Below are 57,671 nucleotides of genomic sequence, written 5' to 3'. Positions count from 1 at the left end.
TCGAGGAGTAGGCCTGGATCCAGATGACGCTTTGCCCGCGTCAAGCCCACATACGCCAGCATCTGCTCATCTCTTAGATCGTCGAGGTCGAGAGGGAACGGAGCATCGTCCGGCTCGAGCTCCCATTCGTGGCTGATTCGCACTCGATCGAATTCCAGGCCCTTAGCTTTGTGACAGGTAGCCGAAACCAGTTCGGCCCTATCTGGTCTCACTGTCGATGCCATCGCTGCTCGCACCTCGTCGACGCCGTATGTGTCGACCAATTCGACCAGGGTTTTAAGTTCCCCCTCCCCTGGCGCGTTCTCTACGTAGTCCTGCAGATCTGCCCATGTCGTGAATGCGGCCAGATCCGCGTCTTTGGGTGATTGCCCGGCCTTCAGCAGTTCAGCGGATTCGCAGAACCGGGTAGCTGCGGCGGCGTCACCGATCAGTGCAGTCGTCTTCCCTGCCTGCTGGGCTGCGATCACTTCGGTCAGCGCAGCACCATTGGTCCGGCACAACACTGCATCGACAGGATCGGAGATCGAGATCAGCCGCGATTCCACGTTCTCGTTGCCGATGACCTGCAAGGTTGTGCCGAGTTTCCTGAGGTAGAAGTTCGCGGTGTCTGCGACCGCTGGCCCGAACCGCCATGACTTCGTCAGCGACAAATATGTGGCGCCGGCGACGTTCGACATACTGTTAATGGCGCCGGTGAAGCCGTAGATAGCTTGGTTCTCGTCACCCACACGTATCCGCTGCATATGAACTTGATCGCGAATAATGCTGTCGATCAACGGATTCGCATCCTGTGCTTCATCCAACATCAGGTAGTCACCTTGCCGACCCACGATGGGGTGGGTATCTGCCCACAGCTTCAACATGTGGGTCGGTGTGAATTTGATGGTCCAGTTGTGGGGGTCGCGAATCGCAGCCCACGCGCGGCGGGCAATCGGGAGAACATGGCCGACCAGTTCGTCCCGCTGCGCGCTGCCGACGTCGATTCCCCTCTGCTCGGGGACGTGCTGTGGTCCGATCTGTTCGTCCATTGTTTTGCAGAACTCGTCGACTGTTGCGAGCGCCAACCTTGTCACCGGATACTGCGCGAGTACCCGCGGGCCATCGCCGCCTGCAGAGAAGAAGATTTTGTGTGAATTGATCGCCTCCGCCATCTCTCGGAACTTCGATCGCCCGCCATCGAGCTTCGCCAGGAGTGGACCGTGCGCGGTGTTCCGCAAGTGACGGAGCGCGAACGCGTGTGCAGTCGATGTCTGCACTTGTTCAGGAAAGTGTGCTTTCGCTTCGGTAGCCACGGAACGGTTGAACGCGAGGTACAGACCGTGGCGTCCCGGATTTCTGGCTGCTTCGATCCGTGCGATCCCTTTCAGGGTTGACGTCTTTCCTGTGCCGGCGAGGGCGCAAATGACGAGGTCTGCGCCGGTGTCGAATCCGTCGAGGATTCGAGCTTGTTCCTCGGTGGGATCGAATCCGCCCATGGCAGACCTGACTGTGTGGGTGTCGAGAACCGGGTGCTCCGCCATCACGATGGGGCCGGTGATCGGTGCCGACTGTCTGGCGGCTTTCGGCGTGACTTCGCCCAGCGGGACGAGGTCACCTGCGTCGCATCGTTCGATCATCGCGGCCATCAAGAGGCCACATGCGTGCGCATCATCAGCTGCGCGATGGCTGTTCATTCCCGGCAGTTCGAGTAGATCCAGCAGCGTGGCGAGCTTGTGGTTCGGCGCGATCACCATCGCCCGGGCTGCCGCGAGTGTGCAGATACCTTGCCACTGCGGTCGAGGCAGTTCCAAGCGAGCGTATTCGGCTGTGAGGAAACGATTCTCGAACGAAAGGCTGTGCGCGACGACTCCGCTGCGTCCCACGAACTCGGCGAGGTCCGCGAACACCTCCTCCGATGAAGGAGCCGACCACACCATGTTCGGGGTGATTCCGTGTATCCGCTGCGCGTGGGGATTCAGCGGAACATCGTATCCAGGGTTGATCAACGATTCGAATCTGTCGATCACTTCTCCCCGGTGGTTCATCTTCACCGCGGCCACTTCGATAACCCGGCCGTCGTCCGAGACTCCGGTGGTCTCAACGTCGATCGCAACGAATGGCGTCCGCGTGAGGATTCCCGGCTTCCCAGTCTCCGTTTTGCGGACCATACGTTGCGTGATAATCAGATCGGTCATGGCGTCCCTTGCAGATGTGGTGATCTCCGATGGGGGACAACTTATTTGCAGCTACTGACATGTGCGTCACCGGCTCCCGGCAGGCTCCCACAGAACCGGACACGATCTTGTAGGAAGGCACTGCACGAAGGGGCAGCTAGGGCTCCAGGACAGCTCGACTGCGAATCTCCTAGACGCCTCGCTAGACCAGGATTTCTCCGCCCAGATGCTCCGGACCGGCCGGATCACACCACGATCGACCATTCCGCCAGTCGCATCACAAGTGTTGCAGCAATTCCCGTAGCGGTCAGAACTTCGAGCACCCCGGCCCAGTCCGTCCAGTCGCTGGGTAGTCGCCCGCGGATTGCGATGACGAGCACTGCAAGTGCCGATACCAACACCGCGGTAGCGACGCCGAATAGGGAGCTGCCGGCGTGCACACCAACTGCCATCCCAACTCCGACAGCAGCGAAGGCAATTAGCCCGACAGCCCGCCCGTACGGCCCCGTCTCGGAAGTGGCGGGCACTCCCGTGGCAGGTTCCACGCTGTCGCGCGCATTCTCCACAGTTCGATCTCCTTGCTGTCGCGTCTCTCTGGCCTTTTCAAACTGAGCGTCGCAATGGCCAGAGATCCGTGCGGCAACCTCCGAAGAGGGAAAGAGACAGCCGGCGGGTGTGGCAGGACGGATTGAGAACGCAAAACATGGCGGCGAGCTCGGGTTCAGTAGCACTACCTAGATCGAGGGCTCATGCGTCGATGCACCTTCGCATACAACGCAAGTGCAGTTTCCATGTATTCGTAAGCTGCGATGATGCGGGGGTCGTCGGGATCTTCGCCGTCAGCGATGAGCAGTGCGCGGTCGTCTTCGTTCATAGCCTGTTGGACGCATCCGGAGCCGTCCTGGTTCCCTCACGGCCTGCGGTAAAACCCTCCCGTGAGCTTCCCCGTACTCAGCGGTGATCGACAGGAAGGCTGATGGCGTCTTCGGTAACGCACAGGTCGAGAGTAACGGTGTTCTGATGGTTTCCACTGGTAGCAGCCACTTTTACCACGGCAATCCAGATCGAGGTCGTCGTGCGCAGCCAAGCGAACTGGGTGCCGGCCATGATTCCGTCGATATGGATGGCGGTGGCTTTCACATGTAGCGGTATCCGGTCAGCACGTGGCGTATGGCGGGCAAGACCGAGGGCAATGTCCATGTCCACGAGCACTTTCCGTGGTGGTGTGAGCCAATGGATGTTGGGGTGCTCCGGCCAGGCGTCGACCCATCCATGGGTGTCGATCACAGTGCCTCGAGCAGTCGAGTATCGCTGGCATTGTTCTTCGGGGCGCCATCGAGCGCCTTCCATGTCAGGTTGCCTGTTCCGTCGCGGACTTCCATACGCTGTGTGCGGCGTTGAAATCCCTTGCCGGCAGCCGCGACGTCGAACTGGACGGCGTTTATTCGACCACGCCCGCCTTCGACTCCTCCGTAGCCTGTGACAGTGGCTTCGATACGCAGGTCCACACCTGGCCAGTTCCCTTGCGTGACAAGAAGTACAGAACCTTTCGAGCGCGCACGGGCAACTACCGCGCGCGCCCTGGTCGGAGGAACCGCTGCGCCGGCCAGCCCGAGGACAACTAAATCCATCCCGTCGAGCAGGATCGCTGCCACGTCTATTGCCGCAGATCCCGGAGTAGGGATCAGAGCGCAGCGGGCGAGGTCGGCTCCCATTTCGGTGGCCGCGAGGAGTCCGAGCTTCGGCAGGCCGATGATCGCGGCGTGCTTACCGCTGCCGGTGACGGAGGCGAGCAGGCTGAGTAGCACCGACGACGCTCCGTCCACCGAGACGACAGAACCGCGTGCGAGTCCGCCCCTCGGGAGCAGGTCGGCGAGCGCCGGAGGAACCTCGAGGACACTCGTTGCGGATTCGGTGATCGTCTCGGGACGTGTCTCGAACCGCGCTTCGCTGTGTTCGGTGGGTACGGCCGGGGCAGCGGCCCCGTCGGTACGTGCGGGGATCGACGCCATACGTCGACGCAATGCCTCGATACGGTCACCGGGAGCCAGTGCCGCGAGAGTGCTCGGATCGGCGGTCATAGGTGCTGACCTCCTCCGTCATCGCCTTACCGCCCACACTCTAGTCGAACGTATATTCGAAATCCAGTGCAGCTACGTCGACGCTTACCCTCCGAGATGGGGCTCGAGTGTTTCGATCCGGCGCAGCAGGGAAGTCGTACAGGGCGGGAAGCGGCGAAGTACTGAAGGGGTATCTGCGCCCGCACCGCGCACAAGGGCCCACCAACCGGCTGTGTACTCGCCGGGGGGTGGGCCCCATTTTTCGCTCTGCATGACGGGCGGGAAGTTCGACCAACGCAGTCGGTTGATGCGGACTTCAGTGTTGGTCACCTATATGAGAGCGCGCAGACGATAGTCTGAACTACGTTGTGGCACTGCCGATCATCAGTCCTCATGGGCGGGATGAGCGCGGTGGCGGTCGTCGAGCATCTTCTGGCCAGTCCGCGAGCAGGCGGGCAAATGAACGATCCGTTCGCTCGGTCATCCGCGCGTACAGTTCCGTCAGGCCGACGCGTCCGGCCGCTGCCCTGATCCGACTGAAATCGTGATCGTTGACGAACTCACCGATCTCGTCAAATAATGCGAAGTCGAAGTCGAGGAAAACATTGGCACGGCGACGCAATTCTGCCAGCTCGTCTTCGGTGGCGAATTCGCTGATCTGATTCGACAGCGGCGAGGCCGAGTGGTCCATGACGACTCCTCTCGGCACGGGTTCGCCCGGTGAAAGCCCGAAATCGGCAAGCGTTTGCGTCATGGGTACGAATTCGTACGGCGGATCAGCGTGTGAGCTGTTTTTAGTCATGAGTGCGATGCTCCGATCATGAGAAGGCAATGCCCCAGGATGCTGATGCATTCGAATTGTCCACTTCCGCTTCATTTTCAGATCTTTTCGATCTTCGGCAGCTCGTCGTACGCATCGAGTTGCCCGGTGGCGATATCGACGACGTTGTCGAGGACCGGTTCGATGTTCTCGAGTGCGGTTCGGGCGGTGGTGAGTTTCCCGACCTGTTCACGGGTGCGGCGTGTACTGCATTCGCGTTCCTTCGTCAGGGCGGCTCGACGTGCGGGTTCGGAAAGTTCGCGGTCGAAACTGTCGACGCGCTCTGCGATGTCCGTCAGGCGTTGTGCGCCTTCCCTCAAATTTTCGGTGCATGCGAGGACGGCAGCTTCGGCCGCGTCGATTTGCCCCCGGAAGTCGGGTACCGACGCCCCGGCCGCCTCGTCGTACACGGCGCGCAGTTCCGCATCGAGGTGCACTCCGGCTTTGAACTGCTGCGCGAGGTTCCACAGGGCCGCGTCGACGTCGATACCGGTGAGCCACCCCTCCCGGACAGCTGCGGAGCGCCGGATCGTCTCTGCCGCATCGAGTGCGCGCCCGAGGGGCTCCGCCAGTCGTTTAGGCGCGTTGAGGATCTCTCCGGCGGTGACGATGTCGGCGCGTTCAGCCCTCTTCTTGGCTGCGCCGCCTAGTCCGTAACCAGCGAGGGAAAGGCCGAGCCCCCCGAAAACCCCCCACCCACCTGCCAGTACCAGCCATGGGGTGGGTTCGTTGTTCGTCTCCTCCACAGCGGGGAAGAGAAGTTCGATCGGGTTCGCACCAGCGGCCAGAAAACCGAGGGGGAGGGCGAGAATTCCGAGTATGGTCAGGACCGTCCCGATGACGAGCAGGGTCAGTCCGAGGGCATTGGCCACGTGGATCCATCGGTACCGACTGCCGGGACGAGCTATCACCACAGTCGCCGCGATCTCCCCAGCTGGGCGTGCCGCGAGTTCTTCGTGTTTCTTCGGTGATGTCATTTCCGCTGAGGTCTCCTTGTCGTCCTATATCGCGAGTCGCTCGATCTGAGCCACAATTTGTGGTGTCACCTGCGGATACAGCTCCTGTTCGAGGACCGCTGCCACTGCTGTCGTCGTCGCTGCTCCCTTCATCTGAGCTAGGTCCAGGTCGGTGGGTGTCTTACCAGGGTTCGATTGGCTCCATTGCTTGTTCAGCTGATGCTCCAGTGATTCGGTTGCGGTGTCAGTCAACCGCTGGAGTCATTCCGATTCCCTGCCCATCGCGAGGACTTCGTCGCTGGCGTTCGTGTCCATGGCGAGCCACTGACTCAGAACGCGCCATGTTTAGTCGAAGATCGTCTCGTCGATCTGGCCTTCGTAGAAGGTCTCGTCGTCCTCGGATTCTTCATTCAGCGGTGCCATCTCTGCTCCCCTCCACTGCCTCCGCGAAAACTCTCTCACGCAAGACGGTGTCATGCTGGGCTCCGCCCATTGCCGTTCTACTTTGCCCCCTCTTGATTGCGGTGGGTATCTCAGCGCGCTACTACGAGGCTCAAATGGGCAGTGAGCAGGTCATCAATACGGGTGGGAAGATCGACGTCCTCTCGCATGATGGGGGCGGCATTGACTATTCCGACGAATCCAGCGCACACGTTCCAAGCCAGGTGGTGCGCGTGTGCGGTGTCTCCGATAGTTCCGTCTGCGATGCCTTCGTCGACAACGTCACCGGCGGTATCGACCCACTGCCGATAAGCCTGATGCGCACCCTCGATTCCGGCTTCGAGGGTCAGTTTCATGCCGGCACGCAGTTGCAGATCACTCTCGACGCCGCGCGAGAGATCGAGGAACACCCTTCTTAGCTTCTCTGCAGGGGGTTCTGCGGCGGTGCAAGCGCCGGAGAATGCGGTCTCGACGGCACTCGACCAGCCGTGAACAAGCTGCTGGGCAATGGCCTCTTTGGATGGAAAGTGATAGAAGAGAGCACCTTTGGAGAGATCTTTGCTCGTGATCACGTCCTTGATGCTGGCAGCGCTGTATCCCCTCGCGTCAAAGATCGCGGCCGATGCGTCGAGAATCGCGTGCCGGGTGGTGAGCGCCCGCTGCTGCATGTGACGTGGGGAGCCACCGGAGGGTCGGTTGATGGTGGGCCGAATCGAATCGTTCATCGTGGCAGGTCCGTTCTTGTGACTGTTCGTCCCTGGTTTTAGCGCACTGTCAGGGGCACCTTGTGGGTAGAGGTTTACTCGTTCGTTCTCGTTGCTTGCTGCGGCGGTCGCATAGGAGGGCGATGGGCGTCGAGGACACGTTCCGCGTCGGTATCGCGCAGTACCGCCCCTGCTGTCATCGTCTTGACCTCCGGTTTCAAAGCTGTGTGTTCGGGCCCACTGTTGCTGCCAATGTTGCAGTGTGCGGCACCAGTGACTTGGCGAACAGCAACATAACAAGGCCATTTCGGTGGACAGTAACTGATTGCTTGCCCGATACAGGGCTGCGGTCAGCGGATGATCCGGACAGCAATCCCGCGACCACCAGGCTGGACTGAGCCGGCCAGTGCCCACCCGAAACATGTGGTGGGCACTGGGCGCTCTCAGAATTCGATAGACGCGGCCACGACTGTGTAGAACTCCTGACCGCCATTGTCGAAGTACCGGGAAAGCACTTCATCGATGTCCGCTGGGATCGGCCCATCACGCTCACCCCACCAACAGGCGGCGAACTCTGCTGCGGCGGCCTTCGCTGACTGCTCGTCAAAGTGCACAGTGACGTTCGACCCGTGCTTGTGCTCGATGACCAGCACATACAGTTCCGTGATCTGATGGGAATTCAAGTCGTCGTCTTCGACGAGTGGATCCGCGAATGCGGGCGCGTCGCAGTCCGCCGGGTAAAGCCGCCATGGCCCCTCCCCTGTCGGGTGGGGAAGCTCTGTGCTGTCCGATGATTCGTCGTCCCGCCACAGACCGAACACTGCCGACACTAGGCACGCGAGGTCTCCGTCGTCGTAGGCGGTATTTGTACCGGCGTCACGGGCGCGAAACAGGTGCAAGGCTTTCGCGCGGTCCGCTGCGGTGATCCTCGAGCATGTGTCGGTGACGGTATTCGATCCCATATCGATCGTCCTCTCAAACGTTCTGTCGGGGGAGAAACTCTGTATGCGAAAAATGGCAAGGGCCGGAGAGTTCCCAGGAGGGTCTCTCTCCGGCCCGGATGACGTTCGGATCAGCGCGCGAGCGCAATTCGCGCATCGCGGCGTTCCCGGCGGGAAGCCTTCGCCTTGAGCGCCTTACGTTCTCCTGCCTTCCAGTTTCGAGAACGGCGGGTCTTCGCGAATGCGTCGACCTCGTCGCCGCCCACAGTCTTACGCTTCATTTCGATCTCCTTCGCAGTCGGTGTGTTCTTCACCTACTGTCGTCGAAGCCATAACGCAGTGCGGCACAACAGGCCTTGTGAGCACGCGAAACATCCTGTCGCAACGGCAATCTGACCAGGACAGGATCGACACTGCAGAAATGACACGGCGGGGTATACCCCACCTCTCAATACCGTCCCGCTATGCCACAAGCCAGGGCCGATCGTTGATGACTGTGAGAATCACGACCCATCGGACAGGAGCTACGAAACGTGCGCCCGGCAACGATCGTTTCCCACCCTTGCCTGCTCTGTTCCTTCCGGGCGGGTCTCGAAGCTCGAGATTTCAAGCGATCACGCTGGTTCTGATGCGTGGTCACAGAGGGACTGAAATGCACGTTGATACCGGCGATTACAGCGCAGCCGTATTGCACAGCTCAGCAATACTAGAAAACAGCCTTTTAACTGCACTTATCCTGCTGTGCCGCACTCATTTTCGATGCCCCGGATTGTGAGTTCTGCTCGATGGCCTGCCGGTACACACACCACACCTGGCAGGTCTCCACCAGATCTCGGAGGCAAAATTCATGGGAAAAACTCGCGACATCGTCGCCGACGCTATAGCCGCGCTGGAACTGCAGCGCGACCTCGTCGACGGCTTTCCACTCACCGGCGACCAACGCTCCACATTGCAGGCATGGCCCGGGTGGGGTTCGCTGGCATCGGCATTCGCCCCGGAACCTTCCGGGAAGTGGCTTCATCTGGCCGACCAGCTCGATTCACTGCTCACCCCTCCCGCACGCGCTGCTGCTGCCGACGTTGTCGACACGGCCTATTACACGCCCCCAGAGGTGGGACAACGTCTTTGGCAGATCCTTACCGCTGCAGGTTTCACGGGCGGCCGGGTGCTTGATCTCGGCTGCGGACACGGCGCGCTCATTTCGGCTGCCCCGGACGGACTGCCTATCGACGTTACCGGCGTAGAAGTAGACCCCACGTCCGCGCGTATCGCTTCACTGCTGCACTCGCGTGCCACGATTCACACTGGCCGTTTGCAGTCACGATCGTTGCGCGACAACTACTTCGATGCAGTCGTGGCGAACGTCCCGTTCTCGTCCGTCAATGTTCACGACTCAGTGCACCGGATCAACTTGCCGTTGCACAGCTACTTTCTCATGCGCGCGGTCCGAGCGGTTCGCCCTGGCGGCTACGTCGTGGCAATTACCTCGCGGTTCGTGATGGACTCCGGCACCACCGGCAGTGAACTGGCTCGTCATGCCGACCTCGTAGCGGCAGTACGGCTGCCCTCGGGCACCTTCCCTGGAACCGATGTTGTGGCTGACGTGCTGGTATTGCAGGTCCGCGCGCCCGGCCAGAAGGCTTCGGGCTGGATTGACACGGTCAATTTCTCGCGGAATCCCGGTTACCGACTGGGAGCAACTGTCGATGAACGCGACGTCGTCGACACCCCGTTGGGTGAGGGCCAAAACGCTACAGCGGTACGCGTGAATCGGTATTGGGCATTGCATCCGCTTCATGTGGCAGGTGAGATGCGCGTAACCGGCAACCGATACAACGGTTTAGCGGTCGTCACTGACGCCCCCGGCCCAGCGGTAGATGCGGCGATCACCTCTGTCTGCAGCGCGCTACCTGCAATGACCGCTGCTCCTATCGCCGATGACGGGCTTTCGGATGTAATCCTGGTAGACGCGCAAGGTCGCAAAGAGCGTTCGTTTCACGTCGTAGACGGGCAGATCTTCACTGTGACCGATGGTGCTCTTGTCCAGGTACAACGGCCGGCGCGGGAGTTGTTCGATCTGATCTCGCTTCGAGATGCGGCCATTAACTTGATGGACCTCGAGTCCGATCCGGACTTGCCCGACGAAACGATCGCTCCCGCTCGCGCACATGCTCTGGACCTGTACAGGCTGTACGTCGCAGCGTGGGGCGCGTTGAATCGGTGCACTGTGCGTGAGGGGAAACCTGATCCGGAAACTGGAGTCCCCGCAGTGTCGGTGCGTCGTCCATCGATGGGCGGGTTCCGCCGCGACCCGGACTACCCGCTGGTCTTGGCGCTGGAAAAGTACGACCCCGACACTTCGACAGCTGAGCCGGCAGCAGTACTGCTAGGGCGGGTCAACAAGCGACCGGTGCGGGTTGAGCGTGTCGACACTGCGGCCGAAGCGCTGGCCGTCACTCTCGGTGAGGTAGGCCGCCTGGACTTGTCGCGAGTAGCTGAGTTGTTGGGGCTCTCGAGCCTGCAATCTGCAGCGGCGGCGCTCGGAGATCTGGTCTACTCGGATCCACAGAACGGCGGGCGATGGACCCCGGCACGCGACTATCTGTCGGGCAATGTTCGGAGCAAGTTAGACGCAGCACGGCGCGCTGCGAAGCTCGATCCCGCTTACCTCCGCAATGTGGCAGCCCTTGAGGAATCGATGCCCACGCAACTCGGAATGCATGACGTACGAGTGAGTTTGGGGGCTCCTTGGCTAACGGCGGACGATATCGGGGCGTTCCTCACCGAAGAACTCGGCACCACGTATACGGGGGCGATTCACCATTCGCCGTCAATCGCGTATTGGGAGTTGTCGTCGTCCCTTCGATGCTCGCCTGATGCGTCGGTCCTCTACGGCACCGAAGACATGTCCCCGATCGAACTTCTCCAATGCGGGCTCAACGGCAAACGCCCTGTCGTCTACATAGACCTTCTCGACGACGGGGTCTACCGACGCGTACGTAGCCCGCAGAGGACCGCTGCTGCGGCCGACCGACTGCAAGCCCTCCACGAACGATTTAGCGTGTGGATCTTCGAGGACGAAGCACGCCGCGAACGGGTTCTGGCGGCCTACAACTTGCGGTTCAGTTCCCATGTCACTCGTCGCCCCGACGGGTCACACCTGACTGTTCCTGGAATTTCTGCTGGGCTCACCCTGTGGCCTCATCAACTCGACGCAGTCGACATGGTGCTCTCCCGTCCCCGTGCACTGATTGCACACGCCGTCGGCGCCGGAAAGACCTTGGAGATGGTGTGCTCAGCGATCATGCTGCGACGCTTCGGTTTAGCGAACAAACCCTGCATTGCTGTCCCCAAAAATATCTTGGAGCAGATAGGCCGGGAGGCGCAGCAGGCCGCGCCGGCCGCGAGGCTTCTCATCGCTACAGAGGAAGATCTCGCGCGCGATTCTCGCCGGTTGTTCGCGGCACGCTGCGCTACCGGCGATTGGGATGCCGTGATCATGACCCACGAGGCGTTCTCCACGCTCGGGGTCGACCCGGAGTCCGAAGCGGAGTGGATCGAAACCCAGAAAGCCACCGTCCGCGAGCACATGAACAACGAACCCGAATTCGGTAGGGGCGCACGTCAAACGGCCAACGCCGTAAGGTCATTGGAAGAACAGCTCGACCGGCTCCGCTCGAATGTGACTGATCCCGATCAAATCACGCTCGAACAACTCGGAATCGACTACATCCTGATTGACGAGGCCGACAAGTTCATCCGGATACCGGTTGCCACCCGCGCCGACGGATTCTCGCTCGGCTCGTCCAAACGCGCTACTGACATGTTGCTCAAAGTGGAGACTTTGGCGGCCCGGTACCCGAATCGACCGGTGGCGTCGATGTTCACCGGAACCCCGTTTCGCAACACTCTCGCTGAAATCTACTGCTGGGCACGGTTTATGATTCCCGACCGTCTCGACCAGATCGGTTTGGCCCATTTCGACGCGTTCGCTCACACGTTCATCCGGTGGGAGACTCGAATCGAGGTTGCACCCGACGGGTCGGGCTTCCGGACTCATACCCGCCCGTCCACAATCCAGAACCTGCCCGAACTCCGCGGCCTGCTAAACGAGTTCGCCGACCTTCTTCCCACCGAAGCGCTCGGGCAGAAGCGCCCGGCCCGCAACGATCACACCGTTGTCGTCGATCCTGGCCCGCAGATCCTCGACTACGTTGCTGGGCTGGTGTGCCGGGCCGAGAACCTGCAGAACACCAACAGCCGAATCCGCGGCTCAGACAACATGCTCACCGTGTGCGGAGACGGCCGCAAGGTTGCTTTGGATCCCAATCTTGTAGGCATCGAGATCGCGTCACCGAAACTGCTCGCCGCCGCTGAGACCATCGCTGCGACCTACCGTCGAGGCCTCGACCGCACGTTCAACAACACCACTCCTGGTGTCCTGCAATTGGCGCTCTGCGACCTGGGCACCCCCAAACCAGACGATGCGTCCACCTATGGCAGGCTCCGGCAACTGGTGGTCGAACTCGGGGTCCCGGCCAACCGCGTGCGTTTCGCACACGAGGCTACGACACCGAAATCCCGGGAAGCTCTACACGCCGCCTGCCGTGACGGGTCAGTATCCGTGTTGCTCGGGTCGACGCCGAAAATCGGTATCGGAACGAACATTCAAACCCGTCTGTCTACCGTTCATCTGATCGCGCCGCCCTGGCGCCCGTCCGATGTCGAACAGGGCGAAGGTCGCGCGTTCCGGCCAGGGAACCTATGCGAGTCCGTAGACGTGTTCACCTACGTCACCGAACGCACCTTCGATGCCTACTCGTGGGAAGTGTTGCATCGTAAGTCTCGTGCCTTCGCACACTTGTACTCCACCGATTCGACGATCCGGGAGGTCGACGACATCGGAGATACAACATTGGCGTACGCCGAGATCAAAGCTGCGGCTTCGGGGAACGTATTGCTACTCGAAGAAGCCGAGATCAAATCTACGGTGCGTACGTTGCGCCTTCGGCGGGCGACGCATCTACAGAATGTGCGCCGCGCCGTCCAGCAAGCCGACCAGTGCGCAGCAGCGGCCGAACGTCTGCGGCGTCGTGTCACCGCGCTCGATGAACTGTACAAAGACCTCGACGACCGGCCAATCATGTTCGGCCGGTTGGTCGACGACATCGGGTACTTAATCACCCGACCACATCGAAGCGCATCTGTCGGCCCGCTGACTGTGGAAACGGAAACGTCCGAAGGCCAGATCATCGGCTTCACGATCCGGCATGACTACACGACACTGGCGGACGTCCCGGTCTCCCGATCTCAGCTCCGACGGGGCGCAGCCCGCATCGCACCAGCAGTAGCAGAGACGTTGCACCGTCTCACCGCCCCAGAGCGAACCGAATCCGCTCGGTTGCAACAGTCGATCGAACGGCTACGAGCGGAAGAGGACGCTGCTCGCAACGCTGCGACCTCGCTCCTGTTCCCTGACGAGCAGACGCTCGTCGCCGCCGAAGCCCGCCTAGCTGCGATCGGTGCGGAGATCGCCGACGCCCTCGACAGCGACCGCCAGCACAGTCAGGCGGCCTGACCGACGCGGGGCAGGTGTGGACCCCTTCGCCTTGCCGCACCTGCCCCGAATCCCACACCAGCGAACCGGCCCTCACAGATCAGGTGTGGGGGCCGGTTCGCTGGTGCCGGCGGCAGCAAATGGGTCTGCTGCACGATCAGGTGACAGGTTGAGTCACGCAGCCTGAGTGGCTGGTGTGGTCATGATGGTCTCGTATTCTATGGGGGTCAATCGGCCGAGCCCGACTTGGCGGCGTCGGCGGTGGTAGGTCCTTTCGATCCAGGTGACGATCGCGATCCTGAGATCGTCACGGGTGCGCCAGGGGCGGCGGTCCAGGACGTTCTTTTGCAGTAGAGAGAAGAAGCTCTCCATGGCGGCATTGTCGCCGGCCGCAGCGACGCGGCCCATCGAGCCGACCATGTGATGGCGGCTCAGAGCACGGACGAATTTTTTTGATTGAAATTGCGATCCTCTGATGCTCTCCTGAGAGTCAAGCTGCTTTTCGATGGTGTCGGGTGTTCGGGGTGATTGTCTGCGGTCCAGGGTTGAGGAGGTAGTAGACCTCGCGAGCCAGGTAGCGCTTCAGGCACCGGATAGTTTCCAGTTTCGAGTGGCCTTCGCTGGTTTTCTTCTCTACGTAGGCCTGGGTTTTCGGGTCGAGTCGAATGCGGCCGATGACGGCCAGATGCAAGGCTCGGTTGGCTTGGCGGTCACCGCCGCGATTGAGGCGGTGGCGTTGGGTCATGCCAGAAGATGCGGGTAGCGGTGCAACACCGCATAGCATCGCGAACGCGGCTTCGGATTTCATTCGATCGGAATTATCGCCGGCGGTGACAAGCATTTGTCCGGCGACTTCGATACCGATTCCGACGCGCTCGAGTAGTTGAGGTGCGAGGGCTTTCACGATTGGGTTGATCAGTTCGTCGAGATCGGCGATCTCGTCGGTTAATTCGAGATAGCGGCGAGCCAGGGACTTCATCGACACCCGGTAGGCGGTCACGGGATCAGTAGCGTTCGCGACATCCGGTCGCCAGGCGGCGAGGAGGCGGATCAGTTGCATCCGCGTCAGATCGCGGACCTGAGCGCGCAGCTCGTCGGGAGCGGAGATGATCGTCATCCGCAGCAGTTGCAGCGCACTGCGCCGCTCTCGTACCGAATGGGCTCGGGTCACCCTCAACACCCGAAGTGACTCGACGGCACCGTCTTTCGATTTCGGGGTGGTGGTGCGCCGGTTGGTCTTGGCTGCGCGGGCCGCGTTGATGGCGTCGAGGTCGTCGTCTTTGCCCTTACGGCGACGGTCCGAGCGATCGGGGCGGTCCACCTCGAGTACCGTCACGCCGGCTTTCGCGAGGTGGCGGGTCAGCCCAGCTCCGTAGGAGCCAGTGCCCTCAATACCGATCCGGATCAGATTGCCGTACTCGCCGATCCAGGTCAGCATGGTTCGATACCCGTTTCGGGTGGTCGGAAAACTGCGAGTTCCGAGGACGTTGTCGTCGGTATCGATCACCGCGGCGACGTGCAGTTCTTTGTGGGTATCGACTCCGGCGAACACTCGCCGGTCTTGATCGAGATCGGCTTTGTCAGGCATCCTTGTCATGTCGCTTTCCTCTCCGTTGACCGATGAGCAAGGCGGCGCCGCGCATCGACCGAACCGGCGGACAAGACAGTGATGAGCACCTGGTGGTGCAGGCTCTCCTCAGGTCACCCCGACGGTGAGGCGTAGCGCCTCACCGGGGGTTCCCAGGAACCGACAAATCCAAGGAAAGACACACGATCGTCGATCGGAGTGAGGGTCAGGAACACTGGGAACTCCCGGCACCAGCATTCTCTCGTCTCCATGCGGTAACGGTCAGGAAATCCGAAAACACCGGCACGAACAGTCTCACTGTCGGTGTGGACCACGCAGCCTGCGACGAAATCTCGGCGGGCGACGGCGTTGTCGAGCGCATCGACCGCGAGCCGGGACTTCATCCGATCGCTGATGGAGTAGCCAACGATCCGGTTGGAGAATACGTCTTTGAACGCGCACAGGTAGAGCTTGCCTTCGCTCGTCCAATGCTCTGTGATGTCGCCCAGCCACAGCTGATTCGCAGCATCGGCGGTGAAGTTGCGTTGGACGTGGTCGTCGTGGACCGCAGGCCCCGGGCGCTTGGCTTTTCCGCGTTTCTTGCCGAACACACTCCACCAGCCGTTGTTCGAGCAGATCCGCCACGCTGTGCGCTCGGCCATCACCTGGCCGGCGTCGCGAGCCTCGTAGAACAGGAACCGGTAGCCGAACTCCGGGTCGTCCTTATGGGCCCTGAACAGAGCGTTCGCCCGGTAGGCCTCCGCGAGGTCGGCATCGGTCACCGGGTCAGCCAGCCACCGGTAGTAGGGCTGGCGAGCGATCTCGAGTACCCGGCACGTCACCGTGACGGGAATGCCGTCCTCGGCCAGCTCACGAACGAGCGGGTACATCATTTTCCCGGCAGGTTCGCCTGGGAAAGATAGGCGGCAGCACGGCGCAAGACTTCGTTCTCCTGCTCGAGCAACCGGATTCGCTTGCGCAGTTCCCGGTTCTCGACCACGTCCTCACCGGTAGTTCCTGATTTGATTCCGTCCTCGATATCGGCCACTTTCAGCCAACCCGTCAGGCAGGATTCACTGATCCCGAAGTCGGCGGCGATCTGCTTCAACAGCATTCCGGGCTCGCGACTGCGGGCAACCCGAACAACGTCCTCACGGAACTCTCGGGGATAGGGCTTCGGCATGGTGCACATCCTTCCAGCGGCACCTCTCGGCACCACAGATCAGATGTCACCTATCCGTGCAGCAGACCCAAGAGCCTGACAGGTCCACAGACAACTTCCCCACAGCGCGGCCGGACAGCCACGACCACAAATGACCCTGGCGACTTACGAGAAACCTCTCGTAAGTCGCCAGCGGTATCTGCCTCTCAGGCGGCGTACACAACACGTCCAGACTCTCGGCCAACCAAGCCGCCGTCCAGAACCCACCGGACGAACAGCGGCTCGCTCGAATCGAAGTTGGCGTACTCCACCTCGCCGGTCACCCCCAACTCCGCGACAACAGAGAGCGCCGTTTCGGCCGCTACGGCGTCCCAGGGATGACCAGCATCGCGCAGCGCACCTCCACCGCCGAACCGGATGTGCAACGTCGACACCGTGCCGTCTACCCGAAAGTGCTCGCACTGCTCTGCCAGGGCGCTCGTACGGAACAATCCAGCCAACATGCCAGCGAGCCGCGCATCAGGACTGACGTCAGAGAACTCACCCCGTGTCTCCGCACCACATGACGCCAGCGAAGCAATCGTTGCCGCCACTGTTGCATCCAACCCACCATCGTCGTCACTTCGATCAGCGACGACGAATGCTCCACGGAAGCAACGACTTTGTCCTTCACCCATTGTGTCCCTCGATTCTGTCTGCGAAATCCGATACGCCAATGGTCACCAGGGACGACTGCGGGTGCGGCACGCCGACCTCATTCTCCGCTCGAACCGAGAGCCCGGACAGGACACACACCCAACGGATCCGATTTCCAACACGCGCTGGCCCACCGAGACCCCGTAGCTCTCTACCCGGTCACCGCACTGACGCGCACCCACCACCGCTCTCGCGCTTCGGGTCCAGTTCACGGACAGCGTCCGCCCGGTGCGCGATGCCTTCATCACTTTGCATGCACCGTGCCGACGAGGCTGACAGCTCGCTCCACACGACCCTGCCCTCATCGGCGACAGTTCCTGTTTGTCGCGCTGAGTGTCTGCGTGGCGAGGCAGACTGCTCGCTATGCCAACCCCGCATCCCACGGCGCCGCACGATGCAGCCGATACCATCACCGCGCTCAGTAGCTCTAGTCGCGCGCTCGAGGACCTATCCATGGTGCCCGCGGCACCGGGCCTTTACGCGTGGTGGGCGGCGCCGGAGGTGTTCTCTCAGTTCCCGGGGCCCACACACCCGACCAACGCCGGGATACGGCTGCTCTACATCGGTCTCGCCACGAACCTGCGCCGGCGGATTATCAGTAATCATCTGCGCCGCAGCGGATCATCCACCCTCCGCCGCACCCTCGCCGGGTTGCTCCTCGATACCGAGCACTACCGGACCCGACGCACTGATCGCGTCGTCCTCGTCGACGAGGACGAGATTCGACTGACTGCCTGGATGCACACCCATCTACGATTGACCTGGTGCCAGCACCCCTCACCGGCCGCGGTCGAAGCCACCGTGATTGAGCAGTGGTCACCACCGCTCAATGTTGCTCATGCCAGCGGACCTGCCCGTGCCGTGATAGAGGCCGCACGCGCGGCCTACTCCGCCAGTGTCTGACTCGCCCGGACACGACAATGCGCCCAGCCCGCTATCGAATGTGGACAGATCGCCTTCCGCCTCAACAGGCCGCATCGGCCTCCCTGCCACCGTCGAGGGGTGCAACCTGAGCAGTTCCCATCACCGAAAAATTTTGATCTCTTCGAGACAGCTCCATTCCTCCCACACACACTGCATTTCAGGTGTTCGAGGGGTGCGGTCATGACGGAGTCAGAGCCCGTCGGTCAGGCTGAGTCCTGTGCTGAGTAACGGATTGTTGATGACATTCGTGCGCAAGTACTCGATCTGCGCGGTTAGGTTGGCGCGCAGCGCCGTGAGTTCATCGGACATTCGCGTGGTCTCGGAAGTAGCCATCTCATTTAGCGTGATCTGGGTGTATGCCTCCTGGAGGCCTGCCTCCTGCTGCTCGAGCTGATCAAGTGCCTGCATCTGTTTGATCAGTCGATCCAACGGGGCGAGCTCGTTACGGTATGCGAGCAGTGCGGCGACTCTGCGCACCAAACTCGCTCGCATTTCACTGATCAACCCAGCATTGCGCTTGACCGCCTGCAGAAGACGTTCCGCGTCGGGTCCATCTCCACCGAGGATGTCCCGGTCTACAGCGTTCGCACGCATTTGCTTGCCGAGTATCGCAGCGCTGCTAACGATTTCGTACAGTTCTCGATCTAGGTCAAGCCGAATTCGGTGCTCGTCGAGAAGTCTCGATTTCCATGCTGCACTCTTGCCGATGTCAGCAATGACATGATCCGCAAGGTACGCAATCTTCTGCGCGTCCCCGCAGTCCTCTCCGTTACCGACTGCTTCGAATCCTGTTCGCCTGTGGGCCTTGCGAAGCTGCGCACGCTCTTCGCGTGTCACACGGAGCGGCTGCCGTACTGCACGTACAGCAGCCACACCCCCCACCAGCGCGAATCCAGCTGGAATGGCGAACGGAATCGCCAGCCCATAGATGTTCGAATCCTCAGTGGTGGCGAGCACTCCGATTACTGCCAGCCCAAGAAGCACAAAAGCAATCGCGGCCATCCCCAACATGACGAATGCAGTTTCCTGACCGGAGCCCGGAGGCAAGTCGTAGTAGCCATCGAGCCCGGCCTGTCGGCGTGCGTCTCGCTTTCGTGCGAGCTCCGGTGTGATCGAGTTCGAGTCGAACTGTTCCAGCTCCGCAAGTCGCATATTGGCTGCCGGGTCGTATTCAGTGATGTCAGTGAGAAGATCCTCGACCTCGGCCGGGGAAACCACAGCGTCGTTCACCGCGCCGGCCGGGAGGAAACGCGGTGACGGGTCGTTCGATGGTGTCGTGCTCATCAAGAACATCTCCATTCTGCTGTGTAGTGATGAATCCTAGTGTTCAGTGCCGACGGGGCAGCTACGCATTGGTGTCAGGCGGACACTGGGAGGCTGGCCGAATCATGTTGAAAGACAGTGTGAGCGATCCTGCATCGCCACCCGTCCCGCACCAGTTGCATCGGCATTACGCAGCACTCGGGGACCATGGCAGCCGGAATGTGGGGCGACGTCGGCGCCGGCCGATGTCGGTGCTCCCAAGGCAGCACACCGAGTCCCGAAGGAAAACGTGCTGAAAGATCGGAGTACAGCGCGATTCGGTCATGCTTGAGCAGGTAGACGAGCAGCTCGCTGATTGTCGTCACCCCTGGAATCGGGGACGTCCCCCCGACGCTGCGGCCATCGGTGTCCAGCCACACGAAGTCCGTACCGGAGAGGTTCCAATGTCGAACCATATCCATCCCACAGTCCTCACACGCTGTCGTCATCGCTGCCGCCAGCATTGGGAGCGGGAAGTTGGGTGAGCAGGGGGTCGACGTCATTTCAGCTGCCTCTCGATGATGGGAATCGAACTCAGCCAACGATGAGCGAGACCCGTTTCAGGCGCGGCACACTCGATCACCGATCCGGACTATCTCAGCCCAACCCACGTCGCGACAATCCGGACAGCCCTCGTTTCCCAGACTGAGGTGGAACCCCCGAAAGAAGGTTCCCGGACGATCAGCCCCAGCAGACAGCGCGCTCCGATTTCAACGCCCACTCCGCCACCTCACGAAGCGAATCGAGCGCGGACTCGGTGTACCCGGCGCGTCGACCGCCTTCAATCCACCGAGGAGTGCCAGCCATCTCGTACGACGGCACGCCCTCGTCGGAAGGCGCGATCGCTTGCGCCACCATGACCCGGCCTAGAAAGTCCTCTGCCGGGCATTCTCCGCTCGATTCGACCGCGTCGCCAAAGTTCCCCGACGCAAAACCCAACAACTCCAGCAGGCGCACAGCATTGTGGTTCGAGAAGTTCGCAGACGGTTCCTCGCCGCTGTCGGCAGTCTCGATCTCGAGCTGAGGGCCCCAGATGCGGGCTTCCTCCGGATCAGTGCACCCCGGCAACAATGCGCCAGTGCGCTGCATGTCCTCCAAAGCCGCTATCGCAGAATCGTAGTCACCGATGCGTTCGCTGCGGCCACCCATCTGATCGGTCAGGCGGTATCCAACGATCTCGCTCATCTCGGGTGCAAAGGTGATTGACATGGTGGCCTCGTTTCTCGCTCGGGGAAAATGACTCCCTCACGATCTCCAATCCACTCGACAGATGCGGCACCCCAACGGGTTCGACCGAACTTCAACGGCGTCAGCGACACTCGGATCCCGGCGCGGCCAACACAACGATGTCCTTCCCGATCCCGGACTGTTGGCCGTACCACTGCGGAGCCGTCAACTGGTGCGCCGTCAGCAGTCCGGCAGTCACCGCATCCCACACCGCTTGCGTGAGCCTCACCATGAACTGCCCGTCGGTGTCGTCGTAAACGGTCGATGGATCCCACCGTACGAACCCCGGTGCTGCGACGTCCCTAGCAGCGTCCTGCAGCCTGCCTCGCGCGATCATAGTCGGCAGCACACCGGAATTCGGCAATGTGCAAGCCCATTCGTTGGTCCACACCATCTCGGGCATTGCAGTCTCGCCGACATTGTCACGGACGGCGGCCGCTACCTGCCTGTCGATGTCAGTACCGTCCTCGCCGCCGATGTCGCCGGTGACAATCCAGTCCGCAATCCGCACAACCGGCCTGCCGGCGGTGTCGTCGAGATTCCATGAGAGCGCGCGAATCGGGTCAGGACGCGGTGTTGCTTGTAGATAGGACAGGCTTTCCGTCAGGTTCGCTCCCACACTGCCCTCCCCCTCGCCGCGACGGCATTCGACGCTTCGAGGCAGCACGATGTGCCCCTTTGCCGTCGGCACGCACCGGAGGTCTGACAAGCCCTGCCGGTAGGTACGCGTGTGAGCGAGCGTAGCCAATGACTCCACGACTTCCGGTGTGACGAGGTAGATGGTCGAGTACCGCAACGACTGTGCGCGGGTCCGCAAAACTTTCCGCATCAGTTGCGCCGGGCCGCTGAGCTCGTCGTCAGCGTCGATGCCTACGTCGTCGACGCTCAGTCCGTAGAAGTACTGGATCCACTGCCGGAGCATGTCGGCGTTGGGCTCAGAGATGTTCTGCGTTGTGGTCCACCAGCTGTATGCGTTTTGTTGTTCGACGAACAACCGCATGACCGCGGCCATGTCCGTGCGCATCCACGCCGTCGCCGCGTCGAGTCTGCTTACCGCCAAAGCTGCCTCGCGTGAGCACTCCCAGGGTCGATCAGTATCGGTTGAGGTAGCAGTCATGATCGTGCACCTTTCTTGGGCAGTGAAGTGTTCTCGTGAAATCTATGGGCAGGAACACCCGAAACGCGTAGTCCATGATCGTGCCCATGGATACGACGAACTGGCACGCCACACAAACGACTCTGCTGTGTGAAATCTTGCAAGACCGCAACATCGTCGTTCGGCGCGATGTCGTCGAGGCCTTCGTATCCAACATGCTCACGTTGGTCGCCGAAACTGCCGGTATCAGTGAACATGCGGCCAGCGAAACAATCACGGAAGCGGCAGCGGAGCGATGGGCGGACAGCCTCGCTCCGACGATCCTGGCGATGGAAAATCCTTGCGACGGTACAGCTTCTGGGGTGGTGTTGGTCTCTGCGCACACTCTCGCGCAAACCGCCGCAACGCTCATCGAGTTGGTACGCGCGGCCGCCTCGGTCGAGGAGTTCATAGAGTTGGTCAGCCTGGGGATGGCCGACTACGGCGGCGATCTCGCAACGCTTCGGGGAACGGCTCTCGACGCCCGTCAGCGGGTCCAGGAATTGTCGCTGGAACTCGCTCGCCATCTGGTCACTCAGCCGCCGATGGAGATGCTGCAAATCCCGGTCCGAACTCATGCACTGCTGTGTGATCTGCTCGATCAGCTGTCCCAGTCCGAGCTGCTGCCGATCGCCGAGAACAACGGCCACGGCACCTATCACCACACCGTTGACGGTGAGTACACGCTCGGTGACGTTGTGGCGGCGACGTTGCATGACTTGGATGTGGCGTCGACGTACTGAACGCAGGCCGGAACTCTCGGCGATTCCGACCTCAGTGTGCCTCCTAACACGAGGACCTGATTCGGTAGGAGTTGTTGCAGTAGGCACTTTGCTGATTCGAGCTTCCCCGGCGATTTCCCCTTGCAACGATTGCGTTCTGCGTCGATGTTCACCTGTGCGTGATGTGCCTCGAACGCACAGGCCGCTGGTGCTTCTCACAGCTCGTTTTCGCGGCCAGCTGATGCTCCCCGAAGCGCGCTGATCGCCGGCCCGATACCCGCCAGAACCAGCCCGATAGTGCCGCAGATCAATCCCCATATCCACGGACTCAGCGACGACAACGGCGATGCGGCGGATCCGTCGCCCTTGGTTGACGTGAGCGCAGTCGAGACGAAGGTTCCCAGGAGGAACATGACGATCGCGTATGACCCCACCATTTTGAGTTTGAAGTACTTCCGATGTGGATTCATGCGCGTCTCTTCTCAGTCTTGGGGCGTTTCGGCGCCGGCCAGGTCGGTAGCGCCTCTCGCGGAGTCGCATTCGCGTACTGCAGCTGTGCACTGCCGTTGAATGAGATGACGATATTCCTGGCGGTTCCGGTGTTGCGGCACGTTGAACCGGGCGTGCGCGCTTTCTACGTGTTTGACTACACAGTCTCTCGTCGTCTCCGTCGCAAGCAGGTGTCAGCCGCGAGAGCTGCCGGATGATCGCCACTCACCGTTCACTTGTCGGTTCTGACGGCGCGGCGTTTCGATGAGGAATTCATCTACCTTGCAGGAGGGTCCGTTCATGCTGAATTCGCAGAATGCACTCGAATGTCGTCAGCTCGTCCGCGGAGATGGTCTCTGACCACCCGCCAGTCTGCGCCATCTCGGACGGACCCAGCCACACAGGAAGGTTGAGATCACTTCGCCACCAACGCTTGATTGCCCGCTCAACAATTGCAGCATCTGACCCGCGCGAGAAGAGCTCAAGGTGGATGACCTGCCACCCGCTCAGCTGAAACTTGTCAAGGCGATTGGTCCCCACGCTCGTGATCCCGACCTTGTGGGCACCGAGCACGGCATGACTGAGGAAGTACAGGTATCCCGGCCTTCCCGGATTGAATCCTCCCTTCTCGGAGCACTCGGGACAGTCTTGACCATGGGTTCTGTTGTTCACTGTCGAGAGCCACTCGTGGCCCCGCGCGCATCTGAACCAGGCTTTTCGATTCGAGAACACCGCGGTGTTCTCAGGTGTCGCACTACCGTTACGAGTGGGATGCCAGCTTGCCGCGACCGTCGGGCTTCGGGAGGCCAGATCGTTGATCCCTGCCAAGACGGTCTGTCCCGCGCACGCCGGGCAACCGGCCCCGGATGCTCTGCTCGCGATCCGCGCTTCCCACTCGTGTTCAGCCTCGCACCTCCACCACGCCTTCGTCCCGTTCATCAACGTCACCATCTCGGGTGTCCTGGCTCCGTTGAGCCGCGGATGCCATTCAGCGGCCAACATCGGGTTTCTCGCTGCGAGGTCGTTGAAGCCCGCCAGAATGCGTTGGCCCGAGCAGAACGGACAGCCATTTCCAGCCGATCGCTCACTTGCGCTGGCCTGCCACTCATGGCCGAGGAGATCCCTCCACCAGAATCGTTTCGCCGTACTCCGAAACACATTCGCCGGGGACAAGGGTGCGTTGAGCGTCGGGTGCCACTCGGCTGCGAGCGCGGGATCGGTGGTACCCAGATCGTTGAAGCCCGCCAACACTTTTTGGCCGGCACAGACGGGGCAACCTTGGCCGTTTGACGTCCGGTTGTTGACGGTCGACTGCCATTGGTGCCCAAGCCCGCACTGCCACCACACTTTACGGTTCGATTGCGCCGCTATCGAGGTCGGCCGGAGATCGTGGTTGCGGTCGAGATGCCATTGGGCCGCAACGACAGGGTTTTCGGTTGCGAGATCGTTGAAGCCGGGCAGAACCGCATTGTTCGAGCAGTACGGACAGCCTGTTCCGTTCGCACGATTGTTCACCCGTGCCTGCCACTCATGACCCAACTCATCTCTCCACCAGACGGACTTTTCCGACCCCGCCGTCAGGGTGTCTGGGGTCAGCTCACCATTTTTGGTGGGGTGCCATTCACGAGCAAGGTGGGCGTGGGTGTGGGCTACGTCGTTGAACCCAGCCAAGATTCGTCGACCCGCGCAGTAGGGGCAACCACTCCCGCGGCTCGTGCGGTGATTAGGGGTGTCTTCCCATTCGTGTTGATGAGCGCACATCCACCAAACTTTTACGCTGGATCCGAGAGTCACCAGGTCGGGGGTGCGGCTGCCGTTCTTTGTCGGATGCCATTGCGCGCTGAGGTCTGGGTGGGACCGCGACAAGGGTGACTTCATCGGACCATCTTCTACCGCCCACTTCGAGAGTTCCAGCATCCGTCGGCCGAAACACCCAGGGCATAGTGATTGTTGCGGCGGCCGCCAGGATCTCGAATTCTCTTACATTGACCACACATATTGACACTCGGTATTCAATTTTTTACGCGCCGCTGGTCATCGTATTTCTGAGGTATCCGTTAGCGCCTTTTCCTGTGAGTTTGTCAACATACTCAATAGGCACGGCTTTCGTAAAATGAACAATTAGCATCTACCGGTGCCTGAAAACTCCCACGGACCATCCAGTCCGCAGCCTGGATGGTATCCAGTACCTCAATCGCCGTCTCTTCGTTGGTGGGACGGTCAGAACTGGACCGATCAGTGGGCCCCGCCACCAGCGACACCGTCGAACACCTCCGCATCTGTAGGTTTTCCGGCAACGCAGTCGCCACCGCCTCTCCAAAACAAGTCACCTCGACCAACTGATTTTCAGCATCTGTGGAACACCGAGCAACCTGCACCAAACAGCATCACAAGTACGTCGGCGACGAGGCTGGCCGAGGCGCCGAAACGGACCCGCGGACGGTTGGTCATAGAGCTGGTGGCCCTCGGGTTCCTGTTGCTCTTTACCACTGCGACTGTGTTCGGCATTTATCGTCTCCTCGGTTTCACGGACCGCGGGACGATAGTCGGGAATTTCGTCGTGGCCCCGGCCCTTACTGCTGCACTTGGATATTTCCTATTCGTACGTTCTCGGCAATACGCCGAGAACGACTCCCGCGGCCCAAGTGAGGGCGCTCGCTTGCACCGGAAGACCATGCTGGCCGGAGGCTCGATCGTACTGGTGGCAGCGATGATCCTTGCCGGATTCATGACGCAGCAATCGAGTACTCCGACACTGTCCGGTTCGGAGCTGCAGACAATGATGCGTGAACAGCTTGGCCCGGCAGCTACATCAGGTGCGCTGACCGGCACGATCGCGTGCCCGACGAGTCGCTCCTACAGCGATGGAGATGTCGCTAGATGCACGATGGACATGCAGTCCGGATCGCAGGTCGTTCTCGTTGCAACGATCTACCGCACAGACAACAAGTGGCGGATCAACCTCGACGTCGGATAACCCCCGCAGGAAAGTTCGGGAACCCAGCCGGAACATATTAAGGTGGTGCAACTTTCGAAGAATTCGAAAGTTGCACGTCATCCGCTGCATGTACGAGACCGACAGGATTCGGCCGTTGTGGAAACAAGCAGGCACCTCCGGCGCGAATGCCTCTGATGTCAACCTTTACAACGCAAGCATGTACGGCACGAACCTGACCGGAGTGGACTTTTCTGGCGCCTACATGCGGCACGCGAACCTCGCGCATTCGGGCCTGAGCGGTGCGATCCTGATCGGCGCTGATCTGTTCGAAGCGGACCTGACGGGGGGCGAACCTCGACAATGTCTGCTGGGACGATTCGACCCGGTGGCCGACCGATTTCGGCGCGATCCATCTCCACGCTCATGCTGAACCAGCGAGAAGCCATCTCCGACAGCGTTCCTCAACCTTCCAATACAAAGTCCGTGAGCAACGTCGCCATCAGCCCGCAGGTGCCAGCCCGCTCTTGCTCACACACCTGCACCCGACTACGCCGCCACCGGTGGCAACTCGACGCGCAAGTCGTTGGGCCACCGGGCAGCCGAAGCTGGGGGCCGGATGGGCTTGAGCACGTCCCGCATATCGAGGTCGTGATGGTCCTGCCAAGCACGGCGGTTGTTGCAGAACTTCGTCCACAACTGCTCGTATCGTTCAGGATTGATCAACTTCGGAACCACTTCCGTCGGGGACACTGCAATGGCCACCAGACCATCCGGTCGCGAGTACTTCCATTCTGTCCACACACCGCGGTCAGCATCGACCACAGATTCCTGCGCGTGCAACCCATTCACCAACTGTGTCCCGACTTTGGGCTGCATCGGTTTCGCCTGTCCGTCCCGATCGGACTTCGTCTTGAAGTCACCGATGTACAGGTGGTTTTCGATCCGGAAGATCGTGTCCAGTGTTCCGGCCACGCCGATGCTGTGATTCCATACCGTCACCTCGTTGGCGATGGCCTTTACGTTCCACCGCATCCACCAGTCGATCAACGCCGACGCGTAGTCACCCTCGCCGTGCTCGTCGAGGTCCGCCCTCGCCTGGTCAACCTCGAATCGGTCAATGTTCCCGAGCTGCCATTCCCCCAGTAGTTCAGCGAGGTTGTGGACGCGGTCGCCTCGTTGAGCTGCCTGGTCTGCAACGACATCCGGTGTCGCAGCGATCGCACCGCGCACGGCACGGGCTATCGCATCCGGCTTCCGCGATCTCGCTGCCGCTCTCTCCCTCGCTGCGATCACATGGGGAAACTGATTACGCAGCGTCTCTTCGTCATTGCGCAGGTATGCGGCGGTCGCGTCCTGAACGAGTCGGGCCCGCCAACCCACCAGTGCGCTCCCCTGCGGCCGGACCCCGAGCTCGGGAAGTTTCGAGAACGGGTCGGGAAGATCATCGGCGTCCATCCCTTGCACAGTCGTAATCGACGGCACCTGAGGCTCGTCGCCCACAAAGCGGCCATACATTCGGCCCCATGCGGTTTGGTGAGAGAGCTTGGGAGTGGTCATGGATGCGAAGTTAAGTCCAGGCTCCGACACTGTGCGGCACCGGCATTGCAGCAGCGAGACCGTCGCCTGCTGAATACTCGTCGAGTAGCGCCGGCGTGCCAGGGACGAGCAGATGCCGGCGGCCGCCCTGCCAGAAGTAGGCGGCCTTCGGATCCACCCGGATGAGAAAAGCCAGGTCGTCGGGTCGATCAGCTCTCAGAAAATCTTCCACCCGCCAGCGGCCGCACCTCACGTCGTCCCCGCTCGCATAGACCAACATTGTTTGGGACTGAGTTTCGCACCACCGGTGGACGCGGGCCTCACGCCGGAGCAGCTCGATTCCCAGCGTCGGCAGACTCGTGTGCGCTGGGACTTGCTGAATCCACTGCAGATCATGCGCCCATACGTCGAATGCCTGCTTCTCCTCATTCGTCGTCCAGTCGTGGTGGCCGGCCGAATCGATGCGCGCGACCTCAACGCCTTCACGGATGAGGAGTTCCCGATCGAGATCAAGCCGGTAGGAGCCATCCGGAACATAGGCGGCGGTGGCGGGTAGCGCCTGATAGCGGTATCCCGGATGCGGCCGAACTGGCGTGGCGACAGTGGTCTGTCGCCGCGGAAGGTACTGCGGATCGTCAGTAAATTCGTCCACCCGGGCCGCAGGCGGGCCGGTATCGCGGTCGTACGTCATGCTCACTTGTCCTTCCCTTGTCCGACAGACCTTGTCGGTGCCTTCATGTATACGAGGTGCCCCTCGCCGGCGGGGCACGCGCGCATGCAGCCGGCCACCGGAACTCCCTAGTGCACACTCGTTGGCATGAAGACGTTTCCACAGACGCGGGTCTCCTTTTCGGCGAGCGACATCGACTGTGTGATCAGCGCTGCTGACAGCGGGCTCGTGCAGCACGCACTCTCGCAGGCCTTGCGAATCGTCCTTGAATCCGGCGGGTCGGCCCCGGGAGTGGAACCGATACAGATCAGTGAGGCACTCGAGCTGTTCGCCTGGATCGAGATGAGAACCTCTGGCGAGTCCGGACATTTTCTCACCGGTGAAATCCCGATGGTCCACTCAGCCACTGCGGCCCTGATTTTCTCGCGAGATGTGTTGCTGGCAACGGCCGGCAACATCGAAGCCGGTGTATGCCGCGTCCCCGATCAACCCGATCAGTCCCCCACCGCTCATGCAGGCGGTTACCGCGATTGCGCGAGCTGGGTGACCGACTTGATCAACAATCAAAACAACAAGGCCCCTGACTCCGCATACCTGGCCGGCCCCTACTGACTTCCTACCCGAATTGAGGGATTCCCATGTCTACAGCCACTTTTCCGCAGTATCGACTGTCTGCGGACGTGCACCAGGTCAACATCTATGCCAGGTACGCCGCGATGGGGATGCTACGTAGCAAGCTCGCCGACTCGCTCCGCGTCCTCCTCGAATCCGGGGTGCCGGCGGCTTCGGAGCTCGATCCTCGCGAGATCGCCGAACTGCTTACCTCTCTCACATTCACCCTGCCCGATGTCGACGAGCACCCGGAGTTGTTTGCCCAGGATCCGACGATGGTCTACATGCCGAGCGGCGCGGTAGAAGGTGCGGCACAAGTTGTCCGGCGGACTGGGGAGCACATCCAATCCGGACTCTTGGCCGTACCTGCGAAGCCCTCCGCTGCAGATCCGCGTGCGTACGGCCAGTCCTACATCGACGTCGCAGACGCAACGCAGGACATGATCGAACAGATCCGCACCGGAAGTTGATGTCGTACGGCTGGTCCGGTAGCGCACGGTCAATAGTGCTGTGTTGCAGAAGGCTGAGCGCTTACGTCGACATTCGCGGCCACCGATGATTGGAAGCTGTTCGCCGGCCGACGTGGTTTCAGATCATGCAAATGACTCAGATTCCAGCAATGCCACAAGCGCCTCCCCGACGATGTCGGCGACACGTGCCGGATCGTCGAGTTCGGTTATCGTCACGCCCGGCAGTCCGGCAACACGATCAATGAGATGCGCCGGCGGTCCGTCGTTGATCTGCCCGGCGATCAGCCACAGCATCCGGGTCTGAGATGAAGCCAATTGTTCTGCCTGATGGTAGATCTCGTCGAGATTCGGAAGATCCGCGTCGGTGATCACAACCACGAGTCTCGTGCCGGCACCCGAGGTCAGCTGCAGTCGAGAATCCAAGGCCAGCAGAGCCTCCGGAAGCCCGTCGCTGACGCCACCGGCCTCCGGGACATACACGGCGCCACCGATACTCTCGGCCGGCAGGTTCGCTGCTTTCGCGTTCCACACGACCGTGGCCGCCGCACCTCGATCAACTGCTGCCCGATTGACCATCCACGCAGTCACTGCGGAGATTTCGAGCACCGGTTCCATCGACTGGGAGACGTCGACCGCGATACCGACCGCCCACGGTGGTGCTTCCACGACGGTCCGGCGCGTGCGAGACCAGGGCGTCGCAGTCGGAATCATGCCCGCCGCGATCTGACCCTCACGGCGGGCCAGCTCACGGATCCGCATGCGTCCTGGTGGTACAGCCTGCGGAATGTGTTGCGTGCGTTCACCGCGGTCGAGTGCAGCCTCGACCGCTCGGTTCAGCCGGAGGGACTGTGCCAGCTCGCCGTCGGTTGGCCTTCTGACGCTGTGCGCAAGACGCCCGGTGCTGGCGACGCGTCCAGCTGCTGCGATCATCTGGCGCTGGTTCTCCGCCGCTGTGGTTACCCGGGCGGCAGCCGCCGATGGCGGAGTGATGTGTTCGGCGGCCTGCGCGGTCGCCGCGGTACGCCGGGCCATCGCTGCGAGAGCATCACGGAGGCTGGTGTTCTTTCCTGAAGCGGCGATCTCGTCGCCGGCGCCTTCGCTGGCTCCATGTTGAGGGCTGCATCCAGCGCCGTCATCGCCATCGCTGCCCTCGCTGTCGACGTCCGCGTCATCGAACTCGTCGACAATCGCTGCGGCGATCGACTCCGCGCACCGCACCAACCCATCGACGTCACCGTCGTCGAGAGCAACCGCTACACGCGTCTGCTCGACAACAATGCCGATTTGCTTCTCGGTCAAGAACTCCCCGGCTACCTCCGCGAGATCCGGAAGATCGCAGCGGTCATACACCCCGGCATCGATGCGACCACCCACCAAGATCAGGAGCCGAGCTGCCGAGGATGCGGAACTGGCTGTGCAGCTTCCAAGCAGATGCGAAGCCGAACTTCTCAGCCATACCCGATCCTGTGGGCGCCGCGCCACGACTCGCCCTTCCATTCGTGGTTCCTCGAGGAGCGCAGCCCACGCCCCCGCGGCCTTCGATAGCCGCCCCCGCCGAACGGTGTGAGCTGCATGGCCCGCTTCGTGCACAGCTACTCCGGTAAGGACCGGGAAGCGTGCGCGATCGCGGCGGTCACGAAGGTCGATTTGGTTCGGATCATCAGAGGGAGAGAGTGTTTGCGCTGCGTCGATGGTGACGGTGGCGGTCGTGTGAGAGTACGCGCCGGCCGGGCGCCCGCCTGCCAGTTCTGGGGTTGCGGCGATTCCGACAACGGTCATCAGATCCCGGCGGGCGGCGATCTCGTCGACGAACCGACCCACTCGCACGGAGAGCTGACCCCACGCGTCGGCTGTGAAGGTCTGTACTTCGTTGTCCATCGTCAGGGCGGCGGGTGCATTCATGACGTGTTACCTCTCTGATGACGTTCGCTCCGAAGTCACTGTCTCAACTGGCGCAGGTTTCCGCGGCACACCAGTCGTGCCGCACCGATGTCGCGGTACCGGGAGTCTGAGTTCCGACACAGAATTGAGAAAGGGAAGGTTCCATGATCGAAGCGACATTCGCGGCCTGGGCGGTACAGGCTGGAGACGGGCAGGTCACCGCCACCGTCGCCTACCGCGACCCGTTCACCAATACCTCGACTACGATCACTGGCTTCGGGGCTGAGTCCGACTTCCAAGAGGGCCAACTCGTAGTCCGAGAAAGCACCACGCCACCGGAATCCGCCGCGACTGTGTTCGCGGACGCTTTCCACACCTTCTTCCCTTCAGATTCCGATCACTCGAACCGCGTGATCCGATTTCCACAGATCAGCACTGTTCGCGTGCCAGGCGACGCACCGGTGGATCCGAGGGACTTCTTTCCACCGCTGTTCATGCTCGAGTTGGCCGAACAATCGGACCCCTACAACGTCGCGGTGCAGGCGCTGACCTCAGACAAGCGGGTCCTGCGCGGTACAGCGCAGGCCAGCAGCGGTGCCGACCTCGCTGATCGCATCATCATCGAGATCCCCGAAGCCGACCGAGACGGCCTTCTCCTCACCGACGGCCGCCGCTACCTCCCACGCACCATCGCGGGCCAGCCGGATTACCTGGTACTCCGAAAGCTGCGGGGTTACATGAATATTCGACTCAAGGGGGTTGCCGGTGGAGGTAAGACCACCCTCCCAGAGGTGGCATTCGGAGAGGATCTGATCACTGTGCAAGGGCACGGAGATCTGTCAGTGTCCTCGCTCATCGGGCACTACCAACCACAACCCGATGGCACATTCCTCTGGTGCGACGGCCCATTGCTGCGCGCGATGAAGTGCGGAAAAGTTCTACTCATCGACGAAATCAACCGGGCCCCTTCGGAGACGATCGCCATCTTGCTCTCAGTCGCTGATGCCCGCACCCAACTCGTCATCGACGACCGCCCCGACCTGCCGACCGTCCACGCCGCTCCAGGATTCAGTCTCGTCATCACATACAACGAGGAAGGACGAGGCATCCGACCACTCGACAACGCAATCAAGCGACGCTTCCCTTTCGAAGTCACCGTTGAAACCGACTACGACGTTGCAGAATCCGCCGGAATCGACTCCCGCCTGATCAAAGTGGGGTGGAACTTGCTCACCCAGCATGACGAATCCATCGCCACCGGAGGCCGGCCGATCTGGAGACCCCAGATGGCGGATCTGATCGCGGCGCAGAAGCTACTCGACGCCGGCCTGGGCGCCGAGTTCGCCGCGGCCACTCTTGTCGCGGCCTGCCCCGACCCAGATGTTTCCACATTGGTCGCCACCGCAGTCTCGACGTCCTTCGCGATCCCCAACGTCCGTCCTCTGCAGCTTGGAGGCGCAGCATGAGCAGTCTCGCTGTACCCATGCCTACGTGGCGAGCCCGCGGTCCGCTGACCAGTCTCGACGGCACGAACACCACGGGCATCGACACCACCGCTGACCTTCTCGGTGTCACCTTCGCCGACATCCCGGACGATGAACTGGTCCTGCACACTCTGAGAGTTGTCGAATACGCCTTCCGCCGGGACATGTGCGGGCTCCCTGACGTGCAGTCTGAGGCTGGGGCATCAGTTCACGGCAACACCGTTGTCGCCTTCGCTCCTCTGTCGAGGCGCCGATGCAAGACTCGATCCATCGAGCACGGGCTTCGAGCGGCACTGACCAACATCCTCCACATGCACGTCAATGGTTCGCCCGTGCGTGCTGACGGAACACAATTGTTCCCGGCTCTCGCTCGCCCGATCGTTGGCATCCGCGGGTTTTCCCTCGGTCACAGCGATTAGTGACCCCGCCACAACGCCTTCGGCGCCTTTGCGCCGAACCAGCCAGCCGTCCACCAGAATCACGTCGACTCGCCTAAGCCCCATGAAATCTCGCGCCTCCTTCTGATCTCTTCGACACCGCGGGCCATGTCGGACCATCAGGGCACACTGACCGGAACCAACTACGAGAGGATGACAGGCATGAGCAAAGAAATCACCAAAATTCTTGCGGTCGTCGCGGGGATTGGCGGGATCGGCTTCGCGATCGGAACGCTGATCGGGTGTCTGTTCCTTTCCGACACAATGGAACCGTGGCAATTCGGCCTGATCTTCGCCTTGGTCGTACTGTTCTTGGGTCTCCTCGGCGCTGCCCCGCTGGCATCGCGCCTGTTCACTGGACGAAGCTAGCTCGAATCACACGCGCCGCGAACGAAGAGACGTCGCTTCAGCGTCCGAGCACTTGGAATGCGTTGCAGCGCGGCATTCATCACCTGTGGCCACCGAAGGCAAGGACAATCATCGACTTGCAGCAAAGGAATACCGCCGGAGTTGCTCGTCCAGATCGGAATCCGGCAATGCGATGTGCTTCAGACCGAGCGATAGTGACTGAGATCGGAGCTGGACCACAACTCACTCCGCGCGATGTCCTGTTGCCCGTCGCCGCCACCGTCAACGGCGCAGAGCATTGGAAAGTGAGATAACCATGACCCTCGTCCTCGGTATCATCGGCGTCATCGCGCTCTTTCTTCTCGCGTGGCAGGTTTTCGTGAGGCTTCCGGCCACTCTCAATCGCCGCGATCAAGCTCAAGAAGGACAGCCCGATTGGCTGACCGGCGGAGGAGATAAGGACGACGCAATCAGTGGTAGCGGCGCTGTCGGCGACCACAGCGGATTCGATGGCAGCGCAGACTCTTCCAAGTACGGAACCAGCCACCAGGACCAACGAGCACCTCTGGCGAGGACGCCTGACTACAAGGATCACGGTCAGGATCCCGACGAGTATCAAGAATTGGTCAACGTCGATCTTCCGTCCAACACCGCACTCGTTCAACTCACAGCATTTGAAGCCGAACACTGCGCAATGATCATCGGCGCGTACTTACAAGGTCAAACCGGATACGAGCCCGCGGCGCTTGATGTTCGGTGGTTCCTCCTGGCTGCTGCGGCTTCAGCGCGCCACCCAGACAACGACCACCTCGCGCAAGTGCTCGCTTCCCGCCGCGACGCCGTGATGAATTGGCCGTTTCCACGTCCGGGCGGACCACGGGCTCAACCGCGATAACACCTAGTCGTGACAGCGCAGAGAAAGCGGCAACCCAAATCGGAGCTCGAATGCCCACAGGTTGAGGTTGGTCTACCTGGCCGCCAATGTCTTCTCTTGCCGGTGCCTGTAGAACTCACTCCACGATCAGGCCGCGTACTGCCATGATCGGGAGGACGTGCAGGTTCCCATGCTCGTCGGCGAACTGCACCGAACACTCGTTCACCCCAACGATTGTGCCCTTCACCGCATACATCGCTCTGAGATGGGCGACGAACACTGTCCCTGACGCTGCGCCGTAGCCGTTCCCGATACGTCCGGTCAGTAGCGTCGCGACTTGCGCGGCGTGTTCACGGCCGTCGATGACTTCAAAAACAGCAGCATCGGTGGAAGCGACGATCCAGTCGTGGAAAGCCTCGATCGAAACGGACTGTGCCATATACGGGCCGACCGCTGGGATCGACTGCTCATCGACCAGGCCGGCGTAGTCATTTGTCGTGAAGCCCATCGCCTTGCTCCCTTTGTCCTGTGGGGTAGATGCGGTTCACCATCTCGCCCCGCACAAACACGTGCGGCATCAACGCGACTCCGCGAATACGCCTTGGCGTCAGCAGAGTTCGACCACCCACGCATACCACCTGCTCACAGCACGCTCGGAATACCTGACGGATCCCTCTCACTCATCACGACCGCGTCCGCTTCATCGAACTGCTCGACGGACAATCCAGTCTGAGAAACCCATTCACGGCGAAGCTCGTCGAACAGGTCCGTCGGCCACCGCTGGATCAACTTCGGCAACGATCCCGGCACCAAAGCCCCATCGACAGTTGCGCGCACCGTCACTGTCACCGAAACTTCGAAACTTCTTTTATTGCTTTCCATTTCAACCTCCTGTTCGAACAGCCTTCCGCGTGACTCGACTCTGTCTGCCGGCGCACGAGCCTGCGGCACCGACCATCTCGGCCGGACACGAATCTCTGCCACCGGAGGTTGCTTAGCGGCGCGAGCGGAACAGCCAATCAGCTCTTCGTCAGGTAGTGCGCATCGTCGCCGAGAGCAGCCTCAACTTCGCGTTTCATCAGCTGACTGCGGTGCAAGTGTGGGTCACGAGCCAAGATGTCGTGGGCATCCGCCCGCGCTGCGAGATGGATGCGAGCATCATCGATCAGGTCCGCAACCAACAGCCCAGCATCTCGCCCTGCCTGTGCTGAACCGGTCAGGGAGCCAGGCCCGCGGATCTGCAGATCGCGATCGGCGAGTACAAAGCCGTCGTCGGTCTCGCACATCGCATCCATACGCGCCACACCGTCCTCGCTATTGGTCTGTCCGACAAGCCAGCAGTGGCCGGGCCAGCGTCCACGTCCGACTCGGCCACGCAGCTGATGTAGCTGGGCCAGACCAAATTTCGTGGCATCCAAGATCGCGATCACAGTCGCATTCGGAACCGAAACACCGACCTCGATCACGGTTGTCGCAACAAGTACGTCGAGTTCGTGTTCCTTGAACGCGCGCATCATTTCTCGCCGCACGTCCGGCTTCTGCTTCCCAGTCGCCAAACCGATCCGCAAGCCTGCCAATGCGCCGGCCTCGAGTGCGACGCAAGTGTCTTCGGCTGCTGCCGCCATCTTAGTTTCCGAGTCTTGACCGGAGACTTTGACCAACGGGCACACCACGAACGCTTGTCTCCCCTGACTGATCTCGCTACGGATGGATTTCCACACCGGAGAATTCGGGTCGTCCGTCGTCGCGGATTCCAGCCACGTCGTCACTGTCGGGGTTCGACCCGGCGGCTTCTCATCAAGGATCGACAGCTCCACGTCACCGTAGGTCGTGATCGCGGCAGTCCGAGGTATAGGAGTCGCTGTGGCTTGCAGAATATCCGGCGTCGACCCACCCGGGCCCTTCGTGGCCAGCACTGCACGTTGATCCACACCGAAACGGTGTTGTTCATCGATCAATGCCACACCAAGGTTCGCGAACACAACCGGATCCGACAGCACAGAGTGGGTTCCCACCAGCAAGTTCACATGCCCGCCCGCGAGGTCTGCGAGCACATTTTTCCGCGGACGGGGAAGTCCCCGCGACACCAGCAGATCCACTGTCACACCCAACGGACGCAGCACCTCGGCCATCTCCTCGAAGTGCTGGCGCGCGAGTATCTCAGTCGGCGCCATCAGCACTGCCTGGTAGCCACCCTCAATGGCCATCAGTGCAGTTGCCGCAAGTACCAGCGTCTTTCCTGCACCAACGTCGCCTTGAAGCAGCCGGTTCATCGGCCGGGCAGCGACCATGTCTTTGCGAATCTGACCGATCGCTCGCGACTGCGCACCCGTCGGCGTGTACGGAAGGCCAGCCAGCCAAGGATCTACGAGTTTCCCAGTCGGTGTGTGCGTCACACCCGGTTCCGCGGCCTGCGCATTTCGGAGTACGCCGAGCGCGAGTTGCAGTCTCAACAGCTCGTCGTAGGCAAGCCGATTTCTTCCCAAGTCCGCGTCAGCTTTCGACTCCGGGACATGCACCGACCGCAGCGCAGCCAACCGCGTTGGTAGCTTCCGCCTAACCAACAGTGGAGCCGGGATCGGATCGTCGAGCGCCGGGATACGCCGCAACGCGTCAACCGCCGCCCGTCGCAACATCCAAGTGTCTACCGAATGCTTCTGCGACTGTGGGTAAATCGCCAACAGCGGGGCCGTGGAATCCGACATCAGTTCGAGTAGCGGAGAGGTCATTGACAATGCTCCGTTGAACTCGCCGAGATCACCCTGCACGATCAACAGGTCACCACGGTGGAACCGCTGGCCCATCCACATGGCATGGAAGAACATCGCTGAGATGTTCGTACGGTGGTCGCCGAGCGTGAATCGGACGTAACGCTTCTCCCAGTCCGTTTTCATTCCGAGGACTCGTGCAACGAACGTCACCTGCTTTGTCCCGGCGACCAGTGTCTCCAGAGGGGCCAACTGCGTTCGGTCTACGTAGCGGAGGGGCACCCGCATCAGCAGGTCGAACACACTCGAAACTCCGCCAGCCACCATCTTTTCGTTCGTCGTCTCACCAACGCCGTCAAGATCGTCGACAGGAACTCCCCGCAGAGAATCGAGCAGTCCATCGAATAGCAGCGGTTCACCGGAACCCTTCTCCGCGAGAACCGCTGCTGCTGACCTGTTGTCCTCAATATGAGGGATCGCGAGTTCAACACCCACTGCTGCGAACGATTCCGCAACGGTCGGAGCCGCCGCAACTCGCGTACCACTCCCCCACGAGACTGTCGACGCCACCAGTGAGGACACAACCGCTTGCTGAGCCTTCGGCTCTCTGGACGATGGCGCCGCGACTCGTGTCCCACTCCCCCACGGCCAGTCACTGTCCTGCACCGACTGCTCCGCTGATTCCTCGTCACGGCCGCTGTGTCGCACTCCGCCCCCTGGCGCCGACTCACCTGCCCCCGGTGCGCCGGCAGGTAGATCTGGCAAGCTCTCAACTATTACTCCCAGCGCCGGCAACGCATCGGCGTGCGCGCGTACGTCAACGAGGAGTTGCAGAGACAGACGGGGCGGCCACGACGATTCATCTCGAACATTGCGTTTACGAGCAGAATCCATCGCAGGGGTACACACACCAACTGACGCCAACCGGTCCGCTGCATCCCGCAGACGCGCTCGCTGGGCCAAGCTCAGTTGCACGTCAACACGCTCCCTACTGCGGTCGTGGTCACGGATCATTCCGCGCCTCGATTTCAATTCTGCGAGAAGCACTTCCGGTCATGCGGCACTCTGCGTCGTGCCACACACCAGAACCACCCACACCACAATCAAAATCATGACCACCACATCCGGCAGTAACTCACTTCTAACCTGGGTCACAATCATCACTCCGACAAAGCCAATTGCAGAGTGCTGCGCGGAGTTCGGCCTCACCGTGCCGTCGATCCTGTTGGTCTTGGCCACTGATCGCGGCCCATCCACAATGTCCAAACTTCTTGCAGGTCTATCAATTACACGATCCACCGACAAAACGGCTCACATCATCAAGGCCGCAGAACCGTCAATCACCGAATTCGCGATGCAATACCCTGATCAGCTACTCGCCCGCTCCGGAACCGGTCGACCATTCACAGCAGTCGACGACACCGGCATCCCCTACACAGTGTGGGCCAACCTCACAAAGCTGACTTCGGCTCTCAGCATCACTGATTGAACCCGTCACTCGAGATAACCGCATCACCGAATCGAAGCAGCTGAGTGCGAGTGTTCTTTGACAACTTGTCCAAAACGATGATGTCCCCGCCTTCCAGGTGCTGATCGAACGGCACCTCAACGACAGCCCTGACGATATTTCGATAGAAATCCATGATCTTCGCTGTATTGGTTTTCGTCCGGTCGTGCCTCGAATTGACCACCACCACAGCATCATCGAGTAGTCGTTTGTACTTCGGCTTGGCCTCGGCCCGGTCCATCATGCGGTTAGCCGTCCAAGTCGACGACCGAACCCCATCCCCACCCTCGGACACGATCACCACGAGATCCGCATCATCGAGGACAGCTTCCACGACATCGGAAACCATGCCGGCGGCGCAGTCGGTGATCGTCACCTCGTAATGCTCGCGAAGTATCTCGGTCAACCTTACGTAGTCCGTGCTCGTGAAAACAGCCTCCGCCGAGGTCGATGCGTCGGCCGCAAGGACGTCCAAGCCACCGGCCACCCGGTTCATGTGGGCTCGCAGATCATCGAGTGTCCGGATCCGCCCGATGCCTTCGACGACGCTACGTACGTTTCCCGCAGGTCTTTTCGACTCGGGAACTCTGTTTCCCAAGTCACCACAGCCGGGTGATGCGTCGACGGCAACGATCGGACCGTTCCGGAGCGAAGCCAACAACAGCCCGAGAAGCACGGCGGTTGTCGTCTTCCCTGTCCCGCCACCCTCGTTGATGAAGGCAATGTTCTTCGGCTCGTTCAGCGGTCGCCGGATTGACTTCGCCAGTGCCACATCGTCGCCGGGGCCAGTCGCTGCGGTGCGGCCACGCAGCATCGTCAGCCATCGCCCGCGACGCTTCTCCGACTTCGGTGAATCCTCTCGGCGACGGGGCTCCGCTGCCGAAACCGGCCGTTGTCCACCAGCCTTCGTCGTATTCCCGGCGCCGGCCGGCCGCAGAGGTCGTCGGACAGCCGTGACCGACGCCGGAGTCGCTGACTCCGCCCACTGAGTGTTGTCCGCCTGCGGCTCAGCCTCTCCGGGCCCAACCTGGTCGTCGAGCGCCCGGTCATCCCACGGGTTGTCGGATCCACCCCCAAACGAATCGTTGCGCCCGGAGCCCGCATTTTCACTCATCGACGTTCACCTCCTGAAAATCGTTCGCCCACCATAGTGACTGTCACTGTTCCGGTGTTCTGGTCAACTGGTCGCGCCACCGCTCGTGAACAGTGTCCGTCCTGCGATCTACCCAGCCAGTTGTGCAGTCTTCGGTCCACTGACGAAGGCGCGATGTCGACTGAGCGCCCATCCACGCAGCCAGACCTACATCACCGTCCCAACCTTGCCTGTTCGTTGTTCCCACGATGATCAACGGCCCCTGGTGACCTGCGATCTGACCGCACAGTTCCTTCCAGGCGGACTGAATCTGATCTGAGCGCCTGGTGGCGACGCCGATGTCATCTATGAGGATCACCGACGCTCCTCTCAACCAAGCCTGCAATCGTCCTCGCAGTTCCCACGGTGCAACGTCACCGCCGAGAAGCGCTTCCTCCGACACAAATCGCACCTGGTCGGCACCAAACTTTTCAGCGACCGCATTGCAGACAGCGAACCCCGCGAAGGTCTTGCCGATTCCTGTGGGTCCGAAGAACATCAGCCCAGCTCGCGCTCGATCATCAAGTTCACAAGCGGCGACCGCTTCGCATGCTGTGCGGCCCCACCGGGTGTTTCGAACGTCCGGGTCACCCAACGTCGCCGCTTCGTAACCTGCAGTCGCATCGAACTCGGCGATCCTGCGCAACAGTCGACCGCGGGCTTGGCCTTCGAGTTCGCGATCCCATGTCTGCTCGTAGTCCTCTCCGCGACAGCGAGTGCATGTGACGTTCGACTGCCAACCAGGCGGTTGACCTGGCATTCCACTCATGCGCAGAACTTCCTCTCCGCACTGGCGACACTTCACCCTGACCACAGTGTTAGCTCTCGTTTTTGCCATCAGATCCCCCGCACGGTCACCGTGGTGGATCCCACGGCCGCGACACTGTCACCCGCGAGCGTATTCGTCTCGTTCACACCTGCCCCAATACCGCTTCGTGTTCGGATCGATCCTGATGCCATGTCCACCATCGCCTTTCGGATCTTCTCGATCGAGGGAAAGTCGTCGCCTTGTACGTAGAATCGTGCGCGTCCGGCGTCAGGTGCGAGTATCCACAAGATGACTGCCTTCACATCTGCCACAGGCACGGAGGCGCCGCCGTCCGATCCCGTCAACACCTCCCAGATCCTGCGATACGTCACCCCCCGAACGGGAACTTCCCCGTTCTTGAGCAGTTTGCCCAGATAGCACGACCAGCCGCGACTCAACTCCTTGATCGCCTCGGCATGTTCCCCACCGTCACGCACAGGGTCGAAACCGGCACCTGCAGTTCGATAGTCGGCGTACAACTTTTGGAATGTTCGTTCGGTTGGCATGCCCTGGATATTCGACTTCCAATGCGGCTTATGCTTCATCGCCCATGAGATCGCCCCGGAAGCTTCCTCGACATCTCGAATTCGAAGCACAGCCATAGCGTTTCGCCGCCACGCTGTCGTCGGGGTCACATCTCCCACCACCCCGTATGTCCGTACGGTGTTTATCACTGCGCTGATCAAACGGTCGATGCCAGCGACTATGACTGCACCGCTCTCGGACTCGGCAAGTCTGAATTCAGCAAGCATCTGCGAGTACGGCCCCGCTTTCGGAGCCCCCGACCGTGTCGGGTGTGGCGCGGGAATCGGCGCTTCTCGGCTTCTCCAATGAGAGGTTGCACAATCGTTGCCGAGTGCCCATTCCAACACTCCGCGGGGATCACTCGCTCCGCTGGCCCCGACAATCGCGGATGCCCACGCATGTCGGTCGCCGTCGATGAGTTTCTTCGGCGACGTTCTGACCCACTCAAGCAATGTTTCGACGCGAGTTTCGTCTGTTTGCCACGTCGATTCTGCGCGGTGTGAATTTCGAGCAGAGTCACCAGCTGCGAGCGCCTCGGCGATTCGGCCGGCCACCGCGTCTGCGAGTCGTTCGATCAATTCCGGTCGAGCCTCGAATGCGGCGACGATCGATGCTGCGAGTTCCGCCTCGTCCAAGTTCGCCATGGTCCCTCCCGGTCGGGCTGAAGTCGTGTTGGTGTTTCCGATCGCCAACGCTAGGAGCACCGTTTCCGGTGTGCGGCACGTACTCGCGCTGCTTACCGGTTCCTCGGACTGCATCCAGGACACACAAAGCCGCCACTGAGCGCCTCGCAGAAGCTGCGCCGAGGCGTACTCGCGGTCCGTGGTCGCATTCCGCCGACAAATGGCCCACAAGGCCTCTCAGCGGCGATTCCACTCGGAACCTATTCATGGCCGGCGTAGAAGTTCATCCGGGGATGCGCTTGCGCATCGGGGTCTCGGCGCGAAGCGGCGAGGTCGTCAACTCGAGCGAAAACCCTCCCCCTGCACCCCCACCGACCGTAGGGAGGTGGGGTTTTGTTGTGGTCTTGTTCGTGCGCGCGCGGACGCGCGCACGTGCGACTATCCAATACCCCAGCGGATACCCTATCCACCACGGCTCTGACCAGCGAGTTTGAATGCGGATACCCTATCCGTTGACCTATCCGTAGGGGTATCCGAAGACAGCGAAATGGATAGGGTATCCCGTGCGGTATCCACAGGTTTTGAAGCTGATACTCGCTCGTCCGGAGGGGAACTTGAAGTCTGGCCTCAACACCTTTAGTGCCCCTACTCCCTGCGGAGCGGACGACATCCAACCGATCAGGCCCCATGCCTTCGTCGACGAAGGCATGGGGCCTGATTTAGGTAAAGGATGGGCTCACATCGCGAACGTGAGTCCCAGCCTTAGTGATTGCTGGCGCGCGGTTGAATCTGAGTCACTTTGCGATGCTTCCCGAGCGCCTGTTGCAGTGGTCGGTGTAGCTCGGCCTGCACTACACACCAGGTCCGCCGGTCGAGTTCTGTCACGGCTAATTCGATCCCGGGCATGTTGCTCAGCGCCGTGACCATGTAGTCGTTCGGCTGGTCTATGTCGCCGTCCATTGCGTCAGCAGGTGGAAGTGCGGATCCCGTGATTTCGGCCCACAGGAGCGATGCACTTTCATGAAGGTTTGCGGCTTTCGTCTTGTCGAGGTCGCAGAGTCTGAGCTGTAGTAGTTGTGTGCCGAATACGAACCGCAAGAATGGGCTGTCGATCTCGTTCTGAAGGGGATACAACCCGGCGCGCAGGTATTTGGGGTTGTTGAAGGCGTACTGGCGAATCCAGGACACGACGAGGATGTAGTACCCATCGCGGGCTATCAGGCCGCGTTTCTCGAGTTGTTCGAGAGTGCGCTCTGCATGGTCCAGGTTCGTGCCGTCGAGGTCTGCCCATTCGTGGCGCATGTACAAGCTGCCAATGGGCGAAGTCGCCTTGCTGGTGGAAATCATGGTGAAGTAGCCGATCTCCGACAGGTTGCAGCCGAGTGCTGCGAGGTCTTTCCAGAAATCCTTGACCATCGGGACGAAGAATCCGGTCCGGCCGCGAGCTCGTGTTGCCTTGGCCGGCGAAGTGTCGTGCCTACGGGCGTCGACCATTTTCGGCACCTTCCTCGGATGTTTCAGTCAAGTGCCAGTCGTCGAAGGTCCCGGTGACCCTCCCCGCCTCGACCAGCTCACTCCATGCCTGTTGGGGGCTCACCACATCCGAGTCCGGCCCCAGTTGGGTGTATCGCAAACGGTCCGGTAGCAGTTCGGTGGCGGCCGTGGCGTCGAAGGTGGTGTCCGGCGAGCATCGGGCTGCGAGTAGGAGTGCTGAGCCTGCGACGGTCAGGGATTGTCGGCGGCTCATGCTGCACCGGTGCCCATTGCGATCTGCGCTCGGGGCCTTACTACGCCGAGGTGTTCGGCGATTTCGTCGACGGTCGCAGTAGAAATCCAGTGTCCCCACGCTGCACGAACGATGGCGGATGTCGACGCCAGTCCCCCACCCTGGTGGGTCAGGAGAAGACCGACAACAGACTCGCAGTGTTTGGAGAGAGTGGTGGTCATTCGACTGGTGTGGGTTTTGTCGGGGCTCGGTAGGTGGGGGGCGAGTACTGCTCGGGCTGCTTCGATGTCAGCAGCGCCGGCGACATCGACCATGGCGGTGATAGTCGCTTCCCCGAGTATCCATCCCAGGGGGCGGTCGGTTCGTTCGGCGACCTCGTCCAGGAGGGCTCGTGCGTCGCGATGCAACCTCAAAGTGATCATGGGCAGTTCCCGTCAGGTGTAGATGTGTTCATCTCCGATGTAGAGCATGTAAACATGCCCAGTTCCGGTGATGCGGCACATGTATGCGTGACGTGTCACCTCCATCGTCCTGAGCTGGGAAGACGCTGGAAACAGGGTTGGGGCCGTACAAGTGGCTACTTGTACGGCCCCAACTAGGTGGCGATCGGGTCACTCGCTACCGGTTGCGAACTCGCGCGTTCTCTGGGAAGTAGCGGAGCAATCGGTCGGCGTCCTTCTGGTTCTTCGAAATGCGATCGACGGCGAACAGGAGGAGTGCCTGAACGAACGCTGTTTCAGATGCTGTTCCACCGAAGTGCTGCATCCGCGTTGGGTCGGCGATGTGCCAGGCCAACGAGGATTCCGAAACAGCGTCAACGGTGGTCTGCAGCATCGGGAACGTCTTCGTCCTGATGGTGTCTTTCCGCTTGCCTGTCGACCTTCGCGGCGTCGGGGCCGGCGCGTCGTCTGCGGGGTCCTCAAAATCGCCGTAGTCGTTGTCGTCGTCAGGAGTGACCACCGGTGACGCCGCGGGCAGTGGGCTCACCTCGGACTGGGTGTCCTCAGCGGGGTTTGGCACCGACGGTTCTTCGGTGAACGCTGCGAGGCTGGTCCCGCCGGATGCAGCCCGCGCCATCTTGAGTGGGTCACGCCTAGGTCGTTGCGACATCGGTGGTCCCCTTCCTAGTTTTCTTGTCCGGTATTGACTGTCTCAGCGCGACTTTCGAGAGCCGCGTAGATGATGTCCGCGATCTCCTCGGGAAGATCTTCCTTCTCGATTGCGTCGAAAATCGCTTCGAGGCGCTCCGGTGTCACCGCTGCGACGACTGCCAAAGCCACTGCGGCGTAACGGGAGGCGATGTCTGCGTTCTTCAGCTTGCCTGTTACGAGGCGAGAGACAGGAACCATCGACGACCCTGCTTCTGACACGATGGTTCGACGTGGGATCTGCGGATTGAGAACGCCGATTTGCCCCTTGAATCGCTCGTCCATCCACTCCTGCGCTGCTGCGAGGGTCAACGTGTGTTCGGTGGTGCGATCGAGCATCGTCGCAACAACCCCGATACCGTTCACCCGCCGACGGGAAAGACTGCTGAACTTGATCGCAGATTCCACCGTAAGTGTGAGTCCGGAAAGAGCGGCCGATTCGGTCTGCAGCGGGAACACCAGGTGTTCGGAGGCGTACAACGCCAAATAGAGGGTCGACGATGTGCTGGCGGGCGGATCCACGACGATCAGGTCGTAATGCTCACCGATTTCCGATACTGCGAGCGCTTCGAGGAGAGCCTGCTCCGCGTCGGTTCCAGACCTCGATGTCGTCACTTCAAGGCCGCGGTCCGGTGCCGGCAGGATGTGGACCGCACCTCCGGGCAGGAGCGGACCGCCCTGTATCCACGGACGATCGAAGGCAATGTCAGGCTGCCAGTCCACTGGAACTCGGGCCACCTGCTGCGGCCTTGCAGCGCCCACTAGAACGTCGCCGATCGACAACTCCCCTACCGGAGCGACCGTGCCTGTCAGTCGAGACAAGGTGCCGTTGGGGTCAAGATCGATACCGAGAACTTTCAGTCCGAGCCTGGAGGCGTCGGAGATGATCTGCGCAGCTAGAGTGCTCTTCCCTACTCCACCTTTGGAGCACAAGGTCGCAACTGTCTTCGCACGGTAGTCGGCGCGGCTTTCGCCTAGATCGGCCATCGCACACCCTCTCTGTAGTGGCCCGCACTCGATGCCTGATTTCAGTGAGGCGACATCGGGTCGAACCGGCTGTTGTGTTGTCACAGCATATAAGCCGTGGTTCCTGTGTACCTATGACTAGGCGTGCAGTACGTGTTGTGTTGCAGGTAGTGCGTTCACTGGGTCTCCGTGTGATCTGGCGATACAAGCTGATCAGTGAGTACCTGACTTGCTGTGTGGCCTGTCCCCTACGGGTACCTAGTGTCAACTTTGATCTTAGTGTCTACATGCTTGGCTGCGTAACCAGTGGACGCAGTAGACGCCATATGTGCAGTGCCACAATGGCTGTCTTGCTGGACCGTGTTACATGTGCAAGCTGTGGTGCACAGTGCAGTAACTATAACCCATGGACCATTGCCCGCACAGTACATCCGTGCACCGATGTGTGGCTGTGTAGTGCGGGTAGCCCATCTTCCACAGTCATGACATATGACACGCATACACAATCAAGCATGTGTTACCAGTGCAGCACATATCACCTGCATACAAAGTGTCATGTTGCTCGCACTAACAATGGGTGCATCAAGTGATCAAAAGTGTGTGCTGACTACCCGATTACTCTTGCCCCCAAGTTGTACACAGTCGTGCATTGCAACACGTAGTACACAGATGAACCGTGTTAAACATACACAACATATTACATGGATTATAAGGCTTACATAGCTCACACATGAAACACAGAATTACCGTGCCGAATGTAATGACAGTGCCACACACAATGTCAGTTCTAACCAGACTCCACGTATATACACCGTTTACACTGTACATCTGCATACATAGTGTGAGCAATATGCTACTAGCCATACAGCTCTGCCAGTAGTCACGCCACACACTGTTGACACGGACTAGCTGCGATACACGTACATACAATACTTTCTTTGCCAGTTATCACAGCTAGATGCATATTTTCGATCACACAATGAGTCACGTGTTGAAGACTCTCCGCCGCTCTGGGGTTCCAAAATTTGGACCTCCGAACCGACATACCTTCGCTCTGCGCGCTGTTCCGGGTCAGCGCCAGGAAGTCGATAGGGGAGAGTGAGAGATGGATTCTTCGATAATTGCCCGTTCTTCCGGACCTATTCATGCCCCGGAACTCGGTCCGCGCCCGGACAACGAGGTTACCGTTGAGGTGAAACTCTCAGCAGGAAACCTCATAATCTTCGCCGATCAACTCGCTGGTTCCGCAGTCGACTGAAGTGCACGCGACGAGAAGAAGCTGACAGCCATCCGGCAGTTGCGAACAATCGAGGCGCTTCACCATTGCCCAATGAGGGGAGTGATGCGATCGTTTCAGGCACCGCATAGGGAATCCACTGTCGAATACCGGCTCCCACTCGTATATCCATTTGTTCTATCCATAGGAGGGTTCGTGTCGTCAGCCTGGCATATCTGCCGCGGACAGGACGGCCACCTCGAGCGCGATCACAGAATCTTGATGGCTAGAGCGTCCTCTTGGATGACACCAGCGCGGACGCCCAATTGCTGTCTCCGAAGCCCTGCCTAGAGCAGCTCTCGTCAGCTCCTCCTTCACGATTCGTACGGCAGACGCGGACGCCAAGGACTGAGGAATCTTCCAGAAGGAGGCCTACGTCCACTTGAGGGGAGGGCGCAGCAGGCACACGTTTGGAGACGGGATGGTGTACCCGCAACTGGTGGGATGGATTCGGCACTGACGAGCGCCGGAGCGGGATCGACCGAATTTTCGAACCAAGTTTGGCGGGCAGTACCTGTGTTGGAGGTCGCCAGATGCACATCCGGACCCAATCCAGTCAGCCGTTTCCTGAGCGCACTGGCGTCCGATATTCCTGATTCCGAGCCACCTGAAGAGACACTCCGGACGTCAGTCTGACCCCGGGCTGATTTGGTCAATTGTGATTCAGGCCATACGATTTCGCGAATTTGCGACCCTGGAAAATCGTCAAATCGCGGCAATGCGCCCCAGCATCGACGGAGGCTGGACAGACCCCCTCGCCGCGGTAGATGCCTAAGAGGGGGCCCGAATGGCTGTCCATGGCCATCTGGGGGGCGCTATGCCTGTGAACTGCGGTGATTGGCGCGCAATTTCCCGCCCGCGAGCAAACAGTGGATCGAAAATGGAAAACGGCCAGCTCGTCGTGCTCGAGCTGGCCGCAGGGTCGAATCAGGGGAGGGGAGGGGTGCGCTGTCGATCGGAAGCTTCCGATCCCGGGTTGGTCCGATGCGGACCGGTCAGTCGTGAGGCGCCTTGTCTGATGGGGGAGTGATCAGGAAGAGGCCGACAACACCGCCAACACCTATTGCCAGGATCACGATGGACCACACAGCCGGAATGATCAGCAACAGCACAACACCGATCAGAGCGATGAGCCCGAAAGACAAGTAGCCAATCCCGACGATCTGCGCTTGCTTCTCATTCCGGTACGTAATTCTGGGGCGGTGACTCTCTGGTGGCATTGGTGCTCCTCGGGATGGCTGGATTCGACTCAGGCCTGACGTTACGGACGAGGGTTCCGGTGCATCGCCCTGTCAGCATCGTCGACGCCAGCGCTGTTGCCCGATGGAAACGACGCCATCTGTCCTGCGTACACGGGCAGATTGGAGGCTAGTTCGGGGCCGGCTTGGTATCGCAGCCCCAGCGCACGTCGGCGGCATAGTGGCACTGCGATTGACATCGCTGAACGGCGTGGGGAGGCCAGCTTCCAGGGCCTAACGTCCGACAGTTTGCTTGCCAGGCACGATGCGCAGAGTGGGCGACAAGATTGGCAGGCTCAGCCAGCATGAGAAGTACGGTGACCTGCAATTTTGCGCTCTGATTTCGCAGACAACCGTTTCCGGTCTCCGTTGGCCAAGAAGTGAAGTTTCTCGAAATTGGGGGGTTCTTTGCCTCACTCACGTTTGACCCGGTGCCTTTGCGTTCTGACCAACGATAATATTCATTACCGCAGTTCAAGCCTGGAAGGGCCAGGTGAGCGTGTTTTTCGGTGTCCTGGCTCATTGCATCTGATGCGAACTCAGTGAATCTGATCTTTTAGTACGCCAATGTGATGCGGACTCAGTGCATCTGATGCCAATGTGTCATGAGCGCTGCCCACATCAGGTTGGTTGCGGACGGACGGGAGCGCGGAATTGTCGGTCGGACTGCACGCTGTTGAGGACGCATTCGAAATCGGCTTCGTCGGCTCGGACGGGGCACAGGTTCGGTGTTCGCTGGCGGACGCGGTGGCGGTGCGGTTCGAACGGGTTCCGCCGATCCGATCGATTCCGTCATATCAGGGACAGCGGCACAATCCTGGCTTGTACTGGTCGGCGACGGTGTCGGCGCATGTGGAGTATGAGTCGTGGTTGGAGCGCGACGAGGCACTGGCGCTGGACTTCGATCCCGACGTCGTGGGGATCGCGGCGCAACCGTTCTGGCTGTTCTGGCGCGATGGGCAAAGGAGTCGATCACATGCACCGGATTTCTTCGCCCGCCGCGCCGACGGCACCGGGGTAGTGACCGATTGTCGACCTGCGGCACGGATCAAGCTACGGGATGAGGTCGCGTTCGCTGCGACCGCGCGGGCATGCGCGTCGATGGGCTGGGTTTATCGGCGAGTGAGCGAGCACGATCGGGTCTGGTTGGCGAACGTGCAGTGGCTGGCCGGGTATCGACATCCTCGTCACCGCGTGGAATCGACAGCGGCGACATTGGTGGCGGCGTTCGCAAAACCTCAGCCGCTGATCGGCGGCGCGCGTTCGGCAGGCGATCCGGTGGCCGTATTGCCGGTTCTGCATCACCTGTTGTGGTCGAAGGAGCTGATGGTGGATCTGTCACAGCGGTTGGAGTCGATGTCGATTGTATCGGTGGCGGCGGCGAGATGACGAAGCTGCTGAAGGTCGGAGACCGCATATTTTTCGACGACGACGAGCATCTGGTGGTGGCACTGTCCGGTGTACGGGTGAGGTTGGAAGCGGCAGATGGGACCGCGTCGGTGGTTCTGGTGTCGCATCTGGTGGACTCGCCGGGGTTCGCAATCCTCGGCCAGTCCGACGCCGGGTTCGGGTCGGGTGGACTGGCTGGGCAGAGCCTCGCCGACGTTCCTGCTAATGCCACCGAGCGAGCTCGTGACTGGGAACGACACGTCGTCGAGGTCCAAACCGGGTTGCCGCCCGGAGCGGATCCAGGAGCCACTCCTCGACCCGAGTACGACCCGGCGCGGACCACCATTCGCCAGCGCGAGGCAGCCAAGGCCGCCGAATTGACTGCAGCGGGGTTCCCGACCAGCGCGATCACGGTTCAGCGGATGCGCAGCCGCTATCGTTCCGGCGGCGTGCGCGGGCTGGTCGACGGCAGGGTGACACGGCCGTCGTCGACCTATCGGCGCACTGACGAGCGCGTGGTGGCAGCGGTCCTGGATGCGTTGGACGGGGAAACGAAACGGTCCACCGGAACCCGGGATCGACTGCGCCGGCAGGTAGAAATGCTTCTGGTGCAACGGCACGGTGACGGGGCGGTCGCGATGCCGTCGAAGGCGACATTCAACCGGTTGGTGACAGCGCTGTCGACGGGACAGCACACGTTCGGTTCGGCGAAGACGCGGCGATCCGCGGCGAATCGGCCGACCGGCCCCTTCACCGCGACATGGGCGTCGCGGCCGGGACAACACGTTCAGATCGACACGACACCCTTGGACGTGTTGGCAGTCTTCGACGACGGGAGCGCCCGACGAGTCGAGTTGACCGCAGCGGTCGATGTCGCAACGCGCACGATCGCGGCGGGAGTGCTCCGCCCGGTCGGTACCAAGGCTGTGGATGCATCCATGCTGCTGGCGCGGATGCTGGTACCTGAGCCGATGCGCCCGGGTTGGGCAGAGACGTTGCGGATGTCGGTGTCGCGGTTGCCGTATCGCAGTCTGGCCGACATCGACATCCGTATGGAGCAGGCTGCGGCGAAACCGGTAATCGTCCCGGAGACGATCGGCTGCGACCGCGGAAAGGTCTACCTGTCCGAAACGTTCCTGCGGTCATGTCAGACGCTGGGCATGTCGGTTCAGCCGTCCCATCCGCGCACGCCGACCGACAACAGCGTGATCGAGCGGACATTTTCCTCGATCAACACCCTGTTCTGCCAGTATGTCGCCGGTTACGTCGGCCGCGATGTCGGCCGCCGCGGCGCGCATGTCGAGGACGAAGCTGCGTGGTCGTTGGCGCAACTGCAGGATCTGTTCGACGAGTGGGTGATTCACTGGCAGCGCCGTCCACACGACGGGCTGCGCAGTCCCGACAGCGGTCAGGCGGTGTCACCGAACGAGATGTACGCGGTGCTGGTCAGCGCCGCAGGCTATCTGCCGTTGATGCTCAGCGGTGAGGACTACATCGAACTGCTGCCTTCGCAATGGCGCGCCATCAACGATTACGGGGTGCGCCTCGACCGGCGCACGTACGACGATCGCGGGTTCAATCCCTATCGCCGCCAGCATTCCGGTGTCACCGCGCACAACGGGGCTTGGGAAGTCCGCTACGACCCGTACGACCTGTCGCAGGTGTTCGTTCGTAACCACTACGAAGGTGGTTGGATCCGAGCGACCTGGACGCATCTGCCGATGGTGTCGGCTCCGTTCGCGGACTTTACCTGGCGTCACGCCCGCCAGATCGTCGCCGACGCCGGGCCGACAGCTGAACCGGTGGAGACCGCGACCGCGCGGGCGCTGGCGGATCTGCTGGATCGCGCGTCCGCGGGCCCGGATACGCAGTCGGCGGCCAGGACCAAGGCTGATCGCAAGGTGGCGGCACGTACCCGGGCTGCGGCACCTGAGCGAGCCACTGTCGTGCCGGTCGATCTGCGTGTGCTCGACGGTGGTGACGACTTCGACGAGGACAGCGGCGGTGATGAAGGCGAGCTGGGCACTGTGATCCCGTTCGGTGTCTTCGATGCCGCCGCGGAGGCCGAGAGGTGGCTGTGACCAGCATGAGTGAATTCGACCCGCCACCGGACGCCCCACTGACCACCAAGGAGGGCTGGAATCGCTGGGTTGGCCGTGACCGCTCTGCGCCTGAGCTGCGCGGAGATTGGTGCGAGCTGGCACCGTCCGAACGCGCCGACTACGACGACACCCGGCTGGACTACCACTCCGAACTGATCGTGGTGAACACCCCTGCCATCCAGGACATCACGAAAACCGTTCGGCGGCTGTTGATTCTCAATCGCCGCCAGATATCGGCTCGGCGCGGGCTGATCGTCACCGGCGGCGCGGGTACGGGCAAGACCACCGCGTTGACCCAGTTGGGGCTGGCCCATGAGCTTCGAACGCGTTTGCGCAATCCGGTTCGGGGGACACGGATTCCGGTCGTCTACATCACCTTGCCCCCGGCTGCGACTGCGCGCATGGTCGCGGTCGAATTCGCGCGGTTCCTCGGTCTCCCGGTCACGGGCCGCGCCAATCTCACCGACATCACTAATTCCGTCTGCGCGGTCCTCTGCGACGTCGGCTGCGATCTGGTCCTCGTCGATGAGATCCACAACATTTCGCTGACCACCCGAGCGGGTGCAGAGGTCTCCGATCAACTGAAATACTTCTCCGAGCGCATCCCGGCGACATTCGTCTACGCCGGAATCGACGTCGAACATGCAGGCTTGTTTTCCGGCATCCGCGGCCGCCAGATCGCCGGCCGCTTCGCCACTATTTCCACCCACCCGTTCGCCTACGGCAGCACCGCGCAGCGCGAACACTGGCGCGCTCTCATCGTCACACTCGAGCAAGCGCTCCGCCTGCATCGGCACAAACCCGGCACCCTCGCCCGTCAGGGCCAATATCTCTACCAGCGCACCAACGGCATGCTCGGGAGCCTGTCCCACCTCATCCGGGGAGCTGCCATCGACGCAATCCTCGATGGCAGCGAGAAGGTCACCAAAGCTCATCTCGACGCCCAGCGACTCGACCGCGCCGCCAACATTCAGCCGGAGTTGGCTCCCGGCAAGGGTTCGGCCAAGCGAAGTGGCGTTGCATGACCTCTCGGCGGCGCCTGAGCGGGCAAGCGCGCCCGCTGCCCATTCCCATCCCGCCCTCGATGAACGAGACGATCGAGTCCTACCTACGCAGACTCGCCGTCGTCAACCACATCAGCAACGACGCACTGAAGCGTCACCTCGGGCTCGACCCCACGCGGCTGGGATTACGCATCCGGCTCGGTAACCTCGCCAGGCTCGTCGCCATCACCGGTTATTCACGCGAGCAGCTCACACGCACGCTTCCTCAGTTGTCGAACTGGCACACCGACTCTGCCCGCTTCGCGGACTGGCCGCGACCGGCCTGCCCTGCCTGCACGAACCGTCACCGAGGTGGCCCAGTGACCCGCTACTACCCGTCGTACGTCCATGCCTGCCCGATGCACCAGATCTGGTTCAGCGGTGGGCAATTCGATCGCGGCCGCGTGCTCGATGTCAGCGACACACCAGCAGTCCTGGCCGCTCATTCCAGACATCGGCGCTTGGCGCAACGACGCGGACCGCAACCGACCCAATACGCCTTCGACGTCGCTCGCGGAGTGTGGAACAACCTCGTCTCATTTCCCGCGTGCAGCGGCGTCAAGGAAAGACTCGGCATCCTCCAGCCGAATGCGAGGCGGTTCATCGCCCTCGACGACTGCGAATATTTGGCGGCGAGCTACCCCAACGTCGTCAACACCGCCGCATTGCTGGTCTCACCGCACTGGCGGCGGGTCGCTTCCAGACAGCACACATGCAATCTGTTCCTCACCGAACTCGGATGGCGGACAAGCGGCGAACGGCATCCCTACTGGCCACAGGGCAAAAGCGACCCCATCGTGAAATGGATCGAGGGTCTCACCCGGGCCAGCATCGACTGGAACATGCTCTGACCACTGTCGACTTGACTTGTTGCACTAGAGAGCAGCTTGCCGGCGTGTCTGATGCCGCCATCGCCTGAAAATGAGACAGAAATCGGACATTGTGGGGTTGCGAAAGTCGAATGCAAACAAATTGATATCAATTCTGGCACCATTCATTGATGCTGCGGGCGGGCCTGGGCGCGATCCGAAGTATTCACGGCTTACGCGAGGTTCGCAGACAGACCTATGCGCAGACTGAACCCGGCCTCTTCTCCGGATGCGACATCGACTTGTGGCGCAACCGCTTCGAGGCGATGGCAGATCCGAATAGACTACGAATACTGTGCTGCTTGAGCACTGGGCCCCTGTGCGTCACGGACATGGCCGTGGACAGGAATGACAGCATCGGCGGTCTCGCATGCTGTTCGTATGCTTCATGATCGCAAGATTGTTTCGGACACGAGACGGTCGACAGATGTACTACCGATTGGCGGATGAGTTTATGTGCGTTCTTCTCCGCGGGCAGCGTGTCGTCACGGAGAAATCTCTACTCTGAGCGGTCTCGCATCAGCGCAGTACTCTGTCGTCACCAGGTGAACAGCAGTCCGTCGTTATCGCATCGCGGAACGGCGGGGCGCGCGAAATGCCGACACAGTCACGTGGATTTGTCCGGCCACGCTGCAGCGGAGACGGTAGCCGGAATCAGGAGCAGTGCATACCGGTTCTGACGGGCCAGTCGGCTCGAGACCGAGGTGTGGAACAGAGTGCCGCCGGCCGATACCGCTCCCAGGCGCGGAGCGCCGATCACGATGACGAAGGCCCCGTATGTGTCGGCGATTGTCATCAAATATTGTGCAGGTTCGGCGCGCTGGCAGTCGTAGGTCCAGTTACCGGGGAAGGCGTGCAGTATCGCGAGTGCGCGATCGCGTTGGGCGGTGACAGCCTGGTGGAAGCGATCTTCGTAATAGGGGGAATCGGTTTCGACGGGCATGTCTTCGACGTCGATGCAGTGCACGATATGCAATGCTGCGCCCTGCTTCGCTGCGAAATCCGTGGCGAATGTCAGTGCGTTACTGCTAGGGGCGCCGGAACCGAGGCCGGCAACGATGTGACCTGCGACGGGTAGATGTGAGCGGGTTTCGTGCAGATGACAGGTCAGTGGTGAGTGCGCCGCGTGCGAAATCTTCTGCTGGCTGTTCATGGGGTCTCCTGGAACGGTGGACGACCATCGCATCTGGTGCCGGAAGTCGCAGGCTCGCCCGGAATTCGCAGGCTCGCAAGGGCAGTCGCACTGCCGGGCACCGGGACGGGATGGGTGACGCTTTTCATCCGAGGTGATGGTCAGAGGGGTTGCTGATCGATGAGATCGATTCTCCACCTCCCCTCGAGGTAGATGAGCACCTGGTAGGACCCTGTGGGGACGGTGATCGTCGTTGCGTCCGGGTCGATGTGCAGCATCAGTGGCCGGATGACGGCGTCGTGGGTGACGACGATCAACGGTGTCGAATCGGCGCCCGGTACCGCGAATTCGTCGAGTGCGGGCAGGACACGGGTAAGAACCGTCTCGGACGTCTCCACCCCGGGCGCTGCATCGACGGTGCCCCATTCTGCTAGTACCTCACTCTTACGGTGCCCGGTCCAGAACCCGTAGTCGCGGTCGTTCAAGCGTGCATCGATGCGCTGCTCTATGCCCAGCGCCTCGGCGATGATCTGCGCGGTGCGGACGGCGCGGCGGAGTGGACTGGACAGAACAAGGCTCGCTCCGATATCGCTCAGGGCCCTCGCTACGGCGGCGGCTTGTCGCTCGCCGATCTCGTCGAGCGGTGGATCGGCCAGGCCGCGTAGGCGGCCTTCGGCGTTGAGGGCGGTTTGTCCGTGGCGGACGAGGTAGAGCTGCGAGGTCATGACGAGTCCTCTCTCATCGGTTCTTCGATGTCAACGACATTCGGCGCGTCGATGCCATTACGTAGCCATCGGCCGGTCACCAAGCGGAACCCGGCAGGGATGTGAGAGCCGACATGAACCGCGAGAATGGCGGTGGCGGCGGCGAGGAAGCTGGCAATCACGTCGCTGGGGTAGTGCACCCCCAGATACAGGCGTGATGCGGCGACGGTGAGGGCGAACAGGACTGCGAGAAGACGGGCGCCCCTGCGCAGTGCCGAGCGTGAGTGTGCGGTCAGCAGAACAATGATGCCGACACCCGCCGCTGCCACGGCGGTATGTCCAGAGGGGAACGACCAGTGTGTGTCCGGCGTCATCGCCCACAACGACACCGGAGGCCGGGGCTCCCGGATTGCATACTTGGCGACGGTCGAGACGATCAGTGTTCCCGCCATGATCGCCAGAACGAGGATCGCGTCCGAGCGGCGCCGACGCATCCCGAGCCAGGCTGCGAGAACGAAGACGACGCCGACTCCGACCGCAGGTTGCGCACAATCGGTCACCACCTCAGCCAACACGACGCCCCACGATGTGCGGTGGCGTTCGATCCCTTCGTCGAGATCCAGTCCGTGCTCGATGACCCACGTCTTCGAGAAGACACCGACGACGAGCAACACGGCAAAACAGGTGATCGCCGCGATCAGCGGCCGGATCCACGGTTGGCCAGGGGTATCGGGGTGGTGGGACACGAAAGGAACCGTCCGATCGGAGGATGAATTCAGGAAGGGGAACGACTGGTGTGAGATCGAATGTGTGTGGTGCCGATCAGGCACACGACAGCGAGAATTTGAATGGTGACGACGGTGCCGATCAAGATCGGGATCGAGACTTCGTAGAGGAGTCCGGTCAAGGCCCCGCCCACGGCGGTGGCGACTCCGATGATCGCGGCGTAAAGACCGTAGGCGGTGGCACGGCGAGGTGGTGGGACGAGGTCGGCGACGACCGCGCGCAGCGTCGACTCCTGCACGCCGACGGCCGCTCCCCATACCAGCGCGCCGGCGATCACCGCGACCACGGAGTCGGTGAATGCCAGCACAGGCACGAGAGCGGCAAGGACGGGAAGACTACCGAGTACTTTCGCGCCGACCTTGTCGTATGCCCATCCTGTTACCAGTGCAGCGACAGCGTCGGCGCCCATCGCCGCGGCATACACGAGCGGGACGGCAGCCGCGGGCAGGATATTGCGAGCGACCAGATGGAAGGAGAGCACCCCGAAGGTGGCGAATCCGATCATCGTCGCGGCAGAGAACCCGGAATAGACCCAGAACGATTCGGGCAGAGACTGCCACCAGTGGGTTCGAGGGGCGTGGGCGAGATGATCGGGGTTGGTCTCCTCACCTGGCTCGGTGCGGTGGGGAATTTCGTAGAGCACCGGGTCGGGGACGCGGGCTCGCAACCACACCAGCATCGCGATTACTCCCACGCCCGGTAGCGCCAGAATCCCCAATGCAGGCCCGTAGTCTCCGCCGGTGATTGCCAGGACGAGAGCGACCACCAGCGGACCGATCAGCGCGCCGACTTGATCGAGTGCTTCGTGGACGGCGAAACCGCGACCGCGGCCGGTCGCAGCGGTGGCGTGGGAGAGGAGAGTGTCCTTTGCGGGGCTTCGGACGGCTTTGCCGACGCGTTCGGCGATGACCAATGCACATGCCACCCAGAGTGTTCCCGCGATGCCGAGCAACGGAACTGTCACCACGGTCAGGGCATAGCCGGAGATGGTCCATGTCCAGAATTTGCGGGTTCGGTCCGCTAGCGGACCTGAAACCAGTCGGAGCATCAGGGCTGCGGCTTCACCGATACCGGTGACGATGCCGACGACCAGGGCGGTGGCACCGAGTGAGGCGAGTAGCGGCCCGGTGATCGAACGGGCGCCCTCGTACACGAAGTCTGCGAGCAAGCTGACCGTGCCGAACGCGACGATGAATCGCCACGGTGTCAACGGTATGCGGGTAGCAGTGCTGGTTATTTCCTGCCCATCGGTCCGATCAGGCACTAGGTGTGTGTCCTTCCGTCATTCTCTGTCCTCGATGGCGGAGCAGCCATCACGGTGTGGCCGTCCATCCGGAGAACCGGGCCTGCGCCGGAATCATCAACAGCGGCCGGTGGCCTTTGTGGATCAGGTGCGCGGACACCGACTCACCGGACATGCGTTCCATCATCGAGACGAAGCCGCGCCGCGGAGTGCCGATGATGATCATCAGCGCGTCGTGACGCTCGGCGATCGAGATCAGTAGCCGCATCGGATCCTCGTGGGTGCAGTCGTACGACCAGTTCCCGGGCAGCGGTGCGAGCATCGCGCACGCCTCGCTACGTTCGGATTCGAGTCCGTCGGCGAGTTCCCTCTCGTAGTTGGGGGAATCTGGATCGATGGGGAGATCGTTCGGGTCGACACTGTGCGCCACGTGCACACCGGCATTGATGCGCAGCGCGAAGTCGACCGCGAACCGCAATGCCGAATGGGAGCCGGCATTGCGGTCGAAGCCGACCACCAGATGACACGCCGGCGCAGGCACTGCCGGTGGCCCGTCGATATGCAGCGGTTCGAGTGACCTCAAGTTCTCGGTGAACCGGTGACGTGCGTCTTTGCTCATCGTGTTCTCCTCACAGTCCCG

General features: G+C 61.3%; 57 protein-coding genes and 2 pseudogenes (2 of these 59 cut by a window edge). 16 read left to right on the top strand and 43 right to left on the bottom strand.

The genetic code is table 11. From position 1 onward, the window contains the following. The 12 genes from RA302_RS30875 to RA302_RS30820 form a co-directional block, all read right to left on the bottom strand. On the bottom strand, positions 1–2,174 hold the 5' portion of the coding sequence (locus RA302_RS30875) for an exonuclease domain-containing protein (RefSeq protein ID WP_075835692.1). 91 nt of this gene lie to the left of the window's left edge; only the first 2,174 of its 2,265 coding nucleotides appear in the window; it begins with the start codon at positions 2,172–2,174; the stop codon falls past the left edge of the window. Between the two features lie 224 nt (positions 2,175–2,398). Next, positions 2,399–2,719 (bottom strand): hypothetical protein, encoded by a 321-nt coding sequence (locus RA302_RS30870; RefSeq protein ID WP_075835691.1) that lies wholly within the window; start codon positions 2,717–2,719, stop codon positions 2,399–2,401. A gap of 164 nt (positions 2,720–2,883) precedes the next feature. Beyond that, entirely contained in the window at positions 2,884–3,027 is a 144-nt protein-coding gene (locus RA302_RS30865) for a hypothetical protein (RefSeq protein ID WP_156519186.1), read from the bottom strand. A 77-nt stretch (positions 3,028–3,104) separates the two neighbouring features. Beyond that, positions 3,105–3,440 (bottom strand): hypothetical protein, encoded by a 336-nt coding sequence (locus RA302_RS30860; RefSeq protein ID WP_058228517.1) that lies wholly within the window; start codon positions 3,438–3,440, stop codon positions 3,105–3,107. Continuing rightward, positions 3,437–4,234: a hypothetical protein gene (locus RA302_RS30855; RefSeq protein ID WP_058228516.1), complete on the bottom strand. Its 798-nt coding sequence runs from the start codon at positions 4,232–4,234 to the stop codon at positions 3,437–3,439. The genes RA302_RS30860 and RA302_RS30855 overlap by 4 nt, the downstream gene beginning before the upstream one ends. 370 nt (positions 4,235–4,604) lie before the next feature. After that, on the bottom strand, positions 4,605–5,015 hold the full coding sequence (locus RA302_RS30850; protein ID WP_143542520.1) for a hypothetical protein: 411 nt from the start codon (positions 5,013–5,015) through the stop codon (positions 4,605–4,607). 77 nt (positions 5,016–5,092) lie between these two features. Continuing rightward, positions 5,093–6,010 carry a hypothetical protein gene (locus tag RA302_RS30845; RefSeq protein ID WP_058228514.1) on the bottom strand — a complete coding sequence of 306 codons (918 nt, stop codon included), beginning with the start codon at positions 6,008–6,010 and terminating at the stop codon, positions 5,093–5,095. Between the two features lie 24 nt (positions 6,011–6,034). After that, entirely contained in the window at positions 6,035–6,241 is a 207-nt protein-coding gene (locus RA302_RS30840; RefSeq protein ID WP_075835687.1) for a hypothetical protein, read from the bottom strand. A 93-nt stretch (positions 6,242–6,334) separates the two neighbouring features. After that, positions 6,335–6,466 carry a hypothetical protein gene (locus RA302_RS30835; protein ID WP_263284125.1) on the bottom strand — a complete coding sequence of 44 codons (132 nt, stop codon included), beginning with the start codon at positions 6,464–6,466 and terminating at the stop codon, positions 6,335–6,337. 56 nt (positions 6,467–6,522) lie between these two features. Continuing rightward, the gene (locus tag RA302_RS30830) at positions 6,523–7,155 is read right to left on the bottom strand and encodes a TetR/AcrR family transcriptional regulator (protein WP_167349925.1); all 633 of its coding nucleotides are present in this window, start codon (positions 7,153–7,155) and stop codon (positions 6,523–6,525) included. 422 nt (positions 7,156–7,577) lie between these two features. Further along, the gene (locus RA302_RS30825; RefSeq protein WP_075835684.1) at positions 7,578–8,096 is read right to left on the bottom strand and encodes a hypothetical protein; all 519 of its coding nucleotides are present in this window, start codon (positions 8,094–8,096) and stop codon (positions 7,578–7,580) included. 110 nt (positions 8,097–8,206) lie between these two features. Beyond that, positions 8,207–8,356 (bottom strand): hypothetical protein, encoded by a 150-nt coding sequence (locus RA302_RS30820; RefSeq protein ID WP_155419141.1) that lies wholly within the window; start codon positions 8,354–8,356, stop codon positions 8,207–8,209. 566 nt (positions 8,357–8,922) lie between these two features. Between RA302_RS30820 and RA302_RS30815 the strand changes: the two genes are divergently transcribed. Further along, positions 8,923–13,653 (top strand): methyltransferase domain-containing protein, encoded by a 4,731-nt coding sequence (locus tag RA302_RS30815; RefSeq protein WP_075835683.1) that lies wholly within the window; start codon positions 8,923–8,925, stop codon positions 13,651–13,653. Between the two features lie 153 nt (positions 13,654–13,806). Here the strand turns inward: RA302_RS30815 and RA302_RS30810 are convergent. The 5 genes and pseudogenes from RA302_RS30810 to RA302_RS30790 all read right to left on the bottom strand — a co-directional run. Beyond that, positions 13,807–14,106, bottom strand: a pseudogene (locus RA302_RS30810) (integrase core domain-containing protein); the annotation flags it as partial. Between the two features lie 16 nt (positions 14,107–14,122). Then, positions 14,123–15,229, bottom strand: coding sequence for an IS110 family transposase (locus RA302_RS30805; RefSeq protein WP_003945393.1), 1,107 nt, complete (start codon positions 15,227–15,229; stop codon positions 14,123–14,125). A gap of 104 nt (positions 15,230–15,333) precedes the next feature. After that, positions 15,334–16,092, bottom strand: coding sequence for a DDE-type integrase/transposase/recombinase (locus RA302_RS30800; protein WP_083954765.1), 759 nt, complete (start codon positions 16,090–16,092; stop codon positions 15,334–15,336). After that, a complete protein-coding gene (locus RA302_RS30795) occupies positions 16,089–16,382 on the bottom strand; it encodes a transposase (RefSeq protein ID WP_003945099.1) in 294 nt (97 codons plus the stop codon). Before RA302_RS30795 ends, RA302_RS30800 begins: the two co-directional genes overlap by 4 nt. A gap of 185 nt (positions 16,383–16,567) precedes the next feature. Next, positions 16,568–17,038: a hypothetical protein gene (locus RA302_RS30790; RefSeq protein WP_064112278.1), complete on the bottom strand. Its 471-nt coding sequence runs from the start codon at positions 17,036–17,038 to the stop codon at positions 16,568–16,570. A gap of 382 nt (positions 17,039–17,420) precedes the next feature. Between RA302_RS30790 and RA302_RS30785 the strand changes: the two genes are divergently transcribed. After that, positions 17,421–17,960 carry a GIY-YIG nuclease family protein gene (locus RA302_RS30785; protein WP_064112277.1) on the top strand — a complete coding sequence of 180 codons (540 nt, stop codon included), beginning with the start codon at positions 17,421–17,423 and terminating at the stop codon, positions 17,958–17,960. 210 nt (positions 17,961–18,170) lie between these two features. On the opposite strand, the gene RA302_RS30780 is transcribed toward RA302_RS30785, so the two are convergent. From RA302_RS30780 to RA302_RS30770, 3 genes are all read right to left on the bottom strand, one after another. Continuing rightward, a complete protein-coding gene (locus RA302_RS30780) occupies positions 18,171–19,265 on the bottom strand; it encodes a hypothetical protein (protein ID WP_143542519.1) in 1,095 nt (364 codons plus the stop codon). A 699-nt stretch (positions 19,266–19,964) separates the two neighbouring features. After that, complete coding sequence (locus RA302_RS30775) at positions 19,965–20,492, bottom strand: hypothetical protein (RefSeq protein WP_075835679.1); 528 nt, start codon at positions 20,490–20,492, stop codon at positions 19,965–19,967. A gap of 100 nt (positions 20,493–20,592) precedes the next feature. Beyond that, a complete protein-coding gene (locus tag RA302_RS30770; RefSeq protein ID WP_143542518.1) occupies positions 20,593–21,627 on the bottom strand; it encodes a hypothetical protein in 1,035 nt (344 codons plus the stop codon). A gap of 86 nt (positions 21,628–21,713) precedes the next feature. On the opposite strand from RA302_RS30770, the gene RA302_RS30765 reads away from it, so the two are divergent. Then, positions 21,714–22,388, top strand: a complete 675-nt coding sequence (locus RA302_RS30765) for a hypothetical protein (protein ID WP_125053072.1) — start codon at positions 21,714–21,716, stop codon at positions 22,386–22,388. A gap of 194 nt (positions 22,389–22,582) precedes the next feature. Here the strand turns inward: RA302_RS30765 and RA302_RS30760 are convergent, their stop codons facing one another. Next, on the bottom strand, positions 22,583–22,837 hold the full coding sequence (locus tag RA302_RS30760; protein WP_058228433.1) for a hypothetical protein: 255 nt from the start codon (positions 22,835–22,837) through the stop codon (positions 22,583–22,585). 2,153 nt (positions 22,838–24,990) lie between these two features. Here RA302_RS30760 and RA302_RS30755 point away from each other — a divergent pair. The 3 genes and pseudogenes from RA302_RS30755 to RA302_RS30745 all read left to right on the top strand — a co-directional run. Beyond that, positions 24,991–25,107: pseudogene (locus tag RA302_RS30755) on the top strand (DUF2510 domain-containing protein); the annotation flags it as partial. A 408-nt stretch (positions 25,108–25,515) separates the two neighbouring features. Continuing rightward, entirely contained in the window at positions 25,516–25,833 is a 318-nt protein-coding gene (locus RA302_RS30750) for a DUF4333 domain-containing protein (protein ID WP_231915709.1), read from the top strand. Positions 25,834–25,921: 88 nt separating this feature from the next. After that, a complete protein-coding gene (locus RA302_RS30745; RefSeq protein WP_075835671.1) occupies positions 25,922–26,224 on the top strand; it encodes a pentapeptide repeat-containing protein in 303 nt (100 codons plus the stop codon). Positions 26,225–26,340: 116 nt separating this feature from the next. Here the strand turns inward: RA302_RS30745 and RA302_RS30740 are convergent, their stop codons facing one another. Beyond that, a complete protein-coding gene (locus RA302_RS30740) occupies positions 26,341–27,351 on the bottom strand; it encodes a cytochrome (RefSeq protein ID WP_143542517.1) in 1,011 nt (336 codons plus the stop codon). 10 nt (positions 27,352–27,361) lie between these two features. Then, complete coding sequence (locus RA302_RS30735) at positions 27,362–28,021, bottom strand: hypothetical protein (protein ID WP_047269145.1); 660 nt, start codon at positions 28,019–28,021, stop codon at positions 27,362–27,364. A 126-nt stretch (positions 28,022–28,147) separates the two neighbouring features. Here RA302_RS30735 and RA302_RS30730 point away from each other — a divergent pair, with 126 nt between their 5' ends. Then, positions 28,148–28,612: a hypothetical protein gene (locus RA302_RS30730; RefSeq protein WP_075835667.1), complete on the top strand. Its 465-nt coding sequence runs from the start codon at positions 28,148–28,150 to the stop codon at positions 28,610–28,612. Between the two features lie 26 nt (positions 28,613–28,638). Further along, positions 28,639–29,082 carry a hypothetical protein gene (locus RA302_RS30725; protein ID WP_058228438.1) on the top strand — a complete coding sequence of 148 codons (444 nt, stop codon included), beginning with the start codon at positions 28,639–28,641 and terminating at the stop codon, positions 29,080–29,082. A 123-nt stretch (positions 29,083–29,205) separates the two neighbouring features. Here RA302_RS30725 and RA302_RS30720 read toward each other — a convergent pair whose 3' ends face one another. Continuing rightward, positions 29,206–30,984, bottom strand: coding sequence for a hypothetical protein (locus RA302_RS30720; RefSeq protein ID WP_075835665.1), 1,779 nt, complete (start codon positions 30,982–30,984; stop codon positions 29,206–29,208). 143 nt (positions 30,985–31,127) lie between these two features. On the opposite strand from RA302_RS30720, the gene RA302_RS30715 reads away from it, so the two are divergent. The 4 genes from RA302_RS30715 to RA302_RS30700 all read left to right on the top strand — a co-directional run bounded on the left by RA302_RS30715 (position 31,128) and on the right by RA302_RS30700 (position 34,127). Further along, positions 31,128–32,429 (top strand): AAA family ATPase, encoded by a 1,302-nt coding sequence (locus tag RA302_RS30715; protein WP_047269149.1) that lies wholly within the window; start codon positions 31,128–31,130, stop codon positions 32,427–32,429. Next, on the top strand, positions 32,426–32,866 hold the full coding sequence (locus RA302_RS30710) for a hypothetical protein (RefSeq protein ID WP_047269150.1): 441 nt from the start codon (positions 32,426–32,428) through the stop codon (positions 32,864–32,866). The genes RA302_RS30715 and RA302_RS30710 overlap by 4 nt, the downstream gene beginning before the upstream one ends. Positions 32,867–33,046: 180 nt before the next feature. Then, positions 33,047–33,253 carry a hypothetical protein gene (locus RA302_RS30705; protein WP_143542516.1) on the top strand — a complete coding sequence of 69 codons (207 nt, stop codon included), beginning with the start codon at positions 33,047–33,049 and terminating at the stop codon, positions 33,251–33,253. A gap of 295 nt (positions 33,254–33,548) precedes the next feature. Further along, positions 33,549–34,127 carry a hypothetical protein gene (locus RA302_RS30700; protein WP_075835661.1) on the top strand — a complete coding sequence of 193 codons (579 nt, stop codon included), beginning with the start codon at positions 33,549–33,551 and terminating at the stop codon, positions 34,125–34,127. Between the two features lie 115 nt (positions 34,128–34,242). Here RA302_RS30700 and RA302_RS30695 read toward each other — a convergent pair whose 3' ends face one another. The 13 genes from RA302_RS30695 to RA302_RS30635 form a co-directional block, all read right to left on the bottom strand. Beyond that, a complete protein-coding gene (locus RA302_RS30695) occupies positions 34,243–34,614 on the bottom strand; it encodes a hypothetical protein (protein ID WP_075835659.1) in 372 nt (123 codons plus the stop codon). A gap of 134 nt (positions 34,615–34,748) precedes the next feature. Further along, entirely contained in the window at positions 34,749–34,988 is a 240-nt protein-coding gene (locus RA302_RS30690) for a hypothetical protein (protein ID WP_064112267.1), read from the bottom strand. 137 nt (positions 34,989–35,125) lie between these two features. Then, positions 35,126–37,789, bottom strand: a complete 2,664-nt coding sequence (locus tag RA302_RS30685) for an ATP-dependent DNA helicase RecG (protein ID WP_125053084.1) — start codon at positions 37,787–37,789, stop codon at positions 35,126–35,128. 78 nt (positions 37,790–37,867) lie between these two features. Further along, positions 37,868–38,053: a hypothetical protein gene (locus RA302_RS30680; RefSeq protein WP_141695860.1), complete on the bottom strand. Its 186-nt coding sequence runs from the start codon at positions 38,051–38,053 to the stop codon at positions 37,868–37,870. A gap of 239 nt (positions 38,054–38,292) precedes the next feature. Further along, positions 38,293–39,435 carry a hypothetical protein gene (locus RA302_RS30675; protein WP_058228445.1) on the bottom strand — a complete coding sequence of 381 codons (1,143 nt, stop codon included), beginning with the start codon at positions 39,433–39,435 and terminating at the stop codon, positions 38,293–38,295. Positions 39,436–39,478: 43 nt separating this feature from the next. Continuing rightward, the gene (locus RA302_RS30670) at positions 39,479–40,222 is read right to left on the bottom strand and encodes an AAA family ATPase (RefSeq protein WP_190287584.1); all 744 of its coding nucleotides are present in this window, start codon (positions 40,220–40,222) and stop codon (positions 39,479–39,481) included. Positions 40,223–40,290: 68 nt separating this feature from the next. Next, a complete protein-coding gene (locus tag RA302_RS30665) occupies positions 40,291–41,430 on the bottom strand; it encodes a hypothetical protein (RefSeq protein WP_075835651.1) in 1,140 nt (379 codons plus the stop codon). A 741-nt stretch (positions 41,431–42,171) separates the two neighbouring features. Further along, entirely contained in the window at positions 42,172–42,903 is a 732-nt protein-coding gene (locus RA302_RS30660; protein WP_047269159.1) for a hypothetical protein, read from the bottom strand. Then, positions 42,887–43,156, bottom strand: coding sequence for a hypothetical protein (locus RA302_RS30655; RefSeq protein ID WP_047269160.1), 270 nt, complete (start codon positions 43,154–43,156; stop codon positions 42,887–42,889). The genes RA302_RS30660 and RA302_RS30655 overlap by 17 nt, the downstream gene beginning before the upstream one ends. Next, positions 43,153–43,557: a hypothetical protein gene (locus RA302_RS30650; protein ID WP_047269161.1), complete on the bottom strand. Its 405-nt coding sequence runs from the start codon at positions 43,555–43,557 to the stop codon at positions 43,153–43,155. Before RA302_RS30650 ends, RA302_RS30655 begins: the two co-directional genes overlap by 4 nt. Positions 43,558–43,753: 196 nt before the next feature. Next, complete coding sequence (locus RA302_RS30645) at positions 43,754–44,245, bottom strand: hypothetical protein (protein ID WP_125053092.1); 492 nt, start codon at positions 44,243–44,245, stop codon at positions 43,754–43,756. Positions 44,246–44,259: 14 nt separating this feature from the next. Further along, positions 44,260–45,270, bottom strand: a complete 1,011-nt coding sequence (locus tag RA302_RS30640; RefSeq protein ID WP_047269163.1) for a ParA family protein — start codon at positions 45,268–45,270, stop codon at positions 44,260–44,262. Between the two features lie 2,250 nt (positions 45,271–47,520). Continuing rightward, complete coding sequence (locus RA302_RS30635) at positions 47,521–47,745, bottom strand: hypothetical protein (protein ID WP_047269165.1); 225 nt, start codon at positions 47,743–47,745, stop codon at positions 47,521–47,523. Between the two features lie 672 nt (positions 47,746–48,417). Between RA302_RS30635 and RA302_RS30630 the strand changes: the two genes are divergently transcribed. The 4 genes from RA302_RS30630 to RA302_RS30615 are packed head-to-tail and all read left to right on the top strand — an operon-like array spanning position 48,418 to position 53,148. Continuing rightward, positions 48,418–49,152 (top strand): TnsA-like heteromeric transposase endonuclease subunit, encoded by a 735-nt coding sequence (locus RA302_RS30630; RefSeq protein ID WP_182262169.1) that lies wholly within the window; start codon positions 48,418–48,420, stop codon positions 49,150–49,152. Further along, on the top strand, positions 49,149–51,233 hold the full coding sequence (locus RA302_RS30625; RefSeq protein WP_064075566.1) for a Mu transposase C-terminal domain-containing protein: 2,085 nt from the start codon (positions 49,149–49,151) through the stop codon (positions 51,231–51,233). Before RA302_RS30630 ends, RA302_RS30625 begins: the two co-directional genes overlap by 4 nt. A 5-nt stretch (positions 51,234–51,238) precedes the next feature. After that, a complete protein-coding gene (locus RA302_RS30620; protein ID WP_064233800.1) occupies positions 51,239–52,279 on the top strand; it encodes a TniB family NTP-binding protein in 1,041 nt (346 codons plus the stop codon). Then, positions 52,276–53,148: a TniQ family protein gene (locus RA302_RS30615; protein WP_064074700.1), complete on the top strand. Its 873-nt coding sequence runs from the start codon at positions 52,276–52,278 to the stop codon at positions 53,146–53,148. Before RA302_RS30620 ends, RA302_RS30615 begins: the two co-directional genes overlap by 4 nt. 625 nt (positions 53,149–53,773) lie before the next feature. On the opposite strand, the gene RA302_RS30610 is transcribed toward RA302_RS30615, so the two are convergent. The 6 genes from RA302_RS30610 to crcB all read right to left on the bottom strand — a co-directional run. After that, a complete protein-coding gene (locus tag RA302_RS30610) occupies positions 53,774–54,319 on the bottom strand; it encodes a universal stress protein (RefSeq protein ID WP_064074703.1) in 546 nt (181 codons plus the stop codon). A gap of 140 nt (positions 54,320–54,459) precedes the next feature. Next, a complete protein-coding gene (locus tag RA302_RS30605; RefSeq protein WP_064074698.1) occupies positions 54,460–55,023 on the bottom strand; it encodes a histidine phosphatase family protein in 564 nt (187 codons plus the stop codon). After that, the gene (locus RA302_RS30600) at positions 55,020–55,748 is read right to left on the bottom strand and encodes a phosphatase PAP2 family protein (protein WP_064074697.1); all 729 of its coding nucleotides are present in this window, start codon (positions 55,746–55,748) and stop codon (positions 55,020–55,022) included. The genes RA302_RS30605 and RA302_RS30600 overlap by 4 nt, the downstream gene beginning before the upstream one ends. A 29-nt stretch (positions 55,749–55,777) precedes the next feature. Continuing rightward, complete coding sequence (locus RA302_RS30595; protein ID WP_064074702.1) at positions 55,778–57,004, bottom strand: MFS transporter; 1,227 nt, start codon at positions 57,002–57,004, stop codon at positions 55,778–55,780. A 97-nt stretch (positions 57,005–57,101) separates the two neighbouring features. Beyond that, positions 57,102–57,650, bottom strand: coding sequence for a universal stress protein (locus RA302_RS30590; RefSeq protein WP_338481220.1), 549 nt, complete (start codon positions 57,648–57,650; stop codon positions 57,102–57,104). 10 nt (positions 57,651–57,660) lie between these two features. Next, positions 57,661–57,671, bottom strand: partial view of a fluoride efflux transporter CrcB gene (gene crcB, locus RA302_RS30585; RefSeq protein WP_338481218.1) — the 3' end only. The gene runs 355 nt beyond the window's last position; only the last 11 of its 366 coding nucleotides appear in the window; its start codon lies off the right edge, out of view; its stop codon occupies positions 57,661–57,663.

Origin of the sequence: Rhodococcus sp. DN22, from assembly GCF_036669995.1 — a bacterium.
GTDB classification, from domain to species: domain Bacteria; phylum Actinomycetota; class Actinomycetes; order Mycobacteriales; family Mycobacteriaceae; genus Rhodococcus_F; species Rhodococcus_F erythropolis.
Note: the sequence above shows the minus strand (reverse complement) of the source record. Positions and strands in the feature narration are given on the sequence as shown.

Coding starts and splice junctions, on each gene's coding strand:
- RA302_RS30865 (WP_156519186.1), bottom strand. CDS start 3,027: ATGAACGAAGACGACCGCGCACTGCTCATCGCTGACGGCGAAGATCCC.
- RA302_RS30855 (WP_058228516.1), bottom strand. CDS start 4,234: ATGACCGCCGATCCGAGCACTCTCGCGGCACTGGCTCCCGGTGACCGT.
- RA302_RS30850 (WP_143542520.1), bottom strand. CDS start 5,015: ATGACTAAAAACAGCTCACACGCTGATCCGCCGTACGAATTCGTACCC.
- RA302_RS30845 (WP_058228514.1), bottom strand. CDS start 6,010: ATGACATCACCGAAGAAACACGAAGAACTCGCGGCACGCCCAGCTGGG.
- RA302_RS30835 (WP_263284125.1), bottom strand. CDS start 6,466: ATGACACCGTCTTGCGTGAGAGAGTTTTCGCGGAGGCAGTGGAGGGGA.
- RA302_RS30830 (WP_167349925.1), bottom strand. CDS start 7,155: ATGAACGATTCGATTCGGCCCACCATCAACCGACCCTCCGGTGGCTCC.
- RA302_RS30825 (WP_075835684.1), bottom strand. CDS start 8,096: ATGGGATCGAATACCGTCACCGACACATGCTCGAGGATCACCGCAGCG.
- RA302_RS30820 (WP_155419141.1), bottom strand. CDS start 8,356: ATGAAGCGTAAGACTGTGGGCGGCGACGAGGTCGACGCATTCGCGAAG.
- RA302_RS30815 (WP_075835683.1), top strand. CDS start 8,923: ATGGGAAAAACTCGCGACATCGTCGCCGACGCTATAGCCGCGCTGGAA.
- RA302_RS30805 (WP_003945393.1), bottom strand. CDS start 15,229: ATGACAAGGATGCCTGACAAAGCCGATCTCGATCAAGACCGGCGAGTG.
- RA302_RS30800 (WP_083954765.1), bottom strand. CDS start 16,092: ATGATGTACCCGCTCGTTCGTGAGCTGGCCGAGGACGGCATTCCCGTC.
- RA302_RS30795 (WP_003945099.1), bottom strand. CDS start 16,382: ATGCCGAAGCCCTATCCCCGAGAGTTCCGTGAGGACGTTGTTCGGGTT.
- RA302_RS30790 (WP_064112278.1), bottom strand. CDS start 17,038: ATGGGTGAAGGACAAAGTCGTTGCTTCCGTGGAGCATTCGTCGTCGCT.
- RA302_RS30785 (WP_064112277.1), top strand. CDS start 17,421: ATGCCAACCCCGCATCCCACGGCGCCGCACGATGCAGCCGATACCATC.
- RA302_RS30780 (WP_143542519.1), bottom strand. CDS start 19,265: ATGAGCACGACACCATCGAACGACCCGTCACCGCGTTTCCTCCCGGCC.
- RA302_RS30775 (WP_075835679.1), bottom strand. CDS start 20,492: ATGTCAATCACCTTTGCACCCGAGATGAGCGAGATCGTTGGATACCGC.
- RA302_RS30770 (WP_143542518.1), bottom strand. CDS start 21,627: ATGACTGCTACCTCAACCGATACTGATCGACCCTGGGAGTGCTCACGC.
- RA302_RS30765 (WP_125053072.1), top strand. CDS start 21,714: ATGGATACGACGAACTGGCACGCCACACAAACGACTCTGCTGTGTGAA.
- RA302_RS30760 (WP_058228433.1), bottom strand. CDS start 22,837: ATGAATCCACATCGGAAGTACTTCAAACTCAAAATGGTGGGGTCATAC.
- RA302_RS30745 (WP_075835671.1), top strand. CDS start 25,922: ATGTACGAGACCGACAGGATTCGGCCGTTGTGGAAACAAGCAGGCACC.
- RA302_RS30740 (WP_143542517.1), bottom strand. CDS start 27,351: ATGACCACTCCCAAGCTCTCTCACCAAACCGCATGGGGCCGAATGTAT.
- RA302_RS30735 (WP_047269145.1), bottom strand. CDS start 28,021: ATGACGTACGACCGCGATACCGGCCCGCCTGCGGCCCGGGTGGACGAA.
- RA302_RS30730 (WP_075835667.1), top strand. CDS start 28,148: ATGAAGACGTTTCCACAGACGCGGGTCTCCTTTTCGGCGAGCGACATC.
- RA302_RS30725 (WP_058228438.1), top strand. CDS start 28,639: ATGTCTACAGCCACTTTTCCGCAGTATCGACTGTCTGCGGACGTGCAC.
- RA302_RS30720 (WP_075835665.1), bottom strand. CDS start 30,984: ATGAATGCACCCGCCGCCCTGACGATGGACAACGAAGTACAGACCTTC.
- RA302_RS30715 (WP_047269149.1), top strand. CDS start 31,128: ATGATCGAAGCGACATTCGCGGCCTGGGCGGTACAGGCTGGAGACGGG.
- RA302_RS30710 (WP_047269150.1), top strand. CDS start 32,426: ATGAGCAGTCTCGCTGTACCCATGCCTACGTGGCGAGCCCGCGGTCCG.
- RA302_RS30705 (WP_143542516.1), top strand. CDS start 33,047: ATGAGCAAAGAAATCACCAAAATTCTTGCGGTCGTCGCGGGGATTGGC.
- RA302_RS30700 (WP_075835661.1), top strand. CDS start 33,549: ATGACCCTCGTCCTCGGTATCATCGGCGTCATCGCGCTCTTTCTTCTC.
- RA302_RS30695 (WP_075835659.1), bottom strand. CDS start 34,614: ATGGGCTTCACGACAAATGACTACGCCGGCCTGGTCGATGAGCAGTCG.
- RA302_RS30690 (WP_064112267.1), bottom strand. CDS start 34,988: ATGGAAAGCAATAAAAGAAGTTTCGAAGTTTCGGTGACAGTGACGGTG.
- RA302_RS30675 (WP_058228445.1), bottom strand. CDS start 39,435: ATGAGTGAAAATGCGGGCTCCGGGCGCAACGATTCGTTTGGGGGTGGA.
- RA302_RS30670 (WP_190287584.1), bottom strand. CDS start 40,222: ATGAGTGGAATGCCAGGTCAACCGCCTGGTTGGCAGTCGAACGTCACA.
- RA302_RS30665 (WP_075835651.1), bottom strand. CDS start 41,430: ATGGCGAACTTGGACGAGGCGGAACTCGCAGCATCGATCGTCGCCGCA.
- RA302_RS30660 (WP_047269159.1), bottom strand. CDS start 42,903: ATGGTCGACGCCCGTAGGCACGACACTTCGCCGGCCAAGGCAACACGA.
- RA302_RS30655 (WP_047269160.1), bottom strand. CDS start 43,156: ATGAGCCGCCGACAATCCCTGACCGTCGCAGGCTCAGCACTCCTACTC.
- RA302_RS30650 (WP_047269161.1), bottom strand. CDS start 43,557: ATGATCACTTTGAGGTTGCATCGCGACGCACGAGCCCTCCTGGACGAG.
- RA302_RS30645 (WP_125053092.1), bottom strand. CDS start 44,245: ATGTCGCAACGACCTAGGCGTGACCCACTCAAGATGGCGCGGGCTGCA.
- RA302_RS30640 (WP_047269163.1), bottom strand. CDS start 45,270: ATGGCCGATCTAGGCGAAAGCCGCGCCGACTACCGTGCGAAGACAGTT.
- RA302_RS30635 (WP_047269165.1), bottom strand. CDS start 47,745: ATGCCACCAGAGAGTCACCGCCCCAGAATTACGTACCGGAATGAGAAG.
- RA302_RS30625 (WP_064075566.1), top strand. CDS start 49,149: ATGACGAAGCTGCTGAAGGTCGGAGACCGCATATTTTTCGACGACGAC.
- RA302_RS30620 (WP_064233800.1), top strand. CDS start 51,239: ATGAGTGAATTCGACCCGCCACCGGACGCCCCACTGACCACCAAGGAG.
- RA302_RS30615 (WP_064074700.1), top strand. CDS start 52,276: ATGACCTCTCGGCGGCGCCTGAGCGGGCAAGCGCGCCCGCTGCCCATT.
- RA302_RS30610 (WP_064074703.1), bottom strand. CDS start 54,319: ATGAACAGCCAGCAGAAGATTTCGCACGCGGCGCACTCACCACTGACC.
- RA302_RS30605 (WP_064074698.1), bottom strand. CDS start 55,023: ATGACCTCGCAGCTCTACCTCGTCCGCCACGGACAAACCGCCCTCAAC.
- RA302_RS30590 (WP_338481220.1), bottom strand. CDS start 57,650: ATGAGCAAAGACGCACGTCACCGGTTCACCGAGAACTTGAGGTCACTC.